General features: G+C 62.8%; 57 protein-coding genes and 1 pseudogene (1 of these 58 running past the window's edge). 35 read left to right on the top strand and 23 right to left on the bottom strand.

Going from position 1 to position 55,052, the window contains the following annotated elements:
• Window positions 1-359 carry the 5' portion of a TPR end-of-group domain-containing protein gene (locus tag AC0L2B_RS16305; RefSeq protein ID WP_473746074.1) on the bottom strand. It extends 1,507 nt beyond the left edge of the window, so only the first 359 of its 1,866 coding nucleotides appear in the window; it begins with the start codon at window positions 357-359; its stop codon lies beyond the left edge, outside the window.
• Window positions 360-915: 556 nt separating this feature from the next.
• Here AC0L2B_RS16305 and AC0L2B_RS16300 point away from each other — a divergent pair.
• The 3 genes from AC0L2B_RS16300 (at window position 916) to AC0L2B_RS16290 (ending at window position 3,650) form a co-directional block, all read left to right on the top strand.
• Complete coding sequence (locus AC0L2B_RS16300) at window positions 916-1,575, top strand: L,D-transpeptidase (RefSeq protein ID WP_287223612.1); 660 nt, start codon at window positions 916-918, stop codon at window positions 1,573-1,575.
• Window positions 1,576-1,585: 10 nt separating this feature from the next.
• The gene (locus AC0L2B_RS16295; protein WP_091600658.1) at window positions 1,586-2,098 is read left to right on the top strand and encodes an OmpA family protein; all 513 of its coding nucleotides are present in this window, start codon (window positions 1,586-1,588) and stop codon (window positions 2,096-2,098) included.
• A 316-nt stretch (window positions 2,099-2,414) separates the two neighbouring features.
• Window positions 2,415-3,650 (top strand): class I SAM-dependent methyltransferase, encoded by a 1,236-nt coding sequence (locus AC0L2B_RS16290; RefSeq protein ID WP_473746073.1) that lies wholly within the window; start codon window positions 2,415-2,417, stop codon window positions 3,648-3,650.
• 351 nt (window positions 3,651-4,001) lie between these two features.
• Here AC0L2B_RS16290 and AC0L2B_RS16285 read toward each other — a convergent pair whose 3' ends face one another.
• Complete coding sequence (locus tag AC0L2B_RS16285; protein ID WP_473746071.1) at window positions 4,002-4,568, bottom strand: hypothetical protein; 567 nt, start codon at window positions 4,566-4,568, stop codon at window positions 4,002-4,004.
• 745 nt (window positions 4,569-5,313) lie between these two features.
• Here AC0L2B_RS16285 and AC0L2B_RS16280 point away from each other — a divergent pair.
• From AC0L2B_RS16280 to AC0L2B_RS16265, 4 genes are all read left to right on the top strand, one after another.
• Window positions 5,314-6,393 (top strand): mechanosensitive ion channel family protein, encoded by a 1,080-nt coding sequence (locus tag AC0L2B_RS16280; protein ID WP_091593903.1) that lies wholly within the window; start codon window positions 5,314-5,316, stop codon window positions 6,391-6,393.
• A gap of 70 nt (window positions 6,394-6,463) precedes the next feature.
• Entirely contained in the window at window positions 6,464-7,186 is a 723-nt protein-coding gene (locus AC0L2B_RS16275) for an RNA polymerase sigma factor (protein WP_473746070.1), read from the top strand.
• A gap of 154 nt (window positions 7,187-7,340) precedes the next feature.
• Window positions 7,341-8,204 carry a ferritin-like domain-containing protein gene (locus tag AC0L2B_RS16270; RefSeq protein WP_473746069.1) on the top strand — a complete coding sequence of 288 codons (864 nt, stop codon included), beginning with the start codon at window positions 7,341-7,343 and terminating at the stop codon, window positions 8,202-8,204.
• Window positions 8,205-8,240: 36 nt separating this feature from the next.
• The gene (locus AC0L2B_RS16265) at window positions 8,241-8,549 is read left to right on the top strand and encodes a twin-arginine translocation signal domain-containing protein (protein WP_473746067.1); all 309 of its coding nucleotides are present in this window, start codon (window positions 8,241-8,243) and stop codon (window positions 8,547-8,549) included.
• A gap of 383 nt (window positions 8,550-8,932) precedes the next feature.
• Here the strand turns inward: AC0L2B_RS16265 and AC0L2B_RS16260 are convergent, their stop codons facing one another.
• On the bottom strand, window positions 8,933-9,835 hold the full coding sequence (locus AC0L2B_RS16260) for a LysR family transcriptional regulator (RefSeq protein WP_473746066.1): 903 nt from the start codon (window positions 9,833-9,835) through the stop codon (window positions 8,933-8,935).
• Window positions 9,836-9,971: 136 nt separating this feature from the next.
• On the opposite strand from AC0L2B_RS16260, the gene AC0L2B_RS16255 reads away from it, so the two are divergent.
• The 3 genes from AC0L2B_RS16255 (at window position 9,972) to AC0L2B_RS16245 (ending at window position 12,447) form a co-directional block, all read left to right on the top strand.
• Window positions 9,972-10,388 (top strand): RidA family protein, encoded by a 417-nt coding sequence (locus AC0L2B_RS16255; RefSeq protein WP_473746064.1) that lies wholly within the window; start codon window positions 9,972-9,974, stop codon window positions 10,386-10,388.
• Between the two features lie 240 nt (window positions 10,389-10,628).
• Complete coding sequence (locus AC0L2B_RS16250) at window positions 10,629-11,444, top strand: oxidoreductase (protein ID WP_473746062.1); 816 nt, start codon at window positions 10,629-10,631, stop codon at window positions 11,442-11,444.
• A gap of 124 nt (window positions 11,445-11,568) precedes the next feature.
• Window positions 11,569-12,447: an AraC family transcriptional regulator gene (locus tag AC0L2B_RS16245; RefSeq protein ID WP_473746186.1), complete on the top strand. Its 879-nt coding sequence runs from the start codon at window positions 11,569-11,571 to the stop codon at window positions 12,445-12,447.
• Window positions 12,448-12,526: 79 nt separating this feature from the next.
• Here the strand turns inward: AC0L2B_RS16245 and AC0L2B_RS16240 are convergent, their stop codons facing one another.
• Complete coding sequence (locus tag AC0L2B_RS16240) at window positions 12,527-13,459, bottom strand: LysR family transcriptional regulator (RefSeq protein ID WP_473746060.1); 933 nt, start codon at window positions 13,457-13,459, stop codon at window positions 12,527-12,529.
• A gap of 116 nt (window positions 13,460-13,575) precedes the next feature.
• Between AC0L2B_RS16240 and AC0L2B_RS16235 the strand changes: the two genes are divergently transcribed.
• From AC0L2B_RS16235 to AC0L2B_RS16220, 4 genes and pseudogenes are all read left to right on the top strand, one after another.
• Window positions 13,576-14,448 (top strand): NmrA family NAD(P)-binding protein, encoded by an 873-nt coding sequence (locus AC0L2B_RS16235; RefSeq protein ID WP_473746058.1) that lies wholly within the window; start codon window positions 13,576-13,578, stop codon window positions 14,446-14,448.
• A 138-nt stretch (window positions 14,449-14,586) separates the two neighbouring features.
• Window positions 14,587-15,495 (top strand): alpha/beta fold hydrolase, encoded by a 909-nt coding sequence (locus AC0L2B_RS16230; protein WP_473746057.1) that lies wholly within the window; start codon window positions 14,587-14,589, stop codon window positions 15,493-15,495.
• Window positions 15,492-16,034, top strand: a pseudogene (locus AC0L2B_RS16225) (alpha/beta fold hydrolase); the annotation flags it as partial. The gene AC0L2B_RS16230 and the pseudogene AC0L2B_RS16225, both read left to right, overlap by 4 nt.
• 85 nt (window positions 16,035-16,119) lie before the next feature.
• Window positions 16,120-16,353 (top strand): alpha/beta fold hydrolase, encoded by a 234-nt coding sequence (locus tag AC0L2B_RS16220; protein WP_473746056.1) that lies wholly within the window; start codon window positions 16,120-16,122, stop codon window positions 16,351-16,353.
• A gap of 181 nt (window positions 16,354-16,534) precedes the next feature.
• On the opposite strand, the gene AC0L2B_RS16215 is transcribed toward AC0L2B_RS16220, so the two are convergent.
• From AC0L2B_RS16215 to AC0L2B_RS16190, 6 genes are all read right to left on the bottom strand, one after another.
• Window positions 16,535-17,470, bottom strand: a complete 936-nt coding sequence (locus tag AC0L2B_RS16215) for a methyltransferase (RefSeq protein WP_473746055.1) — start codon at window positions 17,468-17,470, stop codon at window positions 16,535-16,537.
• A 98-nt stretch (window positions 17,471-17,568) separates the two neighbouring features.
• Complete coding sequence (locus AC0L2B_RS16210) at window positions 17,569-18,879, bottom strand: hemolysin family protein (RefSeq protein WP_473495489.1); 1,311 nt, start codon at window positions 18,877-18,879, stop codon at window positions 17,569-17,571.
• A 232-nt stretch (window positions 18,880-19,111) separates the two neighbouring features.
• Window positions 19,112-19,819: an LssY C-terminal domain-containing protein gene (locus AC0L2B_RS16205; RefSeq protein WP_473746054.1), complete on the bottom strand. Its 708-nt coding sequence runs from the start codon at window positions 19,817-19,819 to the stop codon at window positions 19,112-19,114.
• An 89-nt stretch (window positions 19,820-19,908) separates the two neighbouring features.
• Window positions 19,909-20,709, bottom strand: a complete 801-nt coding sequence (locus AC0L2B_RS16200; RefSeq protein WP_473746053.1) for an extensin-like domain-containing protein — start codon at window positions 20,707-20,709, stop codon at window positions 19,909-19,911.
• Between the two features lie 192 nt (window positions 20,710-20,901).
• Window positions 20,902-21,885 (bottom strand): extensin-like domain-containing protein, encoded by a 984-nt coding sequence (locus AC0L2B_RS16195; protein WP_473746052.1) that lies wholly within the window; start codon window positions 21,883-21,885, stop codon window positions 20,902-20,904.
• 75 nt (window positions 21,886-21,960) lie between these two features.
• Window positions 21,961-22,386 (bottom strand): DUF3775 domain-containing protein, encoded by a 426-nt coding sequence (locus AC0L2B_RS16190; RefSeq protein ID WP_023799808.1) that lies wholly within the window; start codon window positions 22,384-22,386, stop codon window positions 21,961-21,963.
• A 197-nt stretch (window positions 22,387-22,583) separates the two neighbouring features.
• Here AC0L2B_RS16190 and AC0L2B_RS16185 point away from each other — a divergent pair, with 197 nt between their 5' ends.
• Both AC0L2B_RS16185 and greA read left to right on the top strand, forming a co-directional pair.
• Complete coding sequence (locus AC0L2B_RS16185; protein ID WP_473519265.1) at window positions 22,584-23,141, top strand: tetratricopeptide repeat protein; 558 nt, start codon at window positions 22,584-22,586, stop codon at window positions 23,139-23,141.
• A gap of 285 nt (window positions 23,142-23,426) precedes the next feature.
• Window positions 23,427-23,900, top strand: coding sequence for a transcription elongation factor GreA (gene greA / locus AC0L2B_RS16180; protein ID WP_023799806.1), 474 nt, complete (start codon window positions 23,427-23,429; stop codon window positions 23,898-23,900).
• Window positions 23,901-24,107: 207 nt separating this feature from the next.
• Here the strand turns inward: greA and waaC are convergent, their stop codons facing one another.
• The 3 genes from waaC to rfaD are packed head-to-tail and all read right to left on the bottom strand — an operon-like array spanning window position 24,108 to window position 27,021.
• Window positions 24,108-25,094 carry a lipopolysaccharide heptosyltransferase I gene (waaC, locus tag AC0L2B_RS16175; RefSeq protein WP_473746051.1) on the bottom strand — a complete coding sequence of 329 codons (987 nt, stop codon included), beginning with the start codon at window positions 25,092-25,094 and terminating at the stop codon, window positions 24,108-24,110.
• A complete protein-coding gene (waaF, locus tag AC0L2B_RS16170; protein ID WP_473746050.1) occupies window positions 25,091-26,098 on the bottom strand; it encodes a lipopolysaccharide heptosyltransferase II in 1,008 nt (335 codons plus the stop codon). Before waaF ends, waaC begins: the two co-directional genes overlap by 4 nt.
• The gene (gene rfaD / locus AC0L2B_RS16165) at window positions 26,071-27,021 is read right to left on the bottom strand and encodes an ADP-glyceromanno-heptose 6-epimerase (protein WP_473746049.1); all 951 of its coding nucleotides are present in this window, start codon (window positions 27,019-27,021) and stop codon (window positions 26,071-26,073) included. The genes waaF and rfaD overlap by 28 nt, the downstream gene beginning before the upstream one ends.
• Window positions 27,022-27,186: 165 nt before the next feature.
• On the opposite strand from rfaD, the gene AC0L2B_RS16160 reads away from it, so the two are divergent.
• From AC0L2B_RS16160 to AC0L2B_RS16145, 4 genes are all read left to right on the top strand, one after another.
• Window positions 27,187-27,819, top strand: a complete 633-nt coding sequence (locus AC0L2B_RS16160; RefSeq protein ID WP_473746048.1) for a LysE family translocator — start codon at window positions 27,187-27,189, stop codon at window positions 27,817-27,819.
• 152 nt (window positions 27,820-27,971) lie between these two features.
• Entirely contained in the window at window positions 27,972-29,462 is a 1,491-nt protein-coding gene (rfaE1, locus tag AC0L2B_RS16155) for a D-glycero-beta-D-manno-heptose-7-phosphate kinase (RefSeq protein ID WP_473746047.1), read from the top strand.
• A gap of 7 nt (window positions 29,463-29,469) precedes the next feature.
• Window positions 29,470-30,042: a D-sedoheptulose-7-phosphate isomerase gene (locus AC0L2B_RS16150; RefSeq protein ID WP_287075229.1), complete on the top strand. Its 573-nt coding sequence runs from the start codon at window positions 29,470-29,472 to the stop codon at window positions 30,040-30,042.
• Window positions 30,035-30,676 carry a D-glycero-alpha-D-manno-heptose-1,7-bisphosphate 7-phosphatase gene (locus AC0L2B_RS16145; RefSeq protein WP_473746046.1) on the top strand — a complete coding sequence of 214 codons (642 nt, stop codon included), beginning with the start codon at window positions 30,035-30,037 and terminating at the stop codon, window positions 30,674-30,676. The genes AC0L2B_RS16150 and AC0L2B_RS16145 overlap by 8 nt, the downstream gene beginning before the upstream one ends.
• A gap of 210 nt (window positions 30,677-30,886) precedes the next feature.
• Here the strand turns inward: AC0L2B_RS16145 and AC0L2B_RS16140 are convergent, their stop codons facing one another.
• Window positions 30,887-31,363 (bottom strand): Lrp/AsnC family transcriptional regulator, encoded by a 477-nt coding sequence (locus tag AC0L2B_RS16140; RefSeq protein WP_473746045.1) that lies wholly within the window; start codon window positions 31,361-31,363, stop codon window positions 30,887-30,889.
• A gap of 256 nt (window positions 31,364-31,619) precedes the next feature.
• Between AC0L2B_RS16140 and trxB the strand changes: the two genes are divergently transcribed.
• Entirely contained in the window at window positions 31,620-32,594 is a 975-nt protein-coding gene (gene trxB, locus AC0L2B_RS16135; RefSeq protein WP_473511232.1) for a thioredoxin-disulfide reductase, read from the top strand.
• Between the two features lie 72 nt (window positions 32,595-32,666).
• Window positions 32,667-33,563 carry a LysR family transcriptional regulator gene (locus AC0L2B_RS16130; protein WP_023799796.1) on the top strand — a complete coding sequence of 299 codons (897 nt, stop codon included), beginning with the start codon at window positions 32,667-32,669 and terminating at the stop codon, window positions 33,561-33,563.
• 48 nt (window positions 33,564-33,611) lie between these two features.
• Here AC0L2B_RS16130 and AC0L2B_RS16125 read toward each other — a convergent pair whose 3' ends face one another.
• On the bottom strand, window positions 33,612-34,112 hold the full coding sequence (locus tag AC0L2B_RS16125; RefSeq protein WP_473746044.1) for a methyltransferase family protein: 501 nt from the start codon (window positions 34,110-34,112) through the stop codon (window positions 33,612-33,614).
• A gap of 763 nt (window positions 34,113-34,875) precedes the next feature.
• Complete coding sequence (locus AC0L2B_RS16120) at window positions 34,876-36,927, bottom strand: elongation factor G (protein ID WP_473746042.1); 2,052 nt, start codon at window positions 36,925-36,927, stop codon at window positions 34,876-34,878.
• A 363-nt stretch (window positions 36,928-37,290) separates the two neighbouring features.
• On the opposite strand from AC0L2B_RS16120, the gene AC0L2B_RS16115 reads away from it, so the two are divergent.
• Window positions 37,291-37,698 carry a (R)-mandelonitrile lyase gene (locus tag AC0L2B_RS16115; protein WP_091595004.1) on the top strand — a complete coding sequence of 136 codons (408 nt, stop codon included), beginning with the start codon at window positions 37,291-37,293 and terminating at the stop codon, window positions 37,696-37,698.
• A gap of 71 nt (window positions 37,699-37,769) precedes the next feature.
• Window positions 37,770-39,293, top strand: coding sequence for a DHA2 family efflux MFS transporter permease subunit (locus AC0L2B_RS16110; protein WP_473746040.1), 1,524 nt, complete (start codon window positions 37,770-37,772; stop codon window positions 39,291-39,293).
• Between the two features lie 62 nt (window positions 39,294-39,355).
• Here AC0L2B_RS16110 and AC0L2B_RS16105 read toward each other — a convergent pair whose 3' ends face one another.
• Entirely contained in the window at window positions 39,356-40,558 is a 1,203-nt protein-coding gene (locus tag AC0L2B_RS16105) for a pyridoxal phosphate-dependent aminotransferase (RefSeq protein ID WP_473746039.1), read from the bottom strand.
• Between the two features lie 205 nt (window positions 40,559-40,763).
• Here AC0L2B_RS16105 and AC0L2B_RS16100 point away from each other — a divergent pair, with 205 nt between their 5' ends.
• The 3 genes from AC0L2B_RS16100 (at window position 40,764) to AC0L2B_RS16090 (ending at window position 43,255) form a co-directional block, all read left to right on the top strand.
• Window positions 40,764-41,678, top strand: coding sequence for an EAL domain-containing protein (locus tag AC0L2B_RS16100; RefSeq protein ID WP_473746038.1), 915 nt, complete (start codon window positions 40,764-40,766; stop codon window positions 41,676-41,678).
• A complete protein-coding gene (locus tag AC0L2B_RS16095) occupies window positions 41,675-42,529 on the top strand; it encodes an EAL domain-containing protein (RefSeq protein WP_473746037.1) in 855 nt (284 codons plus the stop codon). Before AC0L2B_RS16100 ends, AC0L2B_RS16095 begins: the two co-directional genes overlap by 4 nt.
• Window positions 42,530-42,643: 114 nt before the next feature.
• Window positions 42,644-43,255 carry a glutathione S-transferase family protein gene (locus AC0L2B_RS16090; protein WP_473746036.1) on the top strand — a complete coding sequence of 204 codons (612 nt, stop codon included), beginning with the start codon at window positions 42,644-42,646 and terminating at the stop codon, window positions 43,253-43,255.
• A 14-nt stretch (window positions 43,256-43,269) separates the two neighbouring features.
• On the opposite strand, the gene AC0L2B_RS16085 is transcribed toward AC0L2B_RS16090, so the two are convergent.
• The 3 genes from AC0L2B_RS16085 to AC0L2B_RS16075 form a co-directional block, all read right to left on the bottom strand.
• Entirely contained in the window at window positions 43,270-43,524 is a 255-nt protein-coding gene (locus AC0L2B_RS16085) for a type II toxin-antitoxin system RelE family toxin (protein ID WP_023799786.1), read from the bottom strand.
• A complete protein-coding gene (locus AC0L2B_RS16080; protein ID WP_023799785.1) occupies window positions 43,521-43,721 on the bottom strand; it encodes a hypothetical protein in 201 nt (66 codons plus the stop codon). Before AC0L2B_RS16080 ends, AC0L2B_RS16085 begins: the two co-directional genes overlap by 4 nt.
• 260 nt (window positions 43,722-43,981) lie before the next feature.
• Window positions 43,982-44,194, bottom strand: a complete 213-nt coding sequence (locus tag AC0L2B_RS16075; protein WP_023678332.1) for a cold-shock protein — start codon at window positions 44,192-44,194, stop codon at window positions 43,982-43,984.
• Between the two features lie 330 nt (window positions 44,195-44,524).
• On the opposite strand from AC0L2B_RS16075, the gene AC0L2B_RS16070 reads away from it, so the two are divergent.
• Window positions 44,525-44,851, top strand: a complete 327-nt coding sequence (locus AC0L2B_RS16070; RefSeq protein WP_287253656.1) for a hypothetical protein — start codon at window positions 44,525-44,527, stop codon at window positions 44,849-44,851.
• Window positions 44,852-44,862: 11 nt separating this feature from the next.
• Here AC0L2B_RS16070 and AC0L2B_RS16065 read toward each other — a convergent pair whose 3' ends face one another.
• Window positions 44,863-45,432, bottom strand: a complete 570-nt coding sequence (locus AC0L2B_RS16065) for a methylated-DNA--[protein]-cysteine S-methyltransferase (RefSeq protein WP_473746035.1) — start codon at window positions 45,430-45,432, stop codon at window positions 44,863-44,865.
• Window positions 45,433-45,611: 179 nt separating this feature from the next.
• Here AC0L2B_RS16065 and AC0L2B_RS16060 point away from each other — a divergent pair, with 179 nt between their 5' ends.
• The 5 genes from AC0L2B_RS16060 to AC0L2B_RS16040 all read left to right on the top strand — a co-directional run bounded on the left by AC0L2B_RS16060 (window position 45,612) and on the right by AC0L2B_RS16040 (window position 49,282).
• A complete protein-coding gene (locus tag AC0L2B_RS16060) occupies window positions 45,612-46,475 on the top strand; it encodes a transglycosylase SLT domain-containing protein (protein WP_473746034.1) in 864 nt (287 codons plus the stop codon).
• A gap of 5 nt (window positions 46,476-46,480) precedes the next feature.
• Window positions 46,481-46,969, top strand: coding sequence for a GNAT family N-acetyltransferase (locus AC0L2B_RS16055; protein WP_287223650.1), 489 nt, complete (start codon window positions 46,481-46,483; stop codon window positions 46,967-46,969).
• Window positions 46,970-47,126: 157 nt separating this feature from the next.
• Window positions 47,127-47,561, top strand: coding sequence for a lysozyme inhibitor LprI family protein (locus AC0L2B_RS16050; protein WP_473746033.1), 435 nt, complete (start codon window positions 47,127-47,129; stop codon window positions 47,559-47,561).
• A 154-nt stretch (window positions 47,562-47,715) separates the two neighbouring features.
• Window positions 47,716-48,459 (top strand): DUF899 family protein, encoded by a 744-nt coding sequence (locus AC0L2B_RS16045; RefSeq protein WP_473746032.1) that lies wholly within the window; start codon window positions 47,716-47,718, stop codon window positions 48,457-48,459.
• A 67-nt stretch (window positions 48,460-48,526) separates the two neighbouring features.
• Complete coding sequence (locus AC0L2B_RS16040; protein ID WP_473746031.1) at window positions 48,527-49,282, top strand: DUF4142 domain-containing protein; 756 nt, start codon at window positions 48,527-48,529, stop codon at window positions 49,280-49,282.
• A 130-nt stretch (window positions 49,283-49,412) separates the two neighbouring features.
• Here the strand turns inward: AC0L2B_RS16040 and AC0L2B_RS16035 are convergent, their stop codons facing one another.
• On the bottom strand, window positions 49,413-49,733 hold the full coding sequence (locus AC0L2B_RS16035) for a DUF1476 domain-containing protein (protein WP_031255188.1): 321 nt from the start codon (window positions 49,731-49,733) through the stop codon (window positions 49,413-49,415).
• Between the two features lie 563 nt (window positions 49,734-50,296).
• Here AC0L2B_RS16035 and AC0L2B_RS16030 point away from each other — a divergent pair.
• Together AC0L2B_RS16030 and AC0L2B_RS16025 are read left to right on the top strand one after the other, a co-directional pair.
• Window positions 50,297-50,686, top strand: a complete 390-nt coding sequence (locus tag AC0L2B_RS16030) for a DUF6152 family protein (protein ID WP_091595020.1) — start codon at window positions 50,297-50,299, stop codon at window positions 50,684-50,686.
• A complete protein-coding gene (locus AC0L2B_RS16025; protein WP_473746030.1) occupies window positions 50,687-51,151 on the top strand; it encodes a hypothetical protein in 465 nt (154 codons plus the stop codon).
• A 185-nt stretch (window positions 51,152-51,336) separates the two neighbouring features.
• Here AC0L2B_RS16025 and carB read toward each other — a convergent pair whose 3' ends face one another.
• Window positions 51,337-54,834: a carbamoyl-phosphate synthase large subunit gene (carB, locus tag AC0L2B_RS16020; RefSeq protein WP_473746029.1), complete on the bottom strand. Its 3,498-nt coding sequence runs from the start codon at window positions 54,832-54,834 to the stop codon at window positions 51,337-51,339.
• Window positions 54,835-55,052: the final 218 nt, after the last annotated feature.

Here is a 55,052-nt window from a genome sequence, read left to right as displayed (position 1 = left end):
ACACCGTCGCCGTAAAAATCGTCGCCGTCGACGACAAGATCGCCGAGATTGATGCCCATCCGAAACTTGAAATGGCGGTCTTCCGGGATCCCGGCGTTGCGCTCTACCATCCCGCGCTGGATTTCTACGGCACAACGGGCCGCATTGAGAACGCTGCCGAACTCGACAAGCAAGCCGTCGCCCATCACCTTGAAGATGCGCCCGCCATGCTTGGCTACAGTTGGATCGAAGAACTCGCGGCGATGCTGGCGAAGCGCGCCGAGCGTTCGCTCTTCATTTGCTTCCATCAGGCGACTGTAGCCTACCACGTCGGCAGCCAGGATCGCCGCCAGACGGCGCTCAACCCGCTCCTCGGACATGCCGTCTCCGGAAAACGTCGATACTACACGATATAACGGCATACCGGCAACTAGTGGCCACCGGCAATGCCACTGGAACGGCCCCTCAGGTGAAGGTTTTTCGATGTGGGTCCGCGAGTCTGGTTCCGGCCCAGGCGGGCGACAGTAATGCGCCCCCATATCGGCCGTTCACAACGGGCGACACCATTCCCGAAGCGGTGAGCCGTAGGCGCGCGTCCATCGGCATCCCTTTTAAGTCCCAAGGGACACTGTTGCCGCCAATCTAGCCGTCTTATCGGTATCGGCGAAGCCGCGTATCTGTGCTAAGCCGCCGCCCGAACAGCCAAAGGAGTACACCCGTGAGCGAGCCGACCGTGGCCGAGGCGACCGACGCATCTATGCCTCCCTCCGGTTAGACGTTCGTCTTCGGCAAGATTGTCACAATTCGGTCACTCGCCGCCAAATTGCCGACTGTCCGGACATGGCGGACTGAAGCAACGCAGCATTTTCCACTTTGAGGCGAAGTAATTCTCAACTATGGTCCGCCAGGCTTTTGGCATGGGGGGGAATATTGCCGATGGTTTTATCACGCAGGGGTGTCGTGCTCGGCGGCCTGGCGCTGGTCGCGGTGAGTGCAACCAGCAATATTGCTCAAGCCGCGGCGGCAAAATCCTTTTTCGCCGGTACCGCCAGCGACAACAATTTTGTCTATCGCAAGACCAACTTCGCCAAGATCGACAAGAGATGGCATCGCCAGATCGTCAAGTATTTCAGCAGCGAGCCGGTCGGCACCGTCGTGGTCGATACCCGCCACCACTTCCTCTACGTCATCATGGAAAACAAGACCGCCATCCGCTACGGCGTCGGCGTCGGCAAGGACGGCTTCAAATGGTACGGCCGCGCGACGATCGACCGCCGCGCGCTGTGGCCGCAATGGGTCCCGCCCCCCGAAATGCGTAAGCGCAAGCCGGACCTACCGCACATGGTCGCAGGCGGCGCGTCCAACAATCCGCTCGGGCCGCGCGCGCTCTATCTGCACCGCAACGGCGCCGACACCGGCTACCGCCTGCATGGCACGCTAGAGCCATGGAGCATCGGCACCGACGCTTCCAGCGGCTGCATCCGCATGTTCCCGGAAGACATCATCGACCTCTACCAGCGCTGCCCGATCGGCACAGCGGTGCAGGTCCTGCCGCACATCGCCGACCAGGCGCCCGCTTCCACCCCTGTCGAATGACTGGCGCCTCATGAACCGCATGATTGAAAACACGCGCCGGCTGCTCGCCGCCGGCCTGCTGGTGCTGGCCGCATCCTGCTCGACCAGCAACACGCTGGCCCCTTCCACGCCCGACATCACCAACACCGAGGTTGCCGGCTTCCAGAACGTGCAGCCGGGCAGCGAGGAGGATTTTATCCTCAATGTCGGCCGCCGCACCTATTTCACGCAAGGTTCGGCCGCGCTCGATTCTGTCGCCAAGGCCACCCTCGACACCCAGATCGCCTGGTTAGCAAAGCATCCGCGCTGGCTGCTCAAGCTGCAGGGTTTCGCCGACGATCCCGGCGCAAGTGAAACGGCGCTATCGCAGCAGCGCGCCGATGCGGTGATGGACTACCTCGCCGCCGGCGGCATAGACCGCAACCGCATGTGGGCCAAGGGCTACGGCAAGGACAGGCTCGTCCGCGACTGCCCCGACACCGCCTGCAGGTCGCAGAACCGCCGCGTTGTGTCTAATTTGCGCGATTTGAGGGACGAGCCGTAGGGGGCTGCTGTTCTGCTTGCGACCCGAAGCAGAGTCTCACACGCGACGGCGGCATGGCTGCTTTGCGCGCATGGCAGCCCTTGAGGCGATCCTTTGCGATTGCCGGATAGCAGACGCTGCCGGCGACCACCCTGGACATCTTATTGCGCCAGAAGCAGACATTTCCGATCGCGGGGCAGGCGGCCCCGGATGGGTCGCTACTTCGGCATTGGGAGGAGACTTCTGAAGTCCGATCCCTCTCCGCCCCCAGATCGGTATTGATGTACCGACACCGGGCAGTCATACTTACGGGGCAAGTGACGAGAAACGAGCCACAATGCGTCTGCTGCCAAATCTGCTCTCCCGTTTTGTAAAAAACGGGCGCCTGACTGTCATATTCGAGGACGGCTTCAGGCAAGCCTTCGGCAGTGGACAGGATGGGCCCGACGTGACGATCCGCCTAACCGACAAAGCGGTCGAACGCGAGATCTTCTTCAATCCGGAACTGAAGGCGGCCGAAGCCTACATGGATGGCCGCTTGGTGATCGAGAACGGTGGCAAAGCATTTGACCTCTTGTCACTTTTTTCTGTCAACCGCACCGGGTTGGCAGCCCACCCCGTTCAGAAGGCGTTGCGGAAAGTCTGGCGTGCGTTGCGCCGACGCCAGCAGAACAACAAGCTCGGTCTCGCCGCAAAAAACGTTCAGCATCACTACGACATCCCGACGAAATTTTATGAGCTATGGCTCGACGAGACAATGACCTATTCGTGCGCCTATTATACGGCACCGGACAACAATCTGCTGCAAGCGCAGATGGACAAGCATCGCCACATTGCCGCGAAGCTCAAGCTAGAGCCGGGCATGCATGTGATGGAGATCGGCTCAGGCTGGGGCACTCTCGCCATCTATCTCGCCAAGTATTGCGACGTGAAGGTCACGGCGATCAACGTTTCGACGGAGCAATTGGCGGCGTCTCGGCTTCGAGCGATCGAGGCCGGGGTCGCTCATCAGATCGATTTTCGCGAGGTCGACTATCGCGAGGTCAGCGGACAGTTCGACCGTGTTGTCTCGATCGGAATGATGGAGCACGTGGGCGTCGCTCATTTCGACAGCTATTTCACGACCATTGGTAGATTGTTGAAGGAGGGCGGCTTCGCATTGGTTCATGCGATCGGACGCATGTCACCGCCTGGCACGACGGCGCCGTTCATCCGCAAGTATATCTTTCCAGGTGGGTATGTGCCGGCTTTGTCAGAGGTGTTTGCCTCGTTGGAGCGCACGGGGATCTGGTGCGCCGACTGCGAAAATTTGCGGCTGCACTATTACTGGACGATCCGCGATTGGCGTCTCGGTTATGAGGCCCGGCGCGAGGAGGCAGTCGCCATGATGGGCGAACGATTCTGCCGTATGTGGGATTTCTATCTGGCGTCGGCCGAACTCGGCTTCCTAAACGGTTCAAATTTTGTCTTCCAGATACTGATCTCGGCTCGCCGTGACGATGTCCCGATCATCCGCGATTATATTGTCGAAGAAGAGCGACGTTTACTGAGCTCGATGCAGACGAGTGCGTAGTTTCGCTATCTACACCGTGGGCCCGGTCCGCTGGTTAGCTCGCCCTGCAGGACTCGGATGACTTCATCCCGCCGTCAATCTTCGTCCGACGGAAGCGCCAGTGCAACCAATCGACAAGTCCGAAGATCAAAGCGGTCGGCCACGAATGACAGCTTTGCGCCTCGTTGCGGTCATCTGGTGGCTCCAATGGTTCCCCAAAAGCAGCCACGCTTGCCAACCATCAAAATCTTCACAACATCAGAGCTTCGTGTGAAAAACTGTGACGACGCCAAGGACGGCATGAATTGACTGTGGGAGAGGTTGAATGACCCCATTAGCGGCTAGGCTTTTCAGAATGGGTGATGAGCAGAGTCAGCGAGCATTGGCCGCCTCACAATTCCTAGAATGTTCGGCCCTGACATCAATGGCTCTGGAAATGCGGAGGGCTGATCCGCCAGGCAGGGGATTTAGCGCGAACGCGCGCCTTCCTGCCCCTCGAACCTTTATTGAACTGCGATTAGGGAAAGGCGTATCGCGTTCGCCTGCCAAGAACGAGCAGCTGATGGCCGAGTAACGGTCAATGCCATCGTTGAACAAAATGGCAGGATTGCTGTGGCATGGCAGGCCGCATTTCAACCGGGCTCGGACCACGTAACATTCGGTGAGGACACTCTTCCGTCCGATGAAAAGTTCGCGAGCATTCACGCTGGCCTCCTTTTGGTTGAGAAGTTCCTTTGCCTGATCAACCAACCCGGCCTTATAGACCGGCGAACTCGCGATACCGATAAACGGGTACTGCGACTTGCGGCAGAATGCGGCGTCGGCGCGCCAGAGGCAAAGTGGCATCAGTGTCACATCAGGCCCGGAGTTCATGGTGCCGCCCCTGCCGGCGCAAACGCCACGCACCGTGAACATCAGCTGCACTACGTTAGGAAGCACTTAAAACCCTCCCTAGGCCCCGACCGGTGGATCGAGGGCCATTGGCGTGGAAATGCAGATCTTGGCACTTATCTTAAGAGTTACGTTGGCCACCCTCCAAGGCACGACAGTGTGGGGAGCACTGGTGAGCAAGAAGACTAGATTACGTGCGTCAGGCAACTATTTGGGAAGTCGGGACGTCGGCGCTTCGCACCATTCGGTTGCTGCCGCTATGATGACGCTTTCCAGAAGCAGGCATCTGAGTTGCCACGGCAACTTGGCGCCTCATCTCAGCCGTTCGTCGACGCTCAGCTCGATCCCGAATCCCGCCTTTCGCTCAGTCGTTGTGATGGGCTCGAGTCAAACGTGCAATCCAATGGATTGGCGGCTATCCGCCGGCATGATCCCGCCGCAGGAGCGAAGTCCGCCTCACACAAGAAACGCGCCGGCCGATGAAGGCTGAGTTGGTTTCGAACCAACGGCCGCTTGATGAACAGTCGAGATCTCTACCGGTGAGCTATCGGGGAGCTGCTGATACCAAACTCAACTTAATTTCGGATGGGGCTATAAGGCACTTGCCGAATATGGTGGCGACGTGCTTGCCGCCCTATTTCACCAAAGACGGGCCCGCCGGAATGAAGGCCAGCTGTCGGGGACCAGCAGGGAGCCAGTCAGCGACTGACGTTGGGTCGTTTGCCGGAATGCCGCCGTCGAGGAACGAGAAGGCACTGGCTGGGTGTTGATGGCCACATCGGGAGGTGAACCCATGGAACCGCGCGCCAAGAAACAGGAGAACCTTTCCCGACTCGAACGGGCCGCGCAACAGACTGCTGACCCAAAAACTATGGAACAGAAGGCGAAAAAGCCCGAGGAAAAATTCCGCTTCAGCCTACGCAAGGAAGACGTCTGGTGGACGGTTGGTTTCGCTGCCGCTGCCTTGCTGCTTTTTGGCATCCAAGTCCTGATCAATTGGCGCTTAGAATGGCTTGACGCGCCTTTGCGCGTTCGCGTGCTGAACTACGTCAGGGGCGGCCTTCTCATTTTCGTTATGCTGACCGTTGCGAATGTTATCGAAGTCTTTCTCATTGGCCGAATTCCCAATCGTGTTTCGCGCTTCAACTTGCAACGTATTTTTCGATTAGTCGTCGTCGTCGCCATCGTCTTCGTGGCCATTTCAGTCTTATTTGTGAACTGGTACACTGCGGTTGTTTCACTCGGCCTGATTTCACTGATTCTCGGCTTTGCGCTGCAAATGCCGATCTCCAGTTTCATCGCGTGGATTTATATTTTGGCCAGGGCGCCTTATCGCGTTGGCGACCGCATTCGCATCGGCGATGCCCATGGCGATGTCATTGATGTCAGCTATCTCGACACGACATTATGGGAATTCGGCGGCGAACATCTTTGGACCGATCATCCGAGCGGACGCGTCATCAAGTTTCCGAACTCCACCGTGTTTGACACGCCGGTCTTCAACTATTCCTGGCCGCTGTTTCCCTATGTCTGGAACGAAATCAAGTTCCAGCTCGCTTATGAAAGCGATCTGGAATTCGTAGCGAAAACCATGAGAGAGGTCGTCGACGAGCAGGTCGGCGACATCATGAGCCAGAAAGTGAAGGTCTATAAGCACATCCTGTCGCAAACGCCGGTGGACGAACTCGAAGTGAAGGAGCATCCCGTGGTTCATTTTCGCGTCAGTGAAAACACCTGGCTCGAGGCCATCGTGCGTTACCTCGTGCCGCCGAAGGAAGCGGGGCGCACCAAAACACGCTTGATCAAGGAAATGCTGGCGCGAATGAATGCAAAACCCGATCGCGTGCTGTTTCCGAAGAGCAATTTGAGGTGAACTTCCTCAGGCCACGCCGCGCGGAGCCACCCCGCCCGCATCGCGGCAGGCTGATGCATCTGGAGCGCCTATGATGAAGCCGACCGGATCTACCGAGGCAGTGAGGATCGAGGACCTTGACGACGCGGGGCTGGTTGAACACGCGCGACTGCGTGACCCCGCCGCATTCTGGTTAATCATCAAGCGTCACAATCAGCGGCTTCACCGGGTCGCCCGCGCCGTCCTGAATGACGACACCGAGGCCGAGGACGTACTTCAGGAGACCTATATCCACGCCTTCACCCATCTGGCCGAATTTCGCGCGGAGGCGCAGCTGTCGACCTGGCTCACCCGGATCGCGCTGAACGAGGCGCTGGGACGCCGCCGGAAAAGGCGGACCACCGTCGACGTGAAAGCCATCGAAGGCATGGTCGCTCCGTTCAGCGCCCACAAGCCCGATCCCGAAGAGGCGGTCGCTCTCGCTGAAATCCGCGACCTCCTGGAGCGAGCCGTCGGTGGCTTGCCAGAGCCCTTTCGCATCGTCTTTGTCATGCGAGACGTCGAGGAAATGAGCATTGAGGAAACGGCTTTTCTCTTGGCATTGCGACCTCAGACGGTGAGCACCCGTCTTTATCGCGCACGCCGGCTGCTCCGCGAGGCGCTGCGGGACAAGCTCGCCACCGTGTTCACGGATACGTTTCTCTTCGCTGGCGTCCGTTGTGACCGCCTCGCGCAATCAGTCTTTGATCGGCTCGCAATCCGCCTGGTTCGAAAGGACACCCATCAGTTGAACACGGCGACTGAGCGCACGTAGACGCCGTGCACGCCGAGATTACGCCGGCTCGTTTCCTGGAGCTCTTGTAGCGGGACGCGGGAATATTTTGGCGGCCCGGACCATCTAATCATCAGGCAAATGCACTCGGCGCCGCGGTGCTGACAGCGGCGTTGAATCAACATAGGAGACCGCCATGCAGGGCGCACTTCACCTATCCCGGCGTCAGTCGCTTCAGGGACTTGTCGTACTCGGTGCCGGAGCGGCACTCGGCGGAATCGCACGGTCTTCTCCGGTATTGGCACAGGACATATCGGACGAGGACATTTTCCGCTTTGCGCTCAACCTCGAATATATGGAGGCTGAATACTACCTCCGCGGCACCACCGGAATGGGCATCGACGCAGCCGATGTTGGTTCGAAACCCGGCGACGTCGTTGGCGGCAAGCAAGTCTCCTTCGAGACGCCGGCCATCGGCGAATTCATGCAGGAAGTCGCCGAAAATGAACTCTCGCACGTCCGCTTCTACCGCAAGACGCTTGGAACGGACGCTGTTGACCGGCCGGCGATCGATTTCGATGCCGGTTTCAAGGCCGTCGCGGAAGCGGCGGGCCTCGGGTCGGACTTTGACCCCTTCGGCAACGAAACGAACTTCGTTCTCGGCGGGATGTTGTTCGAGGATGTCGGCGTCACCGCATATGCCGGGGCGGCGACAGTTCTGAAAAACAAGGACTTCCTCGCCGCCGCCGCAGGCATCCTGGCGGTCGAGGCCTACCACATGGGCATGGCGCGATCTACGCTATACCGGAAGGGAGAGGAAGCCTGGAAGGCCGCCAACGCCGTCTGCGATGCCCGAGACAAAATCGACGGATCTGACGATAAGGATCAAGGGATCCAGGTGGATGGAAAAGCCAACATCGTTCCTTCGACGCCCGATGCGATCGCCTTCACCAGAACGCCACAGGAGGTGCTCCGGATCGTCTATCTCAGCGACAAGGACGGAGTGAGCAAGGGCGGCTTCTATCCGGAAGGGATGAACGGCACGCTCAAGAGCACCTGAGCCAGTTGCGACGAGGGCTGCTCTTGGAGAAAGACCATGAGTAAAGATGATGATGTGAACCACGGATCGGCAGCTTCAAGCCGAGCGCTGTCTCGCCGCAATTTCCTGAAAGTCTCTGTGACCGGTGCGGCGATTGCCAGCGCCGGCGGCCTTTCAGCCTGTATGACTGGACCGATGGCAGCCGGAAAGAAAACCAAGGCGCTGGCGCTGTACCAGGACACCCCAAATCGTGGCCGACGCTGCGGTGGGTGTACTCACTTCCGAGAGCCAAACGGGTGCGAGATCGTTGCCGGTGCAATCAGCCCACATGGCTGGTGCCGTTTCCACGAGCCGCTGCCGGCTTGATGCAACAAATTGCGGTCGCCCGCCTTATGTCTCGGGCGGGAGCAACGCGACGTCAGCTTCCACGTCCAGAGCGGACGTTGGCCGGCCGGCGGTAAGGCGTCTGCCTAGGGTCATGGGCGTGAATTCGTTCTCGGCGAGCGAACGTCCGCATTGGGTCGATTAGCGGAATGGCCGCTTGTCTGTAACTTCGTCCCGAAAGCGGAAGGGCAGGTTTCGTGAACCCACTTGCGTCATCGCCTGCTTCAGCCTGACCGATCGAACTGGGTCATCGGCCCAATGCAGGATTCGTCCGCACTGAGGCAGAACACTGATGCGTTGGCGCAATAGCAACGAACTGAGCACTCCCCCGGCCCAACGACCGGTCATGGCGCGGCTGCTCGTCGCTAAGATTCTTTCTTCCGCAGGTCTTTGACGACATCGAGAAAGGCCCGCAGTGCGGGCGGTACGGCTCGATGTCCGGGGTAGTAAACCGCAACTTCTTCCGCAGCGGGCATCCACGCGGTCAGGACCTTGCGCAGCCGGCCGTCGGACAAGGCCGCTTCGGCGGCCCAATCGGCCGCGTAGGCGACGCCCAGATCCTCAATTGCGGCTTCGACCATCAGTTCTTCGTCGTCGAGGACGACGGGGCCGTTTGCCTCGATCACGAGTTCCTGGCCGGCGCGTTCGAACTCCCATCGGTAAAGCTTGCCGCTGGGCATGCGGTGGCCGATGCAATGATGGCGTTGCAATTCCTCCGGGGTTTTCGGGTCGCCGAAGCGATCGAGGTAGGCGGGCGAGGCGACACAGATGAACGTCAACGCGCGTGCAAGCGGCACGGCGATCATGTCCTTGGGGACCGATCCGAGGAGGCGCACGCCGGCATCGAAGCCGCTGGACACGATGTCGATGAGCCGCCCCTCGACGACGATGTCCACGATCACGTCCGGATGGCGCTCCGCCATCCGCGGAAGAACCCCGCGAACGAGAAGCCCGGCCACCAATCGCGGTGCGTTGATGCGGACCGTGCCCGCGACATTGCCCCTGAACCCGGCGACGCTGTCGAGCGCCTCGTCCAGCGAGGCGAGCGCCGGCTGAAGGCGGGCGAGCAACTGGAAACCGGCTTCCGTCGGCGAGACGCTGCGTGTGGTGCGGTTGAGAAGGCGCACGCCCATGCGCTCCTCGAGCGCACGCATGGCGTGGCTCAATGTGGAAGGCGCCGTGCCGATCTCGTCCGCTGCGCGGCGGAAGCTGCGGTGCGTGGCAACGGCCACGAAGACGGTGAGATCGTTGAGGGACGGGCGGGACATTGATGGTAATTTTGCATCACCTCATGCCGATTTCAACGGCTTATGCGCGTAATGCGATTGCCTTATCTCCTGCCTGTATCAACTCGGCGGCTCCGGGCGGTCCGCTCCCGTCATCAAGACAGAAAGGAAATACGAAATGCCTGCACGTGACGCCATCTATCCGGCCAAACGCCACGCGTTATACGATATCCATCGATATTCCGCGGCCATTCGATCCGGCGATCTTCTCTTCGTGTCGGGTCAGGTCGGCAGCCGTGAGGACGGCTCGCCCGAGCCCGTATTCGAGGATCAGGTTCGGCGGGCCTTCGCCAATCTGCGCGCGGTCCTGGCCGCCGCCGGGTGCAGCTTCGACGACGTTGTCGACGTCATCACCTTTCACACCAACCCGGACAAACAGATCGAAACGGTGCTGGCCGTCCGGGCGGATGAGATCGGCGGACCTCCCTATCCGAACTGGACGGCAGTGGGCGTCAACTGGCTTGCCGGCTTCGATTTCGAGATCAAGGTCGTCGCCCGCATCCCTTCGACGACCAGCGGCCAGCCGGCGGGCTGATCGCTCGCCCTGCAATCTAAGCTACCCCTGGCAGACAGCCCGCTCCCTGCACGTCAGGACGCCGCTTCGTCCTGACGCAGCTGGGTCAGCAACTCCCATGATCCGGCCGCGTGACGCGTTCTTTTGGCCCTTTTCGTAGCGCGCCATTCCCTTTTGGCATTGCATTATGAGCGTAATATGTAATTATGATCATAATTCAACTGCCGAGAAAAGTCTGGCCCTCACGATTTGGAGCACGAAATGAATGCGAATTCCGAAAAAACCGCTGTTGTGACCGGAGCCTCCTCGGGGATCGGCCACGCCAGCGCCGAGGCGCTGGCGCGGGCAGGGTTCACCGTCTTCGGGACAAGTCGCCGCCCTGTCGGCAACGGCCCGGACGGGGTGACCATGCTGGTTTGCGACGTGACCGATGGCGCTTCTGTCAGCGCCCTCGTTTCGACCGTGCTGGCGCAGACCGGGCGGATCGACCTCCTGGTCAACAATGCCGGCGTCGGTCTGCTTGGCGGTGCCGAGGAATCCTCGGTCGCACAGGTGCAGGCGCTGTTCGACGTCAATCTGTTCGGCGTCATCCGCATGATCAATGCGGTGTTGCCGTCGATGCGGCAGCGCGGCGCAGGGCACATCATCAATATCGGCTCGATTCTGGGATTGGTGCCTGCGCCATACTCAGCCCATTACTCTGCGGTCAAGCACGCGCTTGAAGGCTATTCGGAATCGCTCGATCACGAGGTTCGTGCTTTTGGTATTCGCGTCTCGGTCATCGAGCCGACATTCGTGCGTACCGTCTTCGACCAGAACGGGATCGAGCCGGATTCGGTGTTGCAGGAATATGATCGGGCGCGCGCCGGGCTCAAGGCGCTGCTGGGCGATGTGATGCCCAAAGCCGATCCGCCGGAAGTGGTGGCGGCGGTGGTGGTCAAGGCGGCGACCGATGCCCGCCCGCGGCGTCGCTATACCGCCGGCAAGGCAGCGCGCCAGGTCAGCATTCTGCGCCGCTTTGCCCCCGCAGAGATGTTCGACAAGAGCTTGCGCAAACAGTTCCGACTGCCGGTCTGAACCCGGTTAGCAGTGCTCCACCGCCAACGGCTCCGCATCGAAGCGAACGGCGCCTTGTTCAGCAAGAACAGTCGAGCGCGCTGTCTCGCAAGCTGGCAGATTGCTCTCACCACAGGAGAGCATGATGACGACGCGGCAAGATCCCTACCACACGCGTATGAAACGGGTGTTGAACTACATCGACCGGCATCTGGAGGACGATCTTGGCCTGGACACGCTTAGTGCCGTTGCGGCCTTGTCCAAGTATCATTTCCACCGCCAATTCGGGGGATATTTCGGCATATCAGTGCATCGCTACGTCCAACTCGTTCGCATGAAACGGGCGGGACAGGTGCTTGCCTTCAATGACGAGGCGAGCGTGACCGAAACCGCGCTCGACGTCGGTTACGATGCGCCCGACGCCTTCGCCCGCGCGTTTCGGAAAAGCTTTGGGCAATTGCCTTCCGCATTTCGGGACACGCCCGAGTGGGAGGTGTGGTTTGCCGGCCTGTGGCCATTGACCAACGCGAGGAGCAAGCTCATGAAAACGGCGTATTCTTTGGCTGACGTCAACATCGTGGAGGTGCCGAAAACACCCGTCGCCGTCCTGCAGCACCGAGGCAATCCGGCCCTGGTCGCCGAGACTATCCAGAAATTCATCGCCTGGCGAAGGGCTGTCGGTTTGAGCGCCGCGTCCAGTGCGACCTACAATGTGTTTCATTCGGATTCCGACATAACGCCGCCGGACGAATTCCGCCTCGACATCTGTGCAGCGACCGATCGGAAAATCGAGCTGAACGAGCAGGGTGTGGAAGCCGGTGTTCTTCCGGCCGGACGATGTGCCGTGCTTCGCGCAATCGGAGCAGAAAATGTCGAGCCGGCGATCGAATTCCTGTATCGCGACTGGTTGCCGGCAAGCGGTGAGGCACTTCGGGATTTTCCCCTCTACTGTCAGCGGATGAGTATTGTTCCGATGGTTGCCGAGCACGAGGCCATCACCGACATCTTCCTGCCCTTGGTGTGATTTGCTGACCCTCCGATGGCCGTCATGTCAGCTGCAATCGAATGCGGGTCGGCTCGAGGCGTTGTGAGCCGCTTCGGCCTCAGATTCCAACGTCGATCGCCGACGACATATCCGCCGCCGCAGCGACAATGGCACGTCTCAACCATATGTGCCTGGGCGCGTCCTGCTGGCGCGCGTGCCAGACGAGGCTCATCGTGAAGCTGCCAAGATCGAGGGGCGGCGGCAACGATACGAAGCGCTTCATGTTGGCGGCCGCTCGCGCCAGGCTCGAAGGCAGGGTCATGATCAGGTCGGAGCGAGCGGCGATCTCGACCGCCGCGAAGAAGTTCGGCACGCGCAGCTTCACCCGCCGCGTTCGCCCGATGCGGGCAAGCACCTCGTCGACAGGCGCGGGCCCGACGCCGGTGACGCTCACCACGATATGCTCAAGCGCCAGGAAACGCTCGAGCGTCAGCTTTCGGGCGAGCGCTGGATGCTCGGCGCGCATCAGTGTCACGAGCTTCTCGTCATAGAGACCGCGCCGACGGATGCCGGCCGGGGCTTCGTCGACCAGCGCCACCATCGCATCCGCGCTACCCTGCTCCAGCGCTTCGACCGCGTCCGTGCCCGGCGCGACGATATCGAGATCGAGGGACGGCGCCTCGCGTCCAAGGCGGGCGAGCAGATGCGGCGCCAGCACGGCGGCCTGGAGATCGGGCATCAGCAGCTGGATCCGGCCGGTGGCGGTGGCGGGATCGAACGCGTTGGCCTCGACCATCTCTCGCACACCCGCCAAGATGCCGCGCAGCACCGGGCGCACCTCTTCCGCACGGGCGCTGAGGACATAGCCGTCCGGTCCATCGACCAGCAGCGCATCCGAAAACAGCGCGCGCAATCGGCCGAGCGCTCGGCTCGCGGCGGGCTGGCTCATGCCGAGCCGGCTTGCGGCACGGGTGACGTTCTTCTCGTCCAGCAGCGCTTCGAGCGCCACCAGCAGGTTCAGATCGATCCGGCGTAAATCCACTTCGTGCATGGTAACTATATACACCATGCATTGGACGCATTGAAAGCCTGCGCCTATCGTTCCCCCGTCAATCGAGATGAAGGTCAGGCCGGATGAAGGTCAGGCGAGCAGAAGGAGAAGAAGTGATGTATGTCGTGCTTGGAGCAAACGGACGGGCCGGCGGCGAGGTCGCGCGCGCCCTGATCGCAGGCGGCGAAGCCGTGCGCGTCGTCCTGCGTCGCAAGGAACAGGGCGAAAAATGGACGGCCCTCGGCGCCGAGGTGGCCGTCGCAAGCATGGAGGATGCCGGCGCCATGGCCGATGCGCTGACCGGCGCGCGGGCCGCGTTCCTGCTCAACCCGCCGCCGGTGAGCGGTGATCCCTATCAGCGCACGGAAGAAATCGGCGCCGCGCTTGCCGATGCGGCACGGCGTGCAGGTCTGCCAAAGGCCGTCGTCCTGTCGTCCATCGGAGCGCAGCATGCCTCCGGCACCGGCGTCATCGCCACCCTCAACCGCTTCGAGGCGCTGCTCGACGGCGCGGCGCCGGCCACCGCCTTCCTGCGGTCGGGGTATTTTGTCGAAACCTGGAGCGACGTGGCGCAATCGGTCCTGTCGCAAAGCATACTGCCGACCTTTATCGAGCCTTCCCAGAAAATCCCGATGGTGAGCACGATCGATGTCGGGCGCGCGGCAGCGACCGTGCTGTGCGAGGAATGGACCGGCAAGCGGATCGTGGAGCTGGGCGGACCGGAAGACTGGAGCGCCGGCGACGTGGCATCGGCCTTCGCGGACGTTCTCGGCCGGCCGGTAACGGCTGTGCTTGTTGCGCCGGAGGAGCGTGCCGCGCTGCTTGCCGAGGAAGGCGTGCCGGGCGAGGTGGCAGATGCGCTGCTCGGTATGTATGAGGGAATCGCCAACGGCCTGTTGACGCGCCAGGACAGCAGCGAGCACCGGCGTGGCACGACCTTCCTGACGACGGCGATAGAGCGCGTTGTCGCAACGCCAGCCGGCCGCTGATCCTCAGCCGAGTAGCGACGGCCGAAACGGATCACGGGCTTCCAGCCACTCCTTGGGGAACGTTTTCGGCCGGCATCCGGAACCGCGCCACTGGTTTGAACTTAACCCCATTCCGGACGGCAAAAAGGGAATCCTGACATGAGACTGCCTGCCCCACGCCAAATGCGTCTCTCCGGTGGAACCGAGCTTGCCTACGTCACTGCGGGCGATCCATCCAACCCGGCTTTGCTCCTCCTGCATGGGTTTCCCAGCTCCGCAAATGCATTCCGCGATGTGATTCCCGGACTGGCGGGCGCAGCCTATGTGATCGCGCCCGACCTCCCGGGCCATGGCCGGTCCGACGTCCCGCCGACACCATCCTTCGCCGCGATCAGCGAGGCGATTTCCGAATTGCTGACCCACCTCGCGATCGGGCGCCGCTTCATCCATATTCATGACTGGGGCGCCGCCGTGGGTCTGCAGATCGCCACGCAAGCGCCCGAGCTGGTTTCGGGTCTCATCATCCAGAACGCAAACGCGCATCGAACCGGCTTCGGTCCCGTCTGGGACGCCGTGTTGAAATTCTGGTCAGAACCGACAAAGGAGAACGAAGCGGCCGCGACCCCCGACCTGACCTTTGAGTTCACGCGCGAGCAATATACCGGCGGCCTGCCAGAGGATGTCGCCGCCACGATCAGGGGCGACCCCTGGGTCGATGACTGGAAGGTGATGAATCTTCCCGGCCGCATGGAGACCCACCGCGCGCTTATCGGCGACTACAAAAGCCATGCCGGGCGTTTCGATACGATCGCCGCCTATCTGAAGAGATGGCAACCGCCGGCGCTCATGCTTTGGGGCCGTCACGACCCCTATTTCGATATCGCCGAAACGCTGTCCTGGATGCAGGATCTGCCGCGTATGGAAGCGCATGTTTTCGACGGCGGGCACTTCCTGCTTGAGACGCACGCCGAACCAGCACTCTCCCTGATGATCGAGTTCATCAAGCGAACACAGGAGATGCACCCTGATCGAGCCCATCCCGGAGCAGTGCGAGGAGTGCAGGCATGACATCCCCCACGCAACAGCGGCTGCGCCTGTCCGGCGGGACCGAGCTTTCCTTCATCACCGCGGGAGATGCGTCCAATCCCGCGCTGCTGCTCCTGCACGGATTCCCGAGCTCGTCGCGCACCTTCCAGGGCATCATTCCCGGCCTTGCGCGCGTCGCCTTCGTCATCGCCCCCGACTTGCCTGGCTACGGCCAATCGGCGCCGTTGCCCGCGCCCTCGTTCGAAGCGTTCAGCGGCGCAATCCAGGAGCTCCTAACTCATCTCGCGATCGATCGGCGCTTCATCTACCTGCATGATTGGGGCGCGCCTGTTGGTCTCCGGGTCGCTAGGCAATCCCCCGACCTCGTCTGCGGCCTCATCATTCAGAGCGCCAACGCACACCGCACAGGGTTCGGACCGCAATGGCAAGCCACGTTCGAATTCTGGTCAAACCCGACGGAAGAGAACGAAAGGGAGGCTACCGCGTTTTTGACCTTGGAAGGCACCCGCGAGCAATATTTGGGCGGCTTGCCGGAGGATGTCGCTGCCCGGATCAAAGGCGAACCCTGGATCGAGGACTGGAGGGTGATGAATCAGCCTGGCGGCATGGAAACACAACGCGCGCTCCTCGCCGACTACGCCAACCATGCCGCTCGCTTCAGTCTCATCGCCGACTATCGAAACGCGGCAGCCGCCGGCGCTCATGCTGTGGGGCCGCCACGACCCGTTCTTCGACATCGCCGAAACACTGTCGTGGATGCAAGACCTTCCACGTATGGAAGTGCACATCTTCGACGGCGGCCACTTCCTGCTCGAGACCCACGCCGAGGCGGCAGCCGCGTTGATGACCGACTTTATTGAGCGGACGCTGCGACCTTGAGCAACCGCGCGCGCCGATATGAAGCGCGCTGTACTGCGCTCGCGGCCGGTCCGCCATGACCTTATCCCGCGGCAGCATTCCCGGGCTTCCCTAAAGCGCCCGGCTATTGCTGGCAGATGCCCCGGGCCGTCGCCAGCTGCTTCCGGAAGCGTCAGGATTGCGCTTGGCCATTCAGCCACGATTAGCCCGTGAGGCGCGCACGAAACAAGGTGGAGCCGTCCGTCAGGCGCGACCTGGCGATATCCCGGAATCCAGCCTCGGTCATCCACGCGCGATACTGACCTTCAGTGTACGATTCGCCGTGGCGATAGAGGTTCAGGAAGGTGAGATTCAGAAACACACCCTCAGGCGGGCCGAGGCGGTCGTCATCGACGACACCCCACCCCGCAATTGCGATCTCGCCGCCGGGTGTGAGGCAACGCGCCGCGTTCAGGATCGAACTGCGCGCCTGGTCGGGCGGCAGGACCTGGACGACGGCCTTCAGGATCGCCAAATCGTGCCGACCGATCGACGGCGCGACAGTTATGTCACCCTCTTCGACAACCACGTCGTCGGCACCGTATTCTGACAGGATATCTTTCGCGACCGCTGCGACCGTTGGGAGTTCCATCAGCGTCGCCGCAATCTGCGGCCGCCGCTCGCGAAGTCCGACGAGAATGGTCCCGGGGCCGCCGCCGATGTCGATGACCGAGCCGATCGCCGAGAGGTCCATCTCCCGGGCCAGATGGCGGCCGAAAATTACCCCGCCCGGTGCGAGCATGCGGCTGAAGGCCGCCGCTGCCTCGGGCCCGGCTTCGGAAAAGTCGTGCAGCGCAGCCGGCCGGTTCTGTCGCAGCGACTCTGCGGTCAGCAGGTCGGCTCCCCAGAGCTCGCGCAGGAGCGCATGATCGCCGCCGCGATAGGTCGGCTTGGACGCGTCGAGGAAGGCCGCCGCTTCGGCGCCGTTGCGAAATCGACCATGCTTGACTTCGAGGAGACCGATGCTGGCGAGCGCGTAGAGGAGCCGCGACAGACGATCGGGCTCGACCTTGAGCTCGGCTCCAAGGCTGTCGGCAGTCACCGCGCTGCTACCGAGCCGGGTGAAGATGCCAAGGTCCAGCCCGGCGCGAAGCGCCAAGGCGGGCGGCACCGCTGCGATCAGCTTGTCGATCCGATCAGAATCCACCATGTCCTTCCGCGATCCAGGACCGGCTTGCCTACCCATCGCGTTGACTGCTACCGCACGATTTCGCGATGGCCGCCGGGCAGGCGGGTGGCGATGAGCTTGTCGATGCGGCGGCCGTCGAGGTCGACGACCTCGAAGCGCCAGCCCTGCGCATCGACGCATTCGCCGGTCGTCGGCAGATGGTGCAGATGCGCCAGCACGTAACCGGCGACAGTCTCGTAGTCGCGGTTCTCGGGCAGGTCGATGCCGAGAACGTCGGCCATCTCGTCGGCCTGCATGTAGCCGGCGAGCAACCATGAGCCGTCGTCACGCTTGACGGCGTTTTCCTCGTCGCCGGCGTCGAGGTCCGCCCGGAAGACGCCGGTGATGGCTTCCAGTATGTCGGCCGGGGTGACGATGCCTTCGAAATGGCCGTATTCGTCATGGACCAGCGCCATCGGCACGTTGGATTCCTTGAGTGTCGAAAGGACATCCAGCGCGTCGGCCTGGTCATGGACGATGGGAGCGGTGCGCACATGCCGGCGCGGGTCGAGCGCGCGACCGCCGAGCATCGCGGCTAGCACGTCGCGGGTCTGGACGACGCCGATCATGGCGTCGACGCTGCCATCGCCGGCCGGCAGGCGCGAATGCTGGGTCTCCATCAGGAGCTTCCGGATTGCCGCGTCATCGGACTGCAGGTTGATCCAGTCGACCTCGGTGCGCGGCGTCATCACCGCGCGGACGGCGCGGTCGCCGAGCCGCATGACGCCGGCGATCATGCGCCGCTCGTCGGATTCGATGGTGCCGTGATGCTCGGCCTCGGCGACCAGCATCTTGATCTCCTCGTCGGTGACCTTCTCCTCGCTTTCACCGCGCTGGCCAAGCAGCCACAGCATGGCGCGGCCGGAAATGTCGAGCAGAAAAACCAGCGGCGCCGAGACGGTGGCGAGGATGGTCATCGCCGGAGCAACCCTGGCGGCGACGCGTTCGGGATCGCGCAGCGCGATCTGCTTGGGCACCAGTTCGCCGATGATCAGCGAGAAATAGGTGATGAGGGCGACGACGATGCCGACGCCGATCGGGTCGGCAAGGCTTTCGCGGAGGCCGGTCGATGCCAGGAACACGGACAGCCGCTCGCCGAGCGTGGCGCCGGAAAAGGCGCCGGACAGAACGCCGACCAGGGTGATGCCGATCTGCACCGACGACAGGAATTTGCCTGGATTGGCGCCGAGCGCCAAGGCGCGGCCGGCGCCCTTGACGCCGCGGTCGATCATCGCCTTGAGACGGGCCGGCCGTGACGAGACAATGGCAAGTTCGGACATTGCCAGAAGGCCGTTCACGCAGATGAGGACGACCACGATGGCGATTTCAGCATAGAGCATGCGAGGTCAATAGCATTGCGGCGCGGTCTTCGAAAATAGACGGGCGTCATTTTTCATGCCGGCGGGCGCAACCATCTCATGCGGCATCCCATGGCGGCGACGAAAAATGCTCGATCAGCGCGTCGACGACGACACGGACTTTTGGCGTCAGGCTGCGCGTCACCGGCCAGATGGCGTGCATGACGACGTCTTCGAGGAGACAGTCCGACAGGACCGTCTCTTCGTCTTGTGCCTACGGCAGCTGCCGCAGCAGGCCAACCACCGCCTTGCCATCGGTGAAATAGGGATCGCCGCCGCCATTGCGCCCGGTCTTTGTCGCACCGATGCCCGATATCTCGCTGGTCGAGATCAGCATGCCAGCGGCAGACAGGTCGCGGATCAGGAAGTCGCGCTCGGCGTCGATGTCGGGACCGATATGGTGGGTGATCTGGCCGGTGTCGTGGCTGAGCCCGACGCCGCGATCGTAGCTTGCCGCACCCAGCCAGAGCGGCCGGCCATCGTCTCCAGTCGCATCGGTTTGCCAGAAGCGGACGTGATGGCGCCGGTCGGCACTGTCGCCGACCGGCTTCTCGAAGGCCAGATCCTGTGCACGGCCTTCGAACAGCAGCCGGCTGACCGGCGCGTCGGGATAGGGCCGATCGAACAGCACACTTTCGCCGATCTCGACCGCGGTCTCCAACGTGAGGGCGTCGGCCGTGTCCCATCCGGCGACGGCGAAGGCGTGGACCAGCTCTTTTTTGGTGCCGACGAGGCCGACATTGATCGGATCGCCCGCTATGCCTTGCGGCGTGTGCGTCACCATCTCGAAGCGCTGCGCGCGGAAATTGCGGTCGCGCAGGGTCCAGAATTCCGGCGCGGCGAAATAGGCGAGCACGAGATAGCCGGCACAGAACGCCACCAGCCAGATCGTTGCGCGTCGTCGAAGGCTTCGTCGGCTCATGCGACACCACCGTGGTGATATGACCTCACCTTATGTGGCGTCATTCTACGCGGCGGCGCAGACCTTGGGCAGTGGGCACGCGCTCGGGCTCAGCGGCAGGCGCGGTAGCCGTTCTTGCGGTTCTTGATGTCGAAATGGAAATGGTTGCGGTGGTCGTAATTGTAGCCGGGACCGAGCACGGTGGTGAAATACTGGCAGCCGTCGGCGCGCACAGTATTGAGGAAGCCGCGGGTGCGGAAGGCGAACAGGCCGGGCTTGCGCACGTCGATCTCCTTGCCATTGCTAAGCTCGATGCTCATGACATCGAGCGCGTTGCCCTTGCCGTGCTCCGACAGCGTGCCTTCGCCGGCGATCCTGCGGCAGGAATAGCTCGAGCCTTGGCGAATGGTCCTGACGCCGGAGAAATAACGCCAGCGGGCGGACGGGACCAGTTCATTCCTGGCCCAGCCGGCGAAGGTGGCGGCCATGTCGCAGGTCAGCGTCGCGGCCGGCTTCATCGCGATGCGGCCGATGGCCGAGATCTTGACCGGATAGTCGATGCCGCACTGGCCTTCGCGGATCGGCGCAAGGTCGGTGTAGACGACGCCCAGGCGCTTCAAATCCTTGCGGCACTCGACCTCGCTGGCCGGCATCTGTTCGGTCGGCGCCATCGGCTCGTCCATGCGCGGATAGGCGGCGGTCATGTAAGGGTTGGATGGGACGAGGCGCTGCATTCCAGCGTACTCTGGGACAGCTGATGTCTGGCTGCCGACATCGACGGCCGGTTCCAGCGAGAGCACGCTGCCGGTGGTGCAGGCCGAGATCGCTGCGATGGCAAGCCCGCCGGCAATCATGCGCGCGCGTCTCACTTGCCGGACGGCGACAGACGCGGCGCGAAATATCCCGGCCATTGGCAGGTTCCCGGTCCCCGAGCCGATCAGGCTCCATGTCATCGTTTGATCATGATCTTTCTCCGAAAACCGGATCCCACTTTTCGGGGTCATGATCAGATGAAACGGAGCTTACCCGCCAACAGTAAAGGAAAAATCAGCGGCTGCGTTTACGGCTGCGGCCAAATTGCGGCGCGTCGGTCCGCAACCATATCACTGGCAGAAGGTGCCGCCGTTGCGGCGCGGTGCAAGATCGAGATGGAGATGCAGCGAATGATCGGCATCGCTGCCCGGGCCAAGCACGGTCTTGAACGGTCCGCAGGCTGCCTTGCGTATTGCGTTCAGGAATTTCGCGTCCTTTTCCGGCGGCGCCGGGCGGATGTCGATCCTCCTGCCGTCCGAAAGCGTGAAGCTGGCGATGTCGAGCGCGTTGCCGAAGGCGTGCTCCGACAATTTCCCGCCGCCATTGCGGTGGCGGCAGACGAAGGCGGATGCCTGGCCGACCGACTTGAGTTCGGCGCCGAGCTCGGCCTTGGCCGCCGGCTGGACGATATCGGCGGCGAAGCGCGCGGCGGCCTCGGCCATCTGGCAATTCAACTCGGATTCGGGGTTGATATCCAATGACTTGCCCAGCGTCTTCAGTGCGATCGGATAGGGGATAGAGCAGCCGACCGCCGCATCGTGCTCGGCTTTGCGTTCCTCGAAGTCGACGCCCATCGACTTCAGCCGCCGGCGGCAGGCCAGTTCCTCGTCCGGCATTTTCTCCTGCGGCACAGCGGTCGAGCGCGGGTCGGGAGGGATTTTTTTCTCCGGCGCCTGCGCCGGCTTCTCCGGTGGTTTTGGCGCGGCGGCCGATGGTTTAGCCTTGGCGGGCTTTTCGGTCGGCGTCGGAGCGACTGCCGGAGGCTGCGGCTGGGCTTCCTGATGCCGGTCCGACCTCTGCTGGTTCAGCGTGTCGGTCGCCGGTTGATCAGGCTCTGGCGCATCCGCAGGGCGCGGCTCGGGGATCGGCACGTCGGCAGGCCCGGCTTCTTGCGCTGATTGCGACTGATTGAGCTCCGGGACGGGCATCTTTTCAGGCAGTTCCGGAGCTTGGGCCAGGGCCGCTCCTGCCGACAGCATCGCCGCCGCCAAAGGCAGCGCCAATCTGATCAATCCGGCCGATCTGATCGATGTGGGAGGGGTCAGCGCCGCCATTCGCCCTTAACGGCGTGCGAATGCGGAAGTTGCCTGAACGACAGTTTTGGCCGATCACAAACGGTGACCGCGTTGTTACGCACCGATCGCTTCCAGCCCTTCCTCAAGCCAGTCGGCCAGCAGCGGCATGCCGAGCAGATATTTAGCCGTGCGCTTGTTGGCGCGCTCGCGCGCGGCCGTCAGCGCGTCCGCCCATTCCGAGGCGTCATAGTCGCCGCGGCCAACCCAGGCGAGGGCGACGAGTTCGGCCGCCTCGTCGACATTGAGGTCGTTGATCAGTTCGCGCAATTCTTCTTCGGTGAGGTCCTCGGAACGTTCCTCGACGAGACCGTCATGATGATGGTTGTCATGCGCCTCGCTATCGAGTTCTACCTCGTGCTCGGCGCCATCGGCATAGTCTTCGTTGACGGCGGCGCTCAACGCCTTCGCCTTGAGGATGAACAGGCGCACCGTGTCGGGACCGATCGAAAGCTCCCATTCTTTTTCAAGGCGCCGCTGCACTGGCCGTCTCCGCATACTCCGTTGGCGTTTGCTGGATGATAGCGGATTTGCGGCGCTCGTCACGTTTTGTTCGGCGCTTCCATTTTCCGACTGGCGCTGATCGTTGAAAAGGCTTTCACTGGCCGTGACTTTTTTCCGGGATGAAACCGCTTTTGCCCGGCGTTAGTCTTGCATTGTCATGCTTCAGGGAGGGTTCGATGCGCAGACGATTGCTGATCCAGGTTCTGGCGGTTGCCGCCCTGCCGCTGTTTGCGGTTCCGGTGTTTTCGGCGGGCGAGGGTGGCGGAGGCGGCGCAGGTGGAGGCGGTGGCGGTGGCAGCCAGACGACACAGTGCAAGAAAGGCAAGGTCTGGGACAAGAAGCTGAAGAAGTGCGTCGCGCCCAAGCACGGCATGCTGGACGACGACAACATCTATGAAGCCGGCCGCGCGCTGGCGATGGCAGGACGTTATGACGAGGCGATTGCCGTGCTCAGCCTGGCTGCGGACAAGAAAGATCCTCGCATCCTCAATTATCTCGGCTACTCGCACCGCCATTCTGGGCGCGTCACCGTCGGTCTCGGCTATTATGAGGAAGCGCTGCGCATCGATCCTGATTACACGCTGGTACGCGAATATCTCGGCGAGGCGCACCTGCAGATCGGCGATCTCGCCGGCGCCCGGGAACAGCTCCGCGAGATCGAGAAACGCATCGGCAAGGGATCTCGTGAATACGGCATGCTGTCCGAGCAGATAGACCGTTTCATGAAGAGCTGAATAGAAAGCCCGAACACCGCCTCACCACCGGCTGTGAGCAATCGCAGCCGGTTTTATTGCGGCACGCCCGGCCAGCCGGGCTGCCATGACGGGATTTCCGCAAATGGCGGGCGAATTTTTCAAAACCGATTTTTTGGCGTGAAAAACCCACGAAGATTGCTATAGTGGAGGAAATTGCGGTGACACGGTTCCGTTAGCCCGAGGCTGCCGGACCGTTTTCTTTTTGTACCCATCGACAAGGTCGCTCCCGGAATGCGGGGGCGGCGGCAGGAAAGGTCAGGCATTATGAACAAGGTCCCGATGACAGGCGAGGGGTTCGCGTCATTGAAGGAAGAACTGCGCTGGCGCCAGCAGGAAGAGCGGCCGCGCATCATCGAAGCAATCTCCGAAGCGCGCTCGCACGGCGATCTCTCTGAAAACGCGGAATACCACGCGGCGAAAGAGGCGCAGAGTCTCAATGAGGGCCGCGTCAACGAGCTCGAGGATTTTATCGCCCGCGCCGAGGTGATCGACATCACCAAGCTCAGCGGCGAAAAGGTCAAATTCGGCGCGACCGTGGTGCTGGTCGACGAGGACACGGAAGAGAAGAAGACCTACCAGATCGTCGGCGACCAGGAGGCGGATGTAAAGTCAGGCCGCATCTCGATCTCCTCACCGATCGCGCGGGCGCTGATCGGCAAGGAAGTCGGCGATGCCATCGAGGTCAACGCGCCAGGCGGCGCGCGGGGCTATGAGATCGTCCAGGTGCAGTTCATTTAAGAATTGGCGCTGCTCTGCCTTCTCCCCTTGTGGGAGAAGGTGGCCTCGCGAAGCGAGGTCGGATGAGGGGTGTTCCAGCTTGGCACCAACAGCACTCCGGCTAGCACCCCTCAACCGTCTTGGCGCTGCGCGCCAATCCACCTTCTCCCACAAGGGGAGAAGGGAAGAGGGCGGCGCCGACCTTTCCATTTGGATTGATTCAATAAATCAATGTCTTCCGGCTGCCTGACTAAGCGCTTGGCGCTCAAGCAGCCTCTCTGCTTCCGCAACCACCTCCTCAGGCGCGACACGAGCGCCGGGCGCGGCCAGCAGCGTTGACGAGAACGGCCCGCGCGGGCCGGTCAGGCCGGGTTCTGTCGCCACAAACACCGCGACGGTCGGCAGGCCGAAGGCACTGGCGAGGTGGGTAAGGCCGGTATCGGCGCCGATGACCAGCACCGACCGGCCGATGATCGCGGCGATCTCGGCAAGCGGTGATTTCGGCACCAGCACTGTCTGTGGAACAGCCTGGGCAATCGCCTCGGCAACCGCCTTTTCCCTGTCGTTCGACCAGGTGGTGACCGGCGTCATTCCTCTTTCCACGAGAAGCCGGGCCGTCTCTATCCAGTTGCCGACCGGCCATTTCTTGTCCTCGCGGCTGGTGCCGTGCAGCAGGAAGGCGGTGTTTCCGCCGACAAAAGTCGCCTCGACGGCTGGCGGCACGATGCCGGACTCGAGCCCGGAAAAATCCGGTTCATAGCCGAGCGCCAGCCCGAACAGCCGCCTTGTGCGTTCGATGGCGTGCAGATCGCGCGGCACAGCATAGCGGCGGTCGTAGAACACGGTCGCCGAAGGCTCGCGAGCGCTCGACCGGTCGAAGCCGGCGATCGGCGCCGCGGCCTGTTTCGCCACCACGGCCGACTTCAGCAATCCTTGCCCATCGATGACGAGATCGTAGCGGCAATCCCGCAAGGCGCGGCGCAACCCCGCTGCCTCGCGCCATGTGCCGCGGCCGAGCGGGCTTGTGCGCCAGCGCCGGATTGCCACGGTGTGGATGGTTGCGATCGCCGGATGCAACGCCACGATGCCGGCAAAAGCCTCTTCCACACACCAGTCGAACGACACGCCCGGCCGCTTGCGGCGCGCATCCTCGACGGCCGGAAAGCTGTGGATGACGTCACCCATCGAAGATGTCTTGACGATCAGCACCCTCATGCGGCGGCCGGCATTTCCAATAGCCGTTCCACCGCTGCCGCGACCTGTGCCACCTCAAGCGTGTTCAGGCAGTTGAGGTGGCCGAGCGGGCAGATTTTCCGGTGGCAGGGCGAACAGGACAGGCCGAGCCAGACCAGTTCGCGCTGCTCGGCGAGCGGCGGCGTATTGTGCGGCGAGGTCGATCCGTAGACGGCTACGATCGGCGTGCCGACCGCGGCGGCGACATGCATCAGTCCACTGTCGTTCGACACCGCAAGCCTGGCCGCGGCGATCAGGTCGATGGCGTCCTCGAGCCGCGTCTGGCCGGCGAGGTCGACAGCGCCTGGGGCAAGCGTGGCGATTTCCGCCGTTACGTCGGCGTCGTTCTTCGACCCGAACAGCGCGACCGCAAAACCTTTTTCCATCATGTCGCGGGCAAGGCCGGCATAGCGTTCGCTCGGCCAGCGTTTGGCCGGCCCGAACTCGGCGCCGGGCATCAGCGCGACGAATTTTTTCGCCTCCAGCCCGAAGCGGCCCAGCAATGCCGCCTGGTTTTTAGCGTCGACGGCGAGCTTGGGAGCATGGAACGTGCCGCCTTGCGCGAGGCCGAAATAGGCCTGCGCCGTGCGCCGTTTCACATCGTCGGGCAAGGCTACGATATCGGTCAGCAGCCCGTAGCGCATTTCCTTGAGGTAGCCGACACGGCGCGGAACGCGGGCAAAGAACGGGACCAGCGCCGACTTCCAGCTTCCAGGCATGACATAGGCGATGTCGTAGTGGCCCCGCAGCAGGCGGCCGAAGCGCCTTCGCATGCGGAATTCCAGCGCTCCGGATTTCAGCGGCAGATCGACCTGCCGGCGTATTTCGGGCATCCGTTTGACCAGCGGCGCCGCCCAAGCCGGCGCCAGCACGTCGATCGCCGCGTTCGGGTGAAGCTCTCTCAGCGCCGAGAACAGGCACTGCGCCATCACCATGTCGCCCACCCAGCGTGGGCCGATCACGAGGATCGTTGGGCTTTCAGCCATTCGACATAGTCTCTGACGCCGGTTTCCACTGTGCGAAACTGACCATTGTAGCCGGCGGCGCGCAACCGGGACATATCAGCTTGCGTAAAACTCTGGTAGCTGCCCTTGAGATGGTCTGGGAAGTCGATGAACTCGATCTCGCCTTTGCCGAGCGTGCCGATCACCGTTTCGGCAATGGCGCGGAACGGCTGGGCTCGGCCGGTGCCGCAGTTGAAAATGCCGCTCGAGCCGCGTTTCCACAACCACAGATTGACATCGGCAACGTCGCCGACATGGATGAAGTCGCGGCTCTGCTCGCCAGGCCCAAAACCGTCATAGGCGCCGAACAGCTTTGGGTTGTAGCCTTGCTCGACCTGGTTGAACAGATGGTAGGCGACCGAGGCCATGGCGCCCTTGTGCGCCTCGCGCGGCCCATAGACGTTGAAGTAGCGCAGGCCGGCCACCGGCGAATGGTCGGTATCGAAGACGGTGCGGCGGACATAGTCGTCGAACAGCTTCTTTGAATAGGCATAGACATTGAGCGGGCGCTCGCAGTCCGGCTTCTCGCGAAACTCGGCGCCGCCGCCATAGACGGAAGCCGAGGAGGCATAGAGGAAAGGCAGCCGCAGCGCCAGGCAGGCATGCAGCAGCCGCTTCGAATAGGCGTAGTTCACCTCCATCATGAACTTGCCGTTCCACTCGGTGGTGGTCGAGCAGGCGCCCTGGTGGAAGACGGCCTCGATGCGGCCGAGGTCGCCGGCCTCCATCCGCGGCAGGAAATCGTCCTTGTCGAGATAATCGGCGATCTGCAGGTCGGCGAGATTGGCGATCTTGTGGCCGTCGGTCAGGTCGTCGACGACGAGAATGTCGCTGATCCCTTCGGCATTGAGCGCGGCGACGATGTTTGAGCCGATCATGCCGGCGCCGCCCGTGACGATGATCATGAAAGCCTCTGGTGTCTTGTGCCGATTCCGGCCCTTATAGGGGAGGCTTGCGGGGCTGTCGATAAAGCAGGTCGCAATCCGGCGGTTGGCTGCAGACCTCAGTGCCGCCGCACAGCTTTCGCTTCGGTCGGCGATTCACCGGCGAAGCACGACAGGAGCAAGGCAATGCCATCGACCGAACTGCTTATCGCCTTTTTCGCCACCACGGCGATCTTTGCCTACATCCCCGGTCCGGCGATGCTTTACGCTGCTGCGCAAGCCATGGCGCGCGGCCGCTGGTCCGGCCTGACGGCGGCGTTGGGTATCCATCTTGGCGGCTATGTGCACGTCGTCGCTGCCGCTGCGGGACTGTCCGTGCTTTTCCATGCCGTGCCGACGCTCTACATGGCGGTCAAGCTGGCCGGCGCGCTCTATCTGATCTGGCTGGGTGTGTCGCTGTTCCGCGCCAGGGCGCAAGACGATGCTGTTATCTCAGGTATTGAGCCGAAATCCGCCCGCCGCGCCTTTTTCGAGAGTATCACCGTCGAGGTGCTCAATCCCAAGACGGCAATCTTCTCCATGGCGTTCCTGCCGCAATTCATCGACGCATCGGCGACGTTTCCCATCTGGCTGCAATTCCTTGTCCTCGGGACGATCGTCAATCTGATGTTCTCCTCGGCGGATGTCATGTGCGTGGTGCTGGCGGGTGCGCTGATCACCAGGCTGCGGCGCTCGAGCCACGCGCAACGCCTGATGCGGCGTGCGGGCGGCGCGGTGCTCGTCGGATTGGGTGTTCATGTCGCTTTGCAGAAAAGTTGATCCGCCAACCGGCGTTGGCTGTGGTCGGTTCGGAGCCTGCCGTTGCGCTGAGCCGAATTGCGGTATATCGGCTTCGCCATGAACGACCAGCCCTGCCAGTCCAGCGGTTTCACAGCATCGGGACCGGCTCTCATTGCACGTCGAAAGATGACATGAGCGAGCAATACCTGCCTTCTCCCGAACCGCTCCACCGCGCCATCTCGCGGTTCGGCAGCGTCACCGTGCTGGTGGTCGGCGACTTCATCCTCGACCGTTTCGTCAACGGCGTCATCGAGCGGATTTCGCCTGAAGCGCCCATTCCGGTGCTGCGCGGGCGTGGCGAAACCTCGGCGATGGGTGGCGCCGGCAATGTCGTCGCCAACATCGTCTCGCTCGGCGCCGCCGCGATACCGGTTTCGGTGATCGGCGCCGATCCGGCCGGCGACAATCTCATGCGCATGCTCACCGGGCTTGGCGTCGACACTGGCGGTCTGGCGCAGGACGCCAACCGGATGACCTCGTCGAAAAGCCGTTTCAGCGCGCTCAACCAGCAGGTGCTGCGCTTCGACGAAGAGGAAATCAAGCCGCTGGGCGACGCGGAGCGGGCAACGCTGATCCGGCTGTTCCGGGCCGGGCTGGCGCAAGCCGACATCGTCATCCTGTCCGACTACGGCAAGGGCATGTTGCTCGACGGCGTCGCCGGCGAGCTGATCTCGATCTGCCGCGAGGCGGGAAAGCCGGTGCTGGTCGATCCCAAGGGCCGCGACTATGCTTGCTATTCCGGGGCGACGGCGATCACGCCCAATCGCAAGGAACTTGGCGAGGCGGTCGGACGCGCTGTGTTTGCCGATGACGAGATCGTCGCCGCGGCGCGTGAGCTGATCTCGGCACATGGCTTCGATTTCGTCGTCGCGACTCGCAGCGAAAAAGGCATGAGCGTCGTCGACGCGGACGATGCCCGCCACATTGCCACGCAGGCGCGGGAGGTGTTCGACGTTTCCGGCGCCGGCGACACTGTCATCGCTACGTTTGCGTTGGCTCTGGCTGCGGGCGCCGACCGCGTCATTGCCGCGGCCATCGCCAACGCGGCGGCTGGCGTGGTGGTGGGAAAACGCGGCACCGCACGGCTGACGGTCGAGGAGCTTACCGGGGCGCTGTTTCGCTCGCATGGACCGATTGCCCACAAGGATGCAATCCTTGATGCTGCCGCCGCCGCACGGCTGGTGGCGACGTGGAAGGACGAAGGCCTGAGCGTCGGCTTCACCAATGGCTGTTTCGATATCCTTCATGCCGGCCATGTCAGCCTTTTGCACGCGGCGCGCAGCCAGTGCGACCGGCTGGTTCTCGGCCTCAACAGCGATGCCTCGGTGCGCCGGCTGAAAGGGCCGGGGCGCCCGGTCAACGACGAGCATGATCGCGCCTGCGTGCTGGCGGCGCTTGCCTCGGTCGATGCCGTCGTCGTCTTCGAGGACGACACGCCGCTCGCGCTGATCGAGGCGCTGAAGCCCGACATACTGGTCAAGGGCGCCGACTATACGATCGATCAGGTGGTCGGCGCCGAAATCGTGCAAAAGGCGGGCGGCCGCGTCGTGCTGGTCGATCTCGTCGCCGGCAAGAGCACCACCGGCACCATCGGCAAGTTGCGCGCCGGCAGCACAAACTGAGGTTTTCATGTCCGAACTGAACGATTATCTGGTCCGCTCGGCGGCCGCGATCACCGCAATGGTCGAGCGCGACCTCACCAGCGAGATGGAGCGGGCGGTTACCGCCGTCGTGGCCGCGCTTTCGCAGGGCAAGGCGCTGCTGATCTGCGGCAATGGCGGCTCGGCCAGCGACGCCATTCACATCGCCGGCGAACTGGTCGGCCGCTTCCTGAAGGAGCGCAAGGCCTACAACGTCATCGCGCTGCCGGCCAATGCGGCGGTGCTGACCGCCTGGGGCAATGATTACGGCTTCGACACGGTGTTTTCACGCCAGGTCGAGGCGCATGGTGCCGCGGGCGCCGTGCTGCTCGCCATCTCGACCAGCGGCAACTCGCCCAGCATCCTCGCCGCCGCCGAACAGGCGCGCATGATGGACATGACGGTGATCAGCCTGACCGGCGACAGCGGCGGCAAGCTCAAGCCGCTCTCCGATATCCTGCTCAACGTGCCCTCGACCTCGACGCCGATCATCCAGCAGGGGCATCTGTGTCTCTATCATCATCTGTGCGAAATGGTCGAAGCGCGCCTCTGTGATGGCTGACAGGGCGGTGAATCCGCACCCGCTGATGGAGCCGGGTCTGTGGGTGGAGAGGATCGGCGATAAGATTTTTCCCGAGCGTATGCCGGCGCTGTTCCTCGACCGCGACGGCACCATAAATGTCGACACCGACTACCCCAGCGATCCGGCTGACATCGTGCTGCGCGAAGATATCGCGCCAGTGATCGCTGCCGCCAACCGGGCCGGAATCCCTGTCGTCGTGGTGACCAACCAGTCCGGCATCGCGCGCGGGTATTTTGACTGGAGTGTTTTCGCCAACGTGAACGGCCGGGTTGTGGAACTGCTGCGCGATCAGGGCGCGTTCGTGGACATGGTGCTTGCCTGCGCGTATCACGAGGCAGGCAGTGGGCCGCTTGCCATTGCCGAGCATCCGATGCGCAAGCCCAATCCGGGCATGCTGATCGAGGCCGCCGGGCGCCTCCGCCTCGATCTCCAGCGTTCACTCATCGTCGGCGACAAGCCGGCCGACATGGAGGCGGGGCGACGCGCCGGCCTGTCGCGCGGCTGGCTGATCGACGGCGACGCGTCCAGCGAGCGAGGATTTTCGGTTCTGCCGCTGCGCGACCATAGCGACCTGAGTGTGCTGCTGGCGGCGGTCGAGGCGCTTTGGCCTTAATCCGTCCAGGTCAGGGTAGTCGCTTCAGGCCAATTGCCGGTCTCGGCGCTGCCCCTCATCCGCCTGCCGGGCATTTCTCCCCGTATAGTGACGGGGAGAAAGATGCTGTCATCAACGGTTTCGCCAATCAGCAACGCTGCAGAATTGGTGTCGAGACTGCAGGCGGATGAGGGGCGGCGCCGAGATCGGCGATTGCCCTGCCACCCCAGTTCAACCCGGGAAGGCCACCAGGCCCTCGTCCTTGACGCGACGGATGGTCAGTGCCGTCCGCACCGTGTCGACATTCGGCGCCGAGGCCAGTTCCTCGATGACGAAGGTCTGGAAGGCGCCGAGGTCGCTCGCCACGCAATGCAGCAAGAAGTCGGATTCGCCCGACACCATCCAGGCGTCGCGAACGATCGGCCAGCCGCGGGTGCGTTCGGCGAAGCTTTTCAGTTCCGCGTCGGACTGGTGATGCAGGCCGATGAGGCAAAAGGCGACTACGTCCAGGCCGAGCGCCGGCGCATTGAGCAAGGCGCGATAGCCGCGGATGATGCCGGTCTCTTCCAGGCGCCTGACGCGACGCAGGCACGGCGGCGCCGAAATGCCGACGCGGCCGGACAATTCGACATTGGTCATGCGCCCGTCGTGCTGAAGCTCGCGCAGGATCTTCCAGTCGATGGCATCGAGATCGGCTTTGAGCGGCATGGATACCTTCGGCGCTTCACGCAAGAATCTTTCGTGATTTTGTAAACGACTTTGGTGTCCATTCCATCCCTTCAGTCGCTGATTTTGGCACAGTCGCCCGCGCAAGATGTTCATGGATCGTCTGTTTGCGGGGAAGCTTTCCGGGGACGAAGGCGAGGTCGTCTTGCTGGCGTCGCCCGCAACACCTAGATTAGGCCGGAAATCGATCCCTGTGCCGGACGCTTCATTCGCGTCCGGTTGTTGTGAAAGCCCTGATATGACGTCCAAGCACGCACCCGTTCTCATCATTGGCTCCGGTCCCGCCGGCTATACGGCGGCAATCTACGCCGCCCGCGCCATGCTGAAGCCGATGCTGGTCGCCGGCCTGCAACAGGGCGGCCAGTTGATGATCACCACCGATGTCGAAAACTATCCGGGCTTCGCCGATCCGATCCAGGGTCCGTGGCTGATGGAGCAAATGCTGAAACAGGCCGAGCATGTCGGCACCGACGTCATCAACGACATCATCACCGAGGTCGACCTCAATGTGCGGCCGTTCCGTGCCAAGGGCGATTCCGGCGCCACCTATACCGCCGACGCGCTGATCATCGCCACCGGTGCGCAGGCGAAATGGCTGGGCATCCCGAGCGAACAGACTTTTATGGGCTTCGGCGTATCGGCCTGCGCCACCTGCGACGGCTTCTTCTATCGCGGCAAGGATGTCGCGGTGATCGGCGGCGGCAATTCGGCGGTGGAGGAGGCGCTTTACCTTTCCAACCTGGCCAAGAGCGTGACGGTCATCCACCGACGCAGCGACTTCCGCGCCGAGCGCATCCTGAGCGAGCGGCTGTTCAAGAAGGATAATGTCCGCGTCATCTGGGACACCGTCGTCGACGAGATCACCGGTCAGGCCGGCAAGATGCCGCTGCCGCCGTCGGTGGAAGGACTGAAGCTGCGCAATCTGGTGACCGGCCAGGAGATGCATCTGATGGTCGACGGCGTGTTCGTGGCGATCGGCCATGCGCCGGCGGTCGAATTGTTCGCCGGCAAGCTGAAGCAGAAGCCGAACGGCTATCTGTGGACGGCGCCGGATTCGACCTGCACCGACGTGCCGGGCGTGTTCGCCGCCGGCGACGTGACCGACGACATCTACCGCCAGGCGGTGACGGCGGCGGGGCTCGGCTGCATGGCCGCGCTCGAGGCGGAAAAGTACCTCGCCGGGATCGAAGTTCACCGCGAAGCTGCGGAGTAAACAAGCGGCCGAGAAAAGCCGTGCAAAAGCCTGATTTTTCATTCAGACGCCAGAAAACAGAATGGGGGCATCATGGCGTTGGACTGGGACAAGCTACGCGTGTTTCACGCTGCGGCGGAAGCTGGGTCGTTCACCCACGCCGCCGAGACACTGCATCTGTCGCAATCGGCGATCTCGCGGCAGGTCAGCGCGCTCGAACATGATGTCGGCGTGCCGCTGTTCAATCGCCATGCCCGCGGCCTGGTGCTGACCGAGCAGGGTGAGATGCTGTTCCGCACGGCGCATGACGTGCTGATGAAGCTGGAGACGATCAAGTCGCGGCTGACCGAGGCCAAGGACCGGCCCTCCGGCGTGCTCAGGGTGACGACCACAGTGGGGCTCGGTGCCGGCTGGCTGACCGAGCGCGTGCAGGAATTTATCGAGCTCTATCCCGAGATCAGCCTGCAGCTGATCCTGGCGAACGAGGAACTCGACCTCACCATGCGCCGGGCGGACTGCGCGATCCGGCTGCGCCAGCCGCAGCAGCCCGATCTCATCCAGCGCCGCCTGTTCACGGTGCATTTCCATCTCTACGCCGCCCCTTCCTACGTCAACAAATATGGCAAGCCGGCATCGATCGCCGAGCTGAAGAGCCATCGCATCGTCACCTTCGGCGTGCCGGTGCCGGCGCATCTGTCGGAGTTGAACTGGCTGGAAACGGTCGGCGATTTCGAAGGCGGGCAACGGGTGCCGACGCTGCAGATCAACGACATCTTGTCGATAAAACGCGCGGTCCAGGGTGGCGCCGGCATCGCCATGCTGCCCGACTATGTGGTCAGCAAGGATTCAGGGCTGGTGCAGTTGCTGCCGGAAACCGAAGTGCCGTCCTTCGACACCTATTTCGCCTATCCCGATGCGATGAAGAACCAGGCGAAGCTGCACGTCTTCCGCGATTTCATCATCGCCAAGGCGCGAAGCTGGTCGTTCTGAACGGATCCTTTCTGCAAATCGCTTCCTGCTTGCATCGCGGACGATCCCTTACTGGCCGCGCCATGGCGTCAAGCGAGGGAGCCAGCCTGGAACGGCATGGCGGTAGGCCTCGTACTCGGCTCCATAGCGGCGGGCAAGCGTCGGTTCCTCATGGAACTTCACGAACGAGACCATGGCGACGGCGGCGATAGCGGCATAGGCGACGAGAGCCGCGCTCGAAAACAGCAGCGCCTGGCCAAGGATGATCGCCAGCACGGCCACATACATCGGGTTGCGGACATGGCGGTAGATGCCGCCGACAACCAGTCGCTCGGTTGGCGCGACCGGAGCGGGCGTGCCGAGGCCCTCGAGAGCAAAACGGCCAAAGGCATGAAACAGCAATGCCGTTGCAACGACAATCAGTAACCAGCCGACCGGGACCAGGCCGGGCAGGGTCGACCATGGCAGACGATAGCGATCGGCCAACAGCCAAGGCAGCAATCCCGCAACCACACCGGGCGCTGCGATGAAGAACAGCGCGCTGCCGGCGATCGCCTGACGGGTCCTCATCGGGGCTTCCTTGGTCGCGATTTTTCGGGCCGATGCATGTCTGCCCCAAAAATAATGTCTGCCGCAAAAATAAACGCGCGCTGCCTGATTCGCCATCATTCGTTGTTTTCTGCGTTCTGGACCGAAAATCGGCGCTGGTTCGCTATTTCGCAGTGATTCTTGACTGGCTGCGCACCGCATTTCGCGATTCTTCTGGTCCTACGAGGCCAAGCAACGGCTTAGACCACAGCCTGTGTCATTTTGCATGCGAGTGTTGCAAAATAGATGCTTGTTTCTTGGGCATGATGAGCACATATATGGATCATCTCCTGGGCGCGTTCTCCTCCCATTAGCGCCCTCGAGTGTTCCCCTCTGGAGGTTAGCCTTAACAGGCACTTCCAATCAAACTCAGCCGGATCTTCGTTGATCCGGCTTTTTTGTATCCCGAACCCTGCCGGCGCTGACGCAAAGCCGACCGAAATTGTCATGTAACAGTGACATGTAACCTCAGGTAACATGTCGCAGGCGCGCAGCATCGACTAAGTAGATCATAGGACGCGGTGTGGTTCGTGCGGGAGATGGGGGCATCACTCGGACGATCCGGGCTCAGGCGGCTACCGCGTCCGAACTATTCTTCCGCTGAGGCTGTCAAGCGTTGGCGGCATGTGCGGCGGACCTGCCATTTCGCCTCCCACGAAGACGGTCCGCAAGAGAACGGCGTCCGGATCATGTCCGGACGCCGTTTCCTTGTGTTCTGCGGCCTGACTGACGCCAAGTTCAAGTGTCAGGCGGCCTTGCCATTGGCGTTCAACGCCTCGTCGGCCAGGCGGCCGGTGAGTTCGGCCATATGGTCGAAGCTGGCACGATAGCTGGCCACGCCCGCGGTGGCCGAACGCAGCTCGATGATCAGATCGCCGATCTCGGCCTGCGGCATGGTCGCCTCGACGACATCCCATCCCGGCCAGCCGGGCCGCGCATCATAGCCGAGGATTTGGCCGCGCCGCTGCGGGATCAGGGCGATGATTTTCGATGTCGCGTCGGACGGCGTGACGATTTCCACCTTCATGATCGGTTCAAGCAGTACCGGCGAGCAGGCGGCCATGCCTTCCTTCATCGCCAGCTTTGCCGCCATCTGGAAGGCCATGTCCGACGAATCGACGGAATGATAGGAGCCGTCGGACAGGTTGACGGCGACGTCGACCACTGGAAAGCCGAGCGGGCCCGATTTCAGATAATCGCGCACGCCGGCCTCGACCGACTGGATATAGGTTTTCGGCACGGCGCCGCCGGTGATGGTGTCGGTGAACTGGAAACCGGAGCCGCGCGGCAGCGGCTTGATCTCGATCACCACGTCGCCGAATTGGCCATGGCCGCCCGACTGCTTCTTGTGACGGCCACGCTGCTGCGCCGCTTTGCGGATCGTCTCGCGGTAAGGCACGGCCGGCGGATGGCCTTCGACCGGAATCTGGTTCTTGCCCTCCAGCCGCTCGCGCACGACACGCAGATGCATTTCGCCATGGCCCGACAGCACGGTTTCGGCCGAATCCTGATTGTGGCGCACGCTGAGCGAGGGATCTTCCTCGGCAAGGCGCTGGATGGCCGCCGACATCTTGACCTCGTCCTTGCGCTCCTTCGGTCGCAACGCAAAGGCGAAGACCGGTTGCGGCGGCGTCAGCGTGACCAAGGGGTTGATGCCGCCCTTGACCGAGCTCAAGGTCTGACCGGTCGTGACCTCGTCCATCTTGCCGAGCGCGACGGTGTCGCCGGCCGGGGCCGAGGTGAGCTTGGTCTGGTCCTTGCCGAGCATTCTGTAGATGCCGGAGACCTTTGCCGTCGCGCCGTTCGAAAGGAAGAGCTCGGAGGCGTCGGCAAGCTGGCCGGACAGGATGCGCGAGATCGACAGCTTGCCGCCATGCGCGGTGTGGATGGTCTTCATCACCTGGACCACGGTCGCATTGCCATCAGGTGCGTCGAGGCGCTTGTGTGTTGCTTCAACATCGGGCGCGTCGTGGCGGATCGTTTTTAGCAGCCGCAGCACACCATTGCCCTTCTCGGCGGTGCCGATCAGCACCGGCGTCACGGCACCATCGCGCAAGTCGGCGGCCAGGTCGTCGAAGACGGCGTCCTTGGGCGGCTCGATTTCGTCGAGCAGCTGCTCCATCAGTTGATCATCATGGTCGGCGAGCGTCTCCAGCATGGAAAAGCGCGCTTCGAGCTCGCGCGCCTTGTCGTCGCTGGGAATCTGGGCGACTTCGCTTTCGGCATATTCGCGATAGATGTAGGCGCGCTCCAGCGCCAGATCGATCGAGCCGATCACCACGCCGTCCTTGCGCAGCGGAATCTGGCGCAGCAGCAAAGGCACCGAGCTCGCCGGCTGCAACATCTTCAGCGTGTCGCGCACGCCTGATATCGCCTTGTCGACCTTGTTGAGGAACATGATGCGCGGCACGCCGAGATCGTCGAGCTTGCGCATGATCAGCTGCAGGGCAGGGATCTTCTTCTCGTCGGCTTCGGCGACGACCACGGCGAGGTCGCAGGCGGCCAGAACCGGCTCTGCCTCGAAGGAGAATTCGATGGAGCCGGGACAATCGACGAAGGTGAGTTGCTCGCCCATGAAGTCGATGGTGGCAAACGTCGCCTCAACGCTCATGGCGTGGGCGCGTGCCTCGGGCGAATGATCGGAAACTGTGTTTCCCGAGGAGACCGGATTCTGGCGGGGGATGGCGCCCGTACGGGCCAATATGGCTTCGAGAAGTGTCGTCTTACCGCTTGCAAAGGGACCGACGATGGCAATGCATTTCGGTCCCGTGCGTCGTCCTCCGGCGCGAGTTCCCATGACTGACCTCCACTCAGGCGTTTCCCTGGGAGCGGCGGCCGGCCTGTCGACCGTCGCGGGCGGGGCTTTTTCAGTTTGCCGCCTACCCAAAGGCATCGTCCCACGGGTTAGGCGGGAGGGCAAGTGATTTGAGAATCGGGTGACTTGAGAATCGGGGGATCGCCTGATGTCGCGGATGTTGAGCCATGATCGGCGAAGCGTCGATCGCGGGTCTGGGCTTTCCGTCAATGCCGTGACAGGTCGCCGAACGGCAGCAAAAGCGGTTGCGCCATAATGGTTATCGGATGAAAGTGCCGCTTCCTGCGAGAAAAAGGAGCGGATCGTCGCCGACCGATCCGCCATCAGCCTGAGGACTTTGCGACGATGAAGATCATTGCTTGCGGCAGCGTGCCGACCGTCATTGCGCCGGAAAAGTACTTCACCGGCCGCGTGTGGCAGACGCCGATCATCGAGAAGGAAGCGCCGGCGCGGCTACGCGCCATCATGGTCGGTTTCGAGCCCGGCGCGCGTACCCACTGGCATACGCATCCGCTGGGCCAGACGCTCTATGTCGTGTCAGGCGCCGGCCTGGCGCAAAGCTGGGGCGAGCCGATACAGGCAATCAGGGCCGGCGACGTCATCTCGTTTGCGCCTGACGAAAAGCATTGGCACGGCGCCGGTCCAAAATCGGCGATGGCCCATATCGCCATGCAGGAGGCGCTCGACGGCGTCCATGCCGACTGGCTGGAGACGGTGACCGACGAGCAGTATGGCGGCGTTGATCGGACCTAAAAGCGCGTCGCGTCTGATCATTGGTCGCGTCTGATCATTGTAGGTGATTTCCACGCTCAGGTTTGGGTTTCATGTCGAACCGTCGCTTGCCTCTTGTTGCCGCAGTCTATCTCGGCACATTCGTCGCACTGCTCGACATCAGCATCGTCAACGTCGCCCTGCCGACGATCCAGATTGCGCTCGGCATCGATTTCGCCGGGCTGCAATGGGTGATCGACGCCTACACGCTTTGCCTGTCGGCCTTCATGCTGTCGGCAGGCCTGATCGGCGACCGCTACGGGCGCAAGCGCTCCTGGCTGGCAGGCATCGGCATCTTCGTGGCTGGCTCTGCCATATGTGCAATCGCGCCCAACCTGTCGGTGCTGCTGGTGGGCCGGGTGGTGCAGGGGATAGCCGGATCGCTGATCATTCCGGGTGCGCTGTCGATTCTGACGCAGGCGTTTCCCGACGGTCGCGAGCGTGCCGGCGTCATCGGAGGCTGGGCGTCGTTCGCAGCCGTCTCGCTGCTCACCGGCCCGGTCGTCGGCGGCATCCTGGTCGAAACCGCCGGATGGCAGAGCATTTTCCTGATCAACCTGCCGCTCGGCCTGGCCACGATCGCGCTCGGTGCGGCTTCGATCGTAGAGACTTCACACCCCGAGCATGCCCATCTCGACCTTGTCGGCCTGGCGCTCAGCATTCTGTGGCTGGGCGCCTTGACCTTCGGCCTGATATCGGCAGGCGAAAAAGGTTGGGGCGATCGAGAGGCTGTTATCGCCCTTGTCGTCGGCTTCGCCGGCCTGGTGGCTTTCCTTGTCTTCGAGGCACGCACGCCGCGGCCGATGCTGCCGCTTGGCCTGTTCCGCGACGTTCGCTTCGCCGTCGCCAATGTCGCCTCGTTCGCGCTCGGCCTCACCTCCTACACCAGCGTCTTCCTCTATTCGATGTTCCTGCAGCAGGCACAGGGCTGGTCGCCGACACAGGCCGGCCTGTGCATGGCACCGCTGTTCCTTGTCCAAATGGTCGTGTCGCCGGCGATCGGCAGGCTCAGTCAGCGCTACGGACACTCGGCGCTGATGACATCGGGCTATCTTTCGAGCGGTCTTTCCATGCTGGGCATGTACTGGGTTGGACCCTCGACACCCTATGTGACGATCGGCCTGCTGTTTGCCGTCGGCGGTCTCGGCAATGCGCTGTCCATCCCGACCGGCAGCGCTGCCGCGATGTCGTTTGCGCCGCGCGAGCGTTCGGGCATGGTGTCGGCGGTGATCAACGCAACCCGCCAGAGCGGCACCGCCATCGGCATCGCCCTGCTCGGCGCCTTGATGAGCATGCGGGCAACAGCCCTGCTGACGGCGCATCTTGAAAATGCCGGTGTCGCCAATGCCGGAGCGGTGGCCCGCGCCGCGGTTTCAAGGCACCATTTCGCAGCCGATGCGGCGATGGGCAAGGACGGCCTGCGCGATCTGTTCGCAGCCGCCTATGCCGGGGGCTTCCATGCGGCGATGCTGACGGCCGCCATCGTTTCGTTCGTCACGGCCGGGCTTCTGGCCGCCATTCTGGCGCCGGCCGAGGCTCGTTCGGCGCGCGAAACCAATCACAGTCGCCAGGGATGAGGCTGGCGCCGACCGCCAAAACCCGATTGCGAGCCGGGTTTTGGTGTTCGAGATGCGCTTGATCAGGTCAGCGAGGCGGTGAAGCGCTGGATGCGGGCGCAGGCCTCTTCGAGCAACGCCTCCGACGTGGCATAGGAGATGCGGAAGTTCGGGCCGAGGCCGAATGCCGAACCGAACACGACCGCCACGCCCTCGGCCTCGAGCAGTTCCGAGCAGAAGGCTTCGTCGCTGTCGATCAGCTTGCCGGCTTTGGTCTTCTTGCCGATCAACTGGGAACAGGACGGATAGACGTAGAAAGCCCCTTCGGGAGACGGACATGTGATGCCGCGCGCCTGATTGAGCATCGACACGACGAGATCGCGCCGAGCCTGGAAAATCGCCTTGTTTTTCGCAATGAAATCCTGCGGACCGTTCAGCGCCTCGACCGATGCCCACTGGGCAATGGTGCAGGCGCCGGAGGTCTGCTGGCCCTGGATCATGTCCATCGCCTTGATCAGCGCCAGCGGCCCGGCCGCGTAGCCGATGCGCCAGCCAGTCATCGCATAGGCCTTCGACACGCCGTTCATGGTCAGGGTGCGCTCATAAAGCTTCGGCTCGACCTCGGCGATGGTCGTGAAGACGAAATCGCCGTAGATCAGGTGCTCGTACATGTCGTCGGTCAGCACCCAGACATTGGGGTGTTCGAGCAGCACGTCGGCCAGAGCGCGCAACTCAGCCTCGCTGTAGGCGGCGCCCGACGGGTTCGACGGTGAGTTCATCAACAACCATTTGGTGCGCGGCGTGATCGCCTTTTGCAACGCCGCCGCCGTCAGCTTGAAGCCGTTGTCGATGGAGGTGTCGGCAAATGCCGGGGTGCCGCCGCAGATCGCTACCATCTCGGGATAGCTGACCCAGTACGGCCTGGGAATGATGACCTCGTCGCCGGGGTTCAGCGTCGCCATGAAGGCATTGAACAGGATCTGCTTGCCGCCGGTGCCGACGATGGTCTGCTCCGGCCGGTAATCGAGATTGTTCTCTCGCTTGAATTTTTGGGCGATTGCCTCGCGCAGCGGCACGATGCCGGAAACTGGAGGATATTTCGTTTCGCCGCGGCGGATGGCCTCGATCGCAGCGTTCTTGATATTGTCCGGCGTGTCGAAGTCCGGTTCGCCGGCACCCAGCCCGATCACGTCACGGCCGGCGTTTTTCAGCTCGCGCGCTTTCTGCGTCACTGCGATGGTCGCGGAAGGCTTTACGCGGGAAAGGGCGTCGGCAAGAAAGGCCATGACGGCGTTGTCTCCTGTAGGGCCAGGCGGTCCATCCGACCGCGGCGTCTCTCATGTCGCATCATCCCGCCAAGCGCAAGCATTGTCGGATGAGCCAGACCTCAAATCCCCGGCAAATCCGGCAACAATAAATTCACTTACACGCGGTAAAACTCCGGTTGGCTGGATCACGACCCATTCCACCAGTCTCGCAACGGGAGGAACCGTGTCGCGCAGCATCGGGCTTGCCCATATCGTCCGCCACGATGACGGCACCGCCAGCGGTGTCTGGGGCAATTATACGCTGCAAAGCGCCTTCCAGCCGATTTTTGCCTTCAGCAACGGCAAATTGTCCATCACCGGATTCGAGGGCCTGATCCGGCCGTTCCGCGACGCCGAGCCGCAGACGCCGGTGAGTTTTTTCAACGCCTGTCCGACGGTCGACCGCCTGCATATCGAGGCGCTGACAAGGACGCTGCACCTTTTGAACGCCGGCGCCTGCCTGCCGCAGGAGGCATTCATTTTCATCAACTTCGATCCGTCGGTGTTCACCGATCGCAGCATCGCCGACAGTGCGCTGCGCGACATGCGGCTGGTGCTGCATGAGGCCGGGATCGATGCGAACCGCGTCGTCTGCGAGGTGACCGAGCAAAAGTCGGCGTCGCAGGAAACGCTCTACAATTTCGTCGGGGCGCTCAGGGCCAACGGGTTTCGCATCGCGGTCGACGACTACGGCGCCGAAGAGTCCGACATCAACCGGATCAAGGAGCTCAGGCCTGACATCGTCAAATTCGACGCCAACTGGATCATGCAACTGATGGAGTCCGGCGCCGGCTTCGCGCTGCTGACCGCCATGGTGGCAAGTTTCGAACAGCAAGGCATCCGCACCGTGTTCGAGGGCATAGAGGAGGGCTGGCAGCTTGAACTGGCCGAGAAATCGGGAGCCTCGATGGTGCAGGGATTTGCGCTGGCGCGCCCGGAGCTTGCACCGACCAGCTTTCACGTCTTCGGCAACGAAAGCCAAGTCTTCGGCAAGGAAAGGCAGATGCCGGTGACGGCGCCTGACGCCGGCGCGGCGCCTGCGACCGTCTCGCCTTCGCCGCGGCCGAAACGGGCTTTCGGGCGCAAGGTGGTGCCATGACCGGGCGGCCCGACAGGCGGCGCAATGTCGGCGAGGCAATCTTTGCCGACGAAGTCGGGATCGAATATGGCGTCTATGGCGCGTTCCGGCTGAGGAGCGCCTACCAGCCGATCTTTGCGCCGCGTGGCAGGTTTTTGAAGGCCGTCGCCGTCGAAGGCCTGATCGAGCCGCACCGCGCCGGCAGGCCGGTCGCGCCGCGCGTATTCTTCGAGGGCATCCCCGTGGCGGATCGCCTGTTCGTCGAGACGATGTGCCGGGTACTGCATCTCAGGAATTTCCGCAACATCGGCGTCGGCGGGCTCGACCTGTTCTTCAACTACAATCCGCTGATCAATGATGACCCCGGGCGAGCGCTGGCAGAAATCAGGCTGATGACCAGGCGTCTCGCCGAGTTCGACCTGCACCCCGGCATGCTGGTCTGCGAGATCACCGAGCAGGCGTCTGAAGACAAGGTGCTCGTCAGCCTGGCGCGCGAGATGCGGCGTGACGGCATCCGCATCGCCATCGACGATTTCGGCACCGGGCATTCGACGGAAGAACGGGTCGCCCTTGTCCAGCCCGACATCGTCAAGATCGACGGCACCTGGTTCGCGGAATTCTGCCGCCATGCCGCCGCCGAACGGTTTTTCCGGCCGCTGGTCTCCGCGCTGCATGACCGCGGCGCCAAAGTGCTGGTCGAAGGCATCGAGCAAGCCACGCATCTGCGCGTCGCGCTGGACGGCGGCGTTGACCTGATGCAAGGATTTTACCTTGCCCGGCCGGCGCTGGCCGGCACGGTCTTCGACGAGGAGCCGCTGCCCATCGACAGGCTGCTTGGCATGGCCAACAACGTCGTGCCGTTGTTTGGGTGATCTATCACCGGCGCTGATGGTTGCGCCAAAACAAATCACTGGATGAAGCCGTCGCTGCCAGGATAATTGCCGGTAAAGGCGGCTCCGCCGAGGGGAGCGGCGATGGGAGCAAGAATGACCATACTCTATGGAATGATCGACAGCGGCAATTGCTACAAGCCGCGCCTGTTGATGGCCAAGCTCGGCATCGCTTTCACCAATGTCGAGGTCAGTTCGCACACCGGCGACACGCGCAAGCCAGACTATGTCGCCAAGAACCCGAACGCCATGGTGCCGCTGCTCGAGTTCGACGACGGCCGGCGGCTTGCCGAATCCAACGCCATTCTGCTCTATCTCGCCGAAGGCACGCGGTTGCTGCCGGCCGACAAATACGAACGGGCACTGGCCTATCAATGGCTGTTCTTCGAGCAGTACAGCCACGAACCCTATATCGCGGTGCGCAAGGCGCTGCTGACCTTTCCCGAACGGGCCAAGGACGCGACGCCGGAACGGCTGGCGCTGACGCTGGAGCGCGGCAACAAGGCGCTCGGCGTGATGAACAAGCATCTGGCGGGCAATGCGTTCTTTGCCGGCGAGGCCTTGAGCGTCGCCGACATCGCGCTCTACGCCTATACGCATACGGCCGAGATGGGCGGTTTTCAGCTCGACGCCTACCCGGCGGTGGCGGCCTGGCTGAAACGGGTCGAGACTGATCCTGGGCATGTGCCGATGGAGTGGCTGGGGTAGTTCTGTCCTTACGGCTACTTCAGGAGCCGGTCATATTCGGAGTGGGTGCCGATCCAAAACCAGACAACGTCATCGTGGTCACGGACAGCTACGGCGCGGTAGTTGAGATCAACCCGCGCCGACCAATAGCGTCCGACCTGTTTGAAATGCAGCGACGGGTGAAACGGATCAGAACGCAGCTTGGCGAAACGTTTGTCCGCCTTTGCTCTGATCGATGAGGGCAGTTTTGCATAAGCCTCCCAGAATAAGGGAGTGGCGACATGATTCACAAAGACCGGGTCCGGCCGGCGCGATGGTCGGCCAAGGCCTGCTCGGCAAGTTTATCCAGCCTGCCAGCCTTGGCGTCGGCTTCGATCTGCCGATCCCACATCTCCGCTTTCAGTGCCTCGAACCAGGCGGCAAATGCCTTCAGTTCCTCAGGGCTCAGTTCGGCGACGGATTTCTCAATCTGTTCAAGCTTGCTCATCGCCTAAAAATACCATGGTTGGCACAATAAGGCCAAGGTAGCTGTTTCATCCGGAAATCCGGACAGCAAAAAGGCGGGACAAAATCCCGCCTTCCCATGCTTGGTAGCCTGATCGGGAGCGCTTTGGCCGGGCCGGCAGCAATCTGCTGCTTCGGCTTGTCGGGTTCTTTCCGCTCCGGCGCGCTTCTCGCGCGACCGTCAGTACATCCGTGACTTGCCGCGCGCCCCGAGCTATCGCCCGGCGCGCGCCATTCGCAAAATCAGGCTGCCTTGCTCAGAGATCCAGCGGACGACTTGCCAGTGCGGCGGTCCTGCTCGATCTCGAAGTTGATCTTCTGGCCTTCGACCAGGGTCGACAGCCCAGCGCGCTCGACTGCGGAGATGTGGACGAAAACGTCCGCGCCGCCGCTGTCAGGCTGGATGAAGCCGAAACCCTTGGTGGAATTAAACCACTTGACCGTACCTGTTGCCATTTCGATAGTCCTTATACGCTTGCTTTAGCTTGACTGAACCGAAGTCCAGCCGGTTTGTATCGAGATTTTGGAGATAGACGTCAGCAAACGCGAATATCGCGAGGCCCGGATCGATCGGCCGAAATATCAATGGACCTCATATAGTCCGCTTCTCCGCAAAAAACAAGACTGCACGAAAAAAGGCGCTGATGCGGCGCTGCCCAATGGCCGCCCCAATCGCGTGAAAGCGTTGAACGTCGGGCGTTGCGCCGGGTCGCATGGCCTATCGCGCACGCTGCGGGGAAGGATCGTGCCGCCTCCGGGCGTCCGGTCCTGCATGGGGAGAGGACCATGAAAACTGTCCTGTTTGCCGCCTGCCTGACGCTGATGGCTGCAGAGGCGCAGGCGATCTCGCGCTATGACCCGAGCCGCATGAGCTGCGGCACGGTGCGCGCGACGATCGCACGGGAAGGCGCCGTCATCCTGCGTTATCAGTCGACGCGCACGCCGGGGCTGCCGCTCTACGACCGTTATGTGCGGAGCCAGAGTTTCTGCAACATGGGCGAGGTCAGGGCACGCGCTTCGGTGCCGAGCGCCGATACCAACTCCTGCATCGTCTACAAGTGCAAGCGCGTGGAAACAGACCGGCATTTCCGCCGGCGCATCTTTCCGGACTAGCAATGCCGGCCTCAAAATCCAAAAGAGACCTGCGCCGGCGGCGGCGGACCGACGCGCACGCCTTCGATCGTCAGCATCTTCTCCTTGGTGGTCGAGCCGCCTGGCGCTGAAAAACCGCCGATCTTGCCGCCGGCGGCAAGAATGCGGTGGCAAGGGATGACCAGCGGCACCGGGTTGGCGCCGAGCGCGGCGCCCGTCTCTCGCGCCAGCCCGGCATGGCCGGCGCGCCTGGCCAGTTCGCCATAGGTGGTGGTCTCGCCATAGGCGAGCTTGCGCGCCGCGTCGTAGATTGCGAGGCGGAAATCGTCGACACCGGTGAGATCGACCGGCACACCGGAGAAATCCACGTCCTCGCCGGCGGCATAGGCCTTTATCGACGCGATCAGCTCGGCAACCCATTGCGGTCGGGCGCTCGAAGCGGCGTTGCCGGCATGGCGCAGCAACCGCCGTTCCACCGCGTCGCGGCTGCGCTGGGGCAGGCAAAGCCTCGTCAGCCCGGCCTCGCTCCAGGCGATGCCGATGAAGCCGATCACGGTTTCGAAGACGGCGTAGCCGGCGATGGCTTGAGAGGTGTCTTCCATGATGTGCTCCTTTCCCTGGGAACGAATGGCAATCAAGTACATATCGAGAACGAGATATCGCATTCTCAGGGGTCTGTTGCCACCCGAAAACCATTGGAAATCCCAACTGGCTGCGGATTGCCGGGGGAAAGGCGGTGGTGTAAGGACTTCTTAACAGACGAACCGGACCCGAGCGCGGCTTGCCAGCAAAAATCATCTTTCCCGCGATCGGCGTGATGCTCGCTGCGGCCGGTCTCAGCGGCTGCACTTCGACATCGCAGACCAAGGCCGTGCCTTCCCTGACTGAAACCGCCGCAGCTGATAGCGATGCCGGCTATGCGCTGGCGCTGCCCGACACGGTTTCGGTGCTGCCGGAATCGTCCGGCGTCACGCCCGTCCAGACCGCGGCGCTGGCCGTCGATCCCGCCGCGACGCCTGTCCAGCCAGCGGCCTTTGCCGGCCCGACCCCGTTGGCCGCAACTGCACCTTCAGTCATGACGGCCGATGCCGCGCCAGCCGGCACAGCGCCTGTCTATGCGACCGCCGCCGTTGCGATGCCGGTCACCGGCGAGACAGGCAAGACGATGCCAGGCGTCCAGCAGGTCGCCTACACCCTGCCTGAGAATCCGTCCGCCCTGCTTTCGACCAGCCCTGCCAAACAGTATTCCGCGGGACCGCGCGGCGAGATCGAGCGGCTGATCGAGAAATATGCCGTCCTCTATCAGGTTCCGGTCGATCTGGTGCGCCGCGTCGTCAAGCGCGAGAGCACCTTCAATCCCAAGGCCTACAATCGCGGCCACTGGGGGCTGATGCAGATCAAGCATGCGACGGCGCGCGGCATGGGCTATGACGGGCCGGCGAGCGGGTTGTTCGACGCCGAGACCAATCTGAAATATGCGGTGAAATATCTGCGTGGCGCCTGGCTGGTGGCCGGCGGCAACGCCAAGCGCGCCGATCGGCTCTACCAGAGCGGCTATTATTACGACGCCAAGCGCAAGGGCATGCTGGAACAAACCGGCCTGGGCCGCGACCGCAGTCGGCGTCGCCTGCAGCCGGATGCCTGAACGCCATGCCTGAGCCGCGCCCGCCGGCGCCGAACGACATAAGGCTGCGCAAGATCCTCGACGACACGCTCGCCCCGCCGCGCTGGCCGGAAAGTTTTGTCATGCGCGGTTTTGAGGCCGCCGACGCGCTGGCTTTGCATACGCTGCTGACCACCGTCTTCGACGATGGCGCCGACGGGCCGTTCGACGAATGGTGGCCGCGTATTTCAAGCGACGCGGAATTCGACCCTGCCTTGTGTTTCCTGGTCATCGACAGCAAGGGTCGGCTGGCAGGCGCGGCATTGTGCTGGACGAGGGCGTTCGTGAAAGACCTTGCCGTCCACCCCGAGGCGCGCGGCCGAGGCATCGCCGAAGCGCTGATGTGGCACGTCTTCACCACCTTTCAGGCACGCGGCGCTGCGCATGTCGATCTCAAAACCAACACGGTTGAGAATGCTGCCGCGGTCAGGCTTTACGAGCGGCTGGGGATGTTCGAAGTCGACTGGGCGGGGTGAGGAGCGGTTGGCGAAGCCGATCAGCGAGCATTGTGCGGAAACGAAGTGTCCACCAAGGCGGCAGGCTGCATCTTGCCGGCAACCGTTCAGAAGTTAAGTTGCGATCCTGCGGCTTTCGTGCCGCGGGCGGGGTCTCGACCTAAACCGGAGAAACACGATGCGGCTTTTACTTTTCAAACCGGGTCTGGCCAAAACCGGTCTGGTGATCCTCGCCCTTCCGCTTCTTGCGGGCGTCGCGCGCGCCGACGATTGCGCCGACGCACAGGACGACCAGGCGACCATGAACGAATGCGCCGGCAAGTCGTTCACCGAAGCCGACAAGAAGCTCAACCACGCCTACAGGCAGATCGAGGGCAGGCTGAAGGACGACGCTGCGACGAAGAAGCTGCTGGTCGGCGCGCAGCGCGCCTGGGTCGCCTTTCGCGATGCCGAATGCGCTTTCCAGGGCGGCCCGACCGATATGGCAGGCAGCATGTATCCGATGGTCATAGCCGGCTGCAAGGCGAGCCTCACCAACATCAGGCTGAAGGATTTTCAGGGCTATCTCAACTGCCAGGAGGGCGATACGAGCTGCCCAGTGCCGCCGCAGTAGCCTCTGTCGCTGGCTAAGACGGAGCCGTTAAGGCCTCATCGCCGAGTTAGGCGCGCAAAATGTCGGAACCCTGCTTCGCGATGCGTCCTTGAGAGGCAAGGTGCGCTGCCGCATAGGGCGCGCGCCGCCACAAGCACGGCTGATGGAGATGACGATGATCACCTTTCCCAACGAATCCGCTGAATATCGCGCCGCCCGCGAAACGCTGCTGCAAAAGGAAATCGAGCTGCGCCGCGCCATGGAGGATGTGGCCGTCGCCCGCCGTGCACTGCCGCCGGGCGGGCTGGTGCCTCAGGATTATGTGTTCGACGGGCTTGGCGCCGACGGCAAGCCAGCCCGCATAAAACTGTCTAAGCTGTTTTCACCCGGCAAGGACACGCTGATCGTCTACTCGATGATGTTTCCGCGCCACCCGCAGGAGACGCGCGACGTGGCGACAAGCGGCGGCACGGCCAAGCTCGCGCGGGCCGACCAGCCATGCCCGTCCTGCACGGCGCTGCTCGACCAGTTCGACGGCGCCATCGGCCATCTCGAGGCCGCCGGCTTCAATTTCGCGGTTGTGGGCAAGACCGCGCTTGAAAACCTGATCACGCTTGGCCGCGATCGCGGCTGGACGAACATGCGGCTGCTCTCCTCGGCCGGCAACAGCTTCAAGCGCGACTACCACGCCGAGGCCGACGACGGCGCGCAGTTGCCGATGCTTTCGGTATTCCATCGCGACGCCGACGGCATCCGGCATTTCTGGAGCTCGGAGCTTGGCTTCGCGCCGTCCGAACCCGGTCAGGACCCGCGCGCCATCGGCACTTGCGAGCCCTTGTGGAACCTGATGGATTTCACACCGGAGGGCCGGCCGAACTGGGACGAGCAGTTGCAATATAACGGCGCGTGCTGCCACTGAGTGGGTCCTTGCCTTCTCCCCTTGTGGGAGAAGGTGGATCGGCGCGTAGCGCCGAGACGGATGAGGGGTGCTGGAAGAAATGAGGCGTTGGCAAATGTGCACCGTCTCTGCGCGGATGGCTGCTCCATCAAGTGTACCGCCAAGCTGGAACACCCCTCATCCGACCGAGCTTCGCTCGGCCACCTTCTCCCACAAAGGGGAGAAGGAAGGCGCAACTTCGCCGCTGGTGTCGCGTTGGACTCTCCGAGGATCACAAACTCGGAGATTTCCTGTGAAAACAAATCTCACGCTTGCCATGGTCGCCTTGCTTGCCGGCGCGCCGGCGGCCCTAGCCCAATCCGCCACGCCGGCCGATATACCTGCTGTCGGCCAAACCAAGATCGACACCGAGACCTTCTCCACAACCGTCCCCAGCGCCAACCGGTTCGAGATTGAAAGCAGCAAGCTGGCCGAACAAAAGAATGTCGCCGCCGATGTGAAGGATTTCGCCTCGCTGATGGTTAGGGATCACACCAAGGCTGGCGAGGATTTCAAGGCAGCTCTCGAACAGAGCCAGATCACGGCCTCGGTGACAGCGAGCGGCCCGGCTTTGCTGCCGAAAGACCAGGCGATGCTGGACCAGCTCAAGAACCTTGATGGCGATGAATTCCAGGCGAAATTCATCCTCCTGCAGACCGAGGCGCACAAGCAGGCGTTGGCGCTGTTTTCAACCTATGCGCAGTCGGGTGAAGACCCGGCGCTGAAGGAATTCGCCAAGAAGACGCTACCGACGCTGCGGATGCACGAAGAGCGCCTAAAGGATCTGGTGGCAGCACACAGCTAATGCATGTCGTCACCCAAACGCATGCCCCTCGGGCCTGACCCTGGGCCTGACCCGAGATGCCCAGCGGTTTTGGGAAACGCATAAACGAGAACTTAAAGCACGTCGCGACACGCTTTAAGTTGGCGCTCTCTCAGCTGTTTTTGATCTGCTCGACAGCCGTCGCCAGCAGGTCGTTCATGACGCCGCGAATCTGAACATCCGACTGGGCGACGCCCGCAGCGTCGAAATCGGCGCGTATTTTGCGCAACACGTCGTCGTCCCCGGCCTCTTCGAAGTCTGCGCGCACCACCTCTTTCGCATAGGCGTCGGCGTCCTCGCCTGACTTGCCGAGCTTTTCGGCGGCCCATAGGCCGAGCAGCTTGTTGCGGCGCGCCATGGCCCTGAACTTCGTGTCCTCGTCCATCGCAAACTTCTTTTCGAAGCCTTCCTGACGGTCTCTCATACTGCTCATAATTTGCCTCGTTCAGGTGTGAGTCTCCGACCTTCATCCGATGGAGAAGAAGAGCGGCGGTAGGGGCCGAACATGGCGTGCATGGATGTCATAAGCAAGACCGGACCGTTCATTCCGCAGGGCAATCGCTTCGGGTTGGCGCTGCCGCTCACCGCCCTGCCTTTCAGCGTTGGTGGTTGGCGAAAGCCAGCGCGGCATCCGATCTCCCCGCTTGGGGGAGGATGTCAGGCAGGACAGAGGGGGGAAGGATCGCCACCTCTCGATTTTAACCCATTCCCAACCGGAAACAGCCTGAGGGCGTGGCTATAATCGGTTGACAGGTCGGAGGGACAGTACCCCCCTCTGCCCTGCCGGGCATCTCCCCCGCAAGGGGGGAGATCGGCAGCTTCGCCGGCGGCGCCTGCTGCGGAATGTTTGACGTGTGGTGCCCGGCAGGGGGGTCAGGGGCGGCGTGCCGGCTTCGACAATCGATCGCGTGGCCGATGCCCTTCGCACCGATGTGATTTGACGTTGCCGCGCCGTGACCTACTCTCGATTGGCGGGATGAGCCGAGGAGGCGAGCGATGCAGTCACCTTTCAACGGGATTCGGAGCGTCACGCTGGCAGCGGCAGTGATCCTTGCCGCTGGCACCGCAGCTTACGCCCATCACGGCTGGTCGTGGACCCAGGATGGGTTTTTTGAGCTCCGGGGCAAGATCACAGCCATCTATATCGGCAATCCGCACGCCACATTGGATGTCGACGCCGACGGAGAGGCCTGGCGGGTGGATTTGGCGCCGCCGTCCCGTACCATTGCCGCCGGCTTCACCGAGGAGGTCGCCAAGGTCGGCGACGAGGTGACCGCGATCGGCCACCGCTCGCGCGACGAGACCGAGAAGTGGATGAAAGCAGCCCGCGTCATCGTCAACGGCAAGGCTTATGACGTCTACCCCGACCGCGTGCCGCCGGCTTGAATGGACGAGTTCCTCGCCGGCATCGAGCAACTCGCCATCGTAAGGGGGCTGAAGGCCTCCTTCGTCGCCTATCCCATAGTCAATGCGCTGCACATCATGTCGATCGGTGCGCTGCTGACCAGCGTCTGGCTCATGGACCTAAGGATCCTCGGCGCCTTCCGCTCGCTGCCGTACGTGCCGTTCGTCACGCTGCTGCGCCGCACCGCATTTACCGCGTTCGCCGGCGCGCTTGTCACCGGGTCGCTGCTGTTTTCAATCAGGGCGAGGGAGTATGCGGCGATGCCGATTTTCCTCACCAAGATGACGCTCATACTCCTCGCCGGCGCCAATTTTTTTGCCTTCATGCGCCACGCGAAAGACGGCGACGAGCCGGCCGGCGGGGTCGCTCCTGTGCTGGCGGTGCTGTCGCTGGTGCTGTGGACGTCGGTGCTGTTCGCCGGGCGGTTTATTGGGTTTCTCAACTGAGGCGAGCGGAGGCGATGACCGATTTAGCGGGGCCGGGCAGAGGGCGACCTTTCGTCAAGGTCTTGCATGACCTTGTTTCCTCGGCTGACGTGCAGATCGGTGCGATGGCCGCAACGTGCGCGGGACAGCGCCCCCCTCTGGCCTGCCGGCCATCTCCCCCACTTGGGGGGAGATTGGCTAGTCGCCTACGCAAAATACTCCTGCAGCGGCCGCACTTCCAAACTCCCCGCCCTCAACGCTGCAATTGCCTCAGCCACCGCAGCCGCGCCGGACAGCGTCGTGTAATACGGCACCTTCTGCATCAGCGTGGCGCGGCGCAGCGATTTGGAGTCCGACACCGCCTTCTGGCCGTCCGTGGTGTTGAAGACGATCTGCACCTGGCGGTTGCGGATGGCGTCCTCGATGTGCGGGCGGCCTTCCAGCACCTTGTTTATTTTCTCGGCAGCGACGCCGTTCTCGGCGAGGAAGCGGGCGGTGCCCGAGGTGGCCATTACCTTGAAACCCTGGCCGGCGAGGCGCTTGACCGCCGGCAGGATGCCTTTCTTGTCCTCGTCGCGCACCGAGACGAACAGCGTGCCGGCGCGGGGGAGATCAACACCCGCTCCCAACTGGCTCTTGGCGAAAGCCAGCGCAAAGTCGCGGTCGAGGCCCATGACCTCGCCGGTCGAGCGCATTTCCGGGCCGAGCAATATGTCGACGCCGGGGAAGCGGGCGAAGGGGAACACTGCTTCTTTGACCGCGATATGGCCGGGATTTCTGGGGTCGGGCATGGCGCCGTAATGGGCGAAGGCGTCTCCCAGGCTCTCGCCGGCCATGATGCGGGCGGCAATTTTCGCGATGGGCCGGCCGATGGTCTTGGCGACGAAGGGCACGGTGCGCGACGCGCGCGGGTTGACCTCCAGCACATAGACGGTGCCGTCCTTGATCGCGTACTGCACGTTCATCAGGCCGCCGACATTGAGCGCGCGGGCAAGTGCGGCCGTCTGGCGCTCCAATTCGTCGACGAGCTCCGACGGCAGCGAATGCACCGGCAGCGAGCAGGCGCTGTCGCCCGAATGGATGCCGGCCTCCTCGATGTGTTCCAATATGCCGGAGACGAAGGTCGACTTGCCGTCGCACAGGCAGTCGACATCAACCTCGATGGCGCCCGAGAGATAGGTGTCGAACAGCAGCGGGTTCTTGCCCAGCAGTGTGTTGATCTGGCCTGTCTTGTCGTTGGGGTATTTCTGCTTGATGTCCTCCGGCACCAGGCCGGGCACGGTGTCGAGCAGATAGGATTGCAGCATGCTCTCGTCGTGGATGATCTGCATGGCGCGGCCGCCGAGCACATAGGACGGGCGCACCACCAGCGGGAAGCCGAGCTCGCCGGCGACGAGGCGGGCCTGCTCGACCGAATAGGCGATGCCGTTCTTCGGCTGGCTGAGGCCGAGCTTGTGCAACAACTTCTGGAAGCGGTCGCGGTCTTCGGCGAGATCGATCATGTCGGGCGAAGTGCCGAGGATTGGGATGCCGGCCTTCTCCAACGCATCCGCCAGCTTCAGCGGCGTCTGGCCGCCGAATTGGACGATGACGCCGACCAGCTCGCCCGACGCCTGCTCGGCGCGCAGGATCTCCAAAACGTCCTCCGGCGTCAGCGGCTCGAAATAGAGCCGGTCCGAGGTGTCGTAGTCGGTCGATACGGTCTCCGGGTTGCAGTTGACCATGATCGCCTCGAAGCCGGCGTCGCGCAGCGCAAAGGCGGCGTGGCAGCAGCAATAGTCGAACTCGATGCCCTGGCCGATGCGGTTCGGGCCGCCGCCGAGGATGACGACTTTTTTTCGCGACGAGACTTGCGCTTCGTTGGCGAGCGCGCCGGCGAAGGGCACCTCATAGGTCGAGTACATGTAGGCGGTCGGCGAGGCGAACTCGGCGGCGCAAGTATCGATGCGCTTGTAAACCGGATGAACGTCGAGCTTTTCGCGTATCTTTTGAACCTCTTCGACGTCTTTCCTGACCAGGGACGCGAGGCGGGCATCGGAAAAACCCATCGCCTTCAGCATGCGCAGATTGGCGGCGTCTTCGGGAATACCGTGCTCGCGAATGCGGGCTTCCATGTTGAGGATGCCGGCGATCTGTTCGAGGAACCACGGGTCGATCTTGCACATGGCGTGCACGTCTTCCAGAGAGGTGCCCATGCGGATCGCTTGCGCCACCATGCGCAGCCGGTCGGGCGTCGGCGTGCCGAGGGCAGCGCGAATGGCGTTGCGGTCGTCGGCGTGGCTGGCCGCGCCGTGCGCGATGCCGGGGATTTCGATCTCGTCCAGACCAGTCAGGCCGGTTTCAAGCCCACGCAAAGCCTTCTGCAGCGATTCCTGAAAAGTGCGGCCGATGGCCATGACCTCGCCGACCGACTTCATCGCCGTGGTCAGCACCGGCTCGGCGCCAGGGAATTTCTCGAAGGCGAAGCGCGGGATTTTGGTGACGACGTAATCGATCGACGGCTCGAACGAGGCCGGCGTGGCGCCGCCGGTGATGTCGTTCTCCAACTCGTCCAGCGTGTAGCCGACGGCGAGCTTTGCCGCGATCTTGGCGATCGGAAAACCGGTCGCCTTGGAGGCGAGAGCCGACGAGCGCGAGACGCGCGGGTTCATCTCGATCACCACCAGGCGCCCGTCGGCGGGGTTGACGGCGAACTGCACGTTGGAGCCGCCGGTCTCGACGCCGATCTCGCGCAGCACCGCGATCGAGGCGTTGCGCATCATCTGGTATTCTTTGTCGGTCAAGGTCAGGGCAGGGGCGACGGTGATCGAGTCGCCGGTGTGCACGCCCATCGGGTCGATGTTTTCGATCGAGCAGACGATGATGCAGTTGTCGGCCTTGTCGCGGACAACCTCCATCTCGTACTCCTTCCAGCCGAGCACGCTTTCCTCGATCAGCACTTCGGTGGTCGGCGAGGCGTCGAGGCCGGACTGGACGATCTCGTAGAATTCGGCGCGGTTATAGGCGATGCCGCCGCCGGTGCCGCCCATGGTGAAGGACGGGCGGATGATGGCGGGCAGGCCGACATGGTCGAGCGCCTGTGCGGCGATCGCCATGCCATGGCTGATGTAGCGCTGCTTGCGGTCGCCCTCGCCGAGGTTCCAGCGCGTTTCCAGCGCGTCGAGCGCGGCGTCGAGGTTTTCGGGCTTCTCGGCCTTCAGCGCGGCGCGTTCGGCCTCATGCGTCTTGCGGTCGGCGTTCTTGACGTCGGTGGCGTTGGCCAGCATCGATTTCGGCGTTTCCAGGCCGATCTTCTTCATCGCCTCGCGAAACTGCGCCCGGTCCTCGGCCTTGTCTATTGCCGTGGCGTCGGCGCCGATCATCTCGACATTGTAGCGCTCGAGCACGCCCATGCGGCGCAGCGACAGGGCGGTGTTGAGCGCGGTCTGGCCGCCCATGGTCGGCAGCAGCGCGTCCGGCCGCTCCTTGGCGATGATCTTGGCCACCACTTCCGGCGTGATCGGCTCGATATAGGTGGCATCGGCCAGTTCCGGGTCGGTCATGATGGTGGCCGGGTTGGAATTGACCAGGATGACGCGAAAACCCTCTTCCTTGAGCGCCTTGCAGGCCTGGGTGCCGGAATAGTCGAATTCGCAGGCCTGACCGATGACAATGGGGCCGGCCCCGATGATCAGGATCGACTTGATGTCGGTGCGTCTTGGCATATCGAGGGTCCGTTCGGCAGGCGGCTTGCACGAAAAACCGGACGGGAAGACCCGGCCGGTTGTGCTCGCGATTCTGGTATCAGGCTAGGAGGGCCTTATAGGGAAGAGTTTTGCCGGATGTAACCCCCTAAAATGCGGAGTGTAGGGCAGTAGGGCAGTAGGGCAGTAGGGCAGTAGGGCAGTAGGGCAGTAGGGCAGTAGGGCAGTAGGGCAGTAGG

This window comes from Mesorhizobium sp. WSM4815, assembly GCF_055811575.1.
Note: the sequence above shows the minus strand (reverse complement) of the source record. Positions and strands in the feature narration are given on the sequence as shown.

Bases quoted from the DNA above. Each gene is read 5' to 3' on its own strand.
- AC0L2B_RS16300 (WP_287223612.1), top strand. From the start codon at position 916: ATGGTTTTATCACGCAGGGGTGTCGTGCTCGGCGGCCTGGCGCTGGTC.
- AC0L2B_RS16295 (WP_091600658.1), top strand. From the start codon at position 1,586: ATGAACCGCATGATTGAAAACACGCGCCGGCTGCTCGCCGCCGGCCTG.
- AC0L2B_RS16290 (WP_473746073.1), top strand. From the start codon at position 2,415: ATGCGTCTGCTGCCAAATCTGCTCTCCCGTTTTGTAAAAAACGGGCGC.
- AC0L2B_RS16280 (WP_091593903.1), top strand. From the start codon at position 5,314: ATGGAACCGCGCGCCAAGAAACAGGAGAACCTTTCCCGACTCGAACGG.
- AC0L2B_RS16275 (WP_473746070.1), top strand. From the start codon at position 6,464: ATGATGAAGCCGACCGGATCTACCGAGGCAGTGAGGATCGAGGACCTT.
- AC0L2B_RS16270 (WP_473746069.1), top strand. From the start codon at position 7,341: ATGCAGGGCGCACTTCACCTATCCCGGCGTCAGTCGCTTCAGGGACTT.
- AC0L2B_RS16265 (WP_473746067.1), top strand. From the start codon at position 8,241: ATGAGTAAAGATGATGATGTGAACCACGGATCGGCAGCTTCAAGCCGA.
- AC0L2B_RS16260 (WP_473746066.1), bottom strand. From the start codon at position 9,835: ATGTCCCGCCCGTCCCTCAACGATCTCACCGTCTTCGTGGCCGTTGCC.
- AC0L2B_RS16255 (WP_473746064.1), top strand. From the start codon at position 9,972: ATGCCTGCACGTGACGCCATCTATCCGGCCAAACGCCACGCGTTATAC.
- AC0L2B_RS16250 (WP_473746062.1), top strand. From the start codon at position 10,629: ATGAATGCGAATTCCGAAAAAACCGCTGTTGTGACCGGAGCCTCCTCG.
- AC0L2B_RS16245 (WP_473746186.1), top strand. From the start codon at position 11,569: ATGACGACGCGGCAAGATCCCTACCACACGCGTATGAAACGGGTGTTG.
- AC0L2B_RS16240 (WP_473746060.1), bottom strand. From the start codon at position 13,459: ATGCACGAAGTGGATTTACGCCGGATCGATCTGAACCTGCTGGTGGCG.
- AC0L2B_RS16235 (WP_473746058.1), top strand. From the start codon at position 13,576: ATGTATGTCGTGCTTGGAGCAAACGGACGGGCCGGCGGCGAGGTCGCG.
- AC0L2B_RS16230 (WP_473746057.1), top strand. From the start codon at position 14,587: ATGAGACTGCCTGCCCCACGCCAAATGCGTCTCTCCGGTGGAACCGAG.
- AC0L2B_RS16220 (WP_473746056.1), top strand. From the start codon at position 16,120: ATGCCGCTCGCTTCAGTCTCATCGCCGACTATCGAAACGCGGCAGCCG.
- AC0L2B_RS16210 (WP_473495489.1), bottom strand. From the start codon at position 18,879: ATGCTCTATGCTGAAATCGCCATCGTGGTCGTCCTCATCTGCGTGAAC.
- AC0L2B_RS16205 (WP_473746054.1), bottom strand. From the start codon at position 19,819: ATGAGCCGACGAAGCCTTCGACGACGCGCAACGATCTGGCTGGTGGCG.
- AC0L2B_RS16200 (WP_473746053.1), bottom strand. From the start codon at position 20,709: ATGGCCGGGATATTTCGCGCCGCGTCTGTCGCCGTCCGGCAAGTGAGA.
- AC0L2B_RS16195 (WP_473746052.1), bottom strand. From the start codon at position 21,885: ATGGCGGCGCTGACCCCTCCCACATCGATCAGATCGGCCGGATTGATC.
- AC0L2B_RS16185 (WP_473519265.1), top strand. From the start codon at position 22,584: ATGCGCAGACGATTGCTGATCCAGGTTCTGGCGGTTGCCGCCCTGCCG.
- greA (WP_023799806.1), top strand. From the start codon at position 23,427: ATGAACAAGGTCCCGATGACAGGCGAGGGGTTCGCGTCATTGAAGGAA.
- waaC (WP_473746051.1), bottom strand. From the start codon at position 25,094: ATGAGGGTGCTGATCGTCAAGACATCTTCGATGGGTGACGTCATCCAC.
- waaF (WP_473746050.1), bottom strand. From the start codon at position 26,098: ATGGCTGAAAGCCCAACGATCCTCGTGATCGGCCCACGCTGGGTGGGC.
- rfaD (WP_473746049.1), bottom strand. From the start codon at position 27,021: ATGATCATCGTCACGGGCGGCGCCGGCATGATCGGCTCAAACATCGTC.
- AC0L2B_RS16160 (WP_473746048.1), top strand. From the start codon at position 27,187: ATGCCATCGACCGAACTGCTTATCGCCTTTTTCGCCACCACGGCGATC.
- rfaE1 (WP_473746047.1), top strand. From the start codon at position 27,972: ATGAGCGAGCAATACCTGCCTTCTCCCGAACCGCTCCACCGCGCCATC.
- AC0L2B_RS16150 (WP_287075229.1), top strand. From the start codon at position 29,470: ATGTCCGAACTGAACGATTATCTGGTCCGCTCGGCGGCCGCGATCACC.
- AC0L2B_RS16145 (WP_473746046.1), top strand. From the start codon at position 30,035: ATGGCTGACAGGGCGGTGAATCCGCACCCGCTGATGGAGCCGGGTCTG.
- AC0L2B_RS16140 (WP_473746045.1), bottom strand. From the start codon at position 31,363: ATGCCGCTCAAAGCCGATCTCGATGCCATCGACTGGAAGATCCTGCGC.
- trxB (WP_473511232.1), top strand. From the start codon at position 31,620: ATGACGTCCAAGCACGCACCCGTTCTCATCATTGGCTCCGGTCCCGCC.
- AC0L2B_RS16130 (WP_023799796.1), top strand. From the start codon at position 32,667: ATGGCGTTGGACTGGGACAAGCTACGCGTGTTTCACGCTGCGGCGGAA.
- AC0L2B_RS16125 (WP_473746044.1), bottom strand. From the start codon at position 34,112: ATGAGGACCCGTCAGGCGATCGCCGGCAGCGCGCTGTTCTTCATCGCA.
- AC0L2B_RS16120 (WP_473746042.1), bottom strand. From the start codon at position 36,927: ATGGGAACTCGCGCCGGAGGACGACGCACGGGACCGAAATGCATTGCC.
- AC0L2B_RS16115 (WP_091595004.1), top strand. From the start codon at position 37,291: ATGAAGATCATTGCTTGCGGCAGCGTGCCGACCGTCATTGCGCCGGAA.
- AC0L2B_RS16110 (WP_473746040.1), top strand. From the start codon at position 37,770: ATGTCGAACCGTCGCTTGCCTCTTGTTGCCGCAGTCTATCTCGGCACA.
- AC0L2B_RS16105 (WP_473746039.1), bottom strand. From the start codon at position 40,558: ATGGCCTTTCTTGCCGACGCCCTTTCCCGCGTAAAGCCTTCCGCGACC.
- AC0L2B_RS16095 (WP_473746037.1), top strand. From the start codon at position 41,675: ATGACCGGGCGGCCCGACAGGCGGCGCAATGTCGGCGAGGCAATCTTT.
- AC0L2B_RS16090 (WP_473746036.1), top strand. From the start codon at position 42,644: ATGACCATACTCTATGGAATGATCGACAGCGGCAATTGCTACAAGCCG.
- AC0L2B_RS16080 (WP_023799785.1), bottom strand. From the start codon at position 43,721: ATGAGCAAGCTTGAACAGATTGAGAAATCCGTCGCCGAACTGAGCCCT.
- AC0L2B_RS16075 (WP_023678332.1), bottom strand. From the start codon at position 44,194: ATGGCAACAGGTACGGTCAAGTGGTTTAATTCCACCAAGGGTTTCGGC.
- AC0L2B_RS16070 (WP_287253656.1), top strand. From the start codon at position 44,525: ATGAAAACTGTCCTGTTTGCCGCCTGCCTGACGCTGATGGCTGCAGAG.
- AC0L2B_RS16065 (WP_473746035.1), bottom strand. From the start codon at position 45,432: ATGGAAGACACCTCTCAAGCCATCGCCGGCTACGCCGTCTTCGAAACC.
- AC0L2B_RS16055 (WP_287223650.1), top strand. From the start codon at position 46,481: ATGCCTGAGCCGCGCCCGCCGGCGCCGAACGACATAAGGCTGCGCAAG.
- AC0L2B_RS16050 (WP_473746033.1), top strand. From the start codon at position 47,127: ATGCGGCTTTTACTTTTCAAACCGGGTCTGGCCAAAACCGGTCTGGTG.
- AC0L2B_RS16045 (WP_473746032.1), top strand. From the start codon at position 47,716: ATGATCACCTTTCCCAACGAATCCGCTGAATATCGCGCCGCCCGCGAA.
- AC0L2B_RS16035 (WP_031255188.1), bottom strand. From the start codon at position 49,733: ATGAGCAGTATGAGAGACCGTCAGGAAGGCTTCGAAAAGAAGTTTGCG.
- AC0L2B_RS16030 (WP_091595020.1), top strand. From the start codon at position 50,297: ATGCAGTCACCTTTCAACGGGATTCGGAGCGTCACGCTGGCAGCGGCA.
- AC0L2B_RS16025 (WP_473746030.1), top strand. From the start codon at position 50,687: ATGGACGAGTTCCTCGCCGGCATCGAGCAACTCGCCATCGTAAGGGGG.
- carB (WP_473746029.1), bottom strand. From the start codon at position 54,834: ATGCCAAGACGCACCGACATCAAGTCGATCCTGATCATCGGGGCCGGC.